Genomic DNA, 55,419 nt, shown 5'->3' on the forward strand with positions numbered 1-55,419 from the left:
GCCGCAGCCCGCGCGGGCGACGCTTGGCTGCTCCCGTGCCTCACGGCCACTGGAAGACTTCGACCCTCGTCGCGGCGTTGCGGCACGACGGCATCGTCGCGCCGCTGGTCATCGACCATCCGATGAACGGCGTCACCTTCCGCGCCTATATCGAGCAGTATCTCGCCCCGACGCTCTCGCCCGGTGACATCGTCGTCGCAGACAACCTGCGGTGCCACAAGTCGCCCGGTGTCCGCGCCGCCATCGAGGCGCGCGGCGCCGAGTTGCGCTACCTGCCGCCCTACTCGCCCGATCTGAACCCTATCGAGCAGGTCTTCGCCAAACTCAAAGCCCTCGTCCGCGCCGAAGCGCCGCGCAACGTCGACGATCTCTGGACCACCATCGGCCAGTGCCTCGGCCGCTTCCCCGCAGCCGAGTGCGCCAACTACCTCGCCAACTCAGGATATCCACGCCTGATGTGAAAATGCTCTAGCTTCGCCGAACATGAACTTCGGGAATGGTTCCAGCGCGCGGTTCATGGAGATCTCGCTTGCCAACGTATCAGAGTTCCAGAGGCGGCTGAATGCCGAGCAGACGAAGAACCGGATGCGGGCACGCCTTAGTTCGGGACGCTGGGTGTTTCGGGCGCCGGAGGGCTACGAATACCAACGATCTCCAGGCGAGGGGAAAGTTCTGGTCCGTGCAGAGCCCGCCGCGTCTGCAATCCAGGAAGCGCTTGAAGGTTTCGCATCCGGGCGACTTGAGCGTCAGGCCGAAGTGGCGCGCTTCCTCGCAGGTCATCCCGGCTTCCGGTCCGGTAAGGTGACCGACGAGCGTGCCAACCAAATACTCACCAACGTTATCTATGCTGGTTACATCGAACACAAAGATTGGGGGATCTCGTTGCGTGAAGGACGCCATGGCGGCCTCATCAGCTTCACGGTGTTCAAAAAGATCCAGGAGCGGCTGAACGGCAACGGGAACACGCCGAAGAGGCCCAATCTGGCTGCAGACTTCCCCCTACGCGGCTACGTTGTCTGCGATGCCTGTGAGCGGCGGCTCACGGCTTACTGGGCAAAGGGTGCTAGCAGGCTGCACCCGTACTACCACTAATTCAATTCGGATTGCGCCGACTACGCGAAAGCTATCCGCCGGGCCGAGATCGAGGCAGGATTCGAGAAGTTGCTGAAGGCGCTCACGCCCTCTTGTCAGGTGTTGGAGCTTGCCACTGCAATGTTCAAGGACCTTTGGGAGAACCGCTCATCGCAGGCAAAGCTTCAAGCGAAGGGTCTGAGAGTGGAACTGGTGCGTCTTGAACGTGAGGTTGAGCAGTACCTGAACAATGTTGCTCAACCGACCAACGCGGCGATGATCAAGCGCATTGAGGAGCGAGTAGGGAGGTTGGAAGGTGAGAAGGCCGTGCTGGCGGAGCGCCTCGCCGCCGCAGGGCAACCGGGCAAAAACTTCGACTTGGCACTTAGAACGGCTCTGACTTTCCTAGCAAACCCTTATGATCTCTGGGCTTCTGGGGATCTTGATCGTCGCAAGATCACCCTCAAGCTGACCTTCCCCACCCCCCTTCGCTACAAGCGAAAAGAGGGGTTTAGAACGCCTCTTTTGTCCTTACCGTTCAAGGTGATAGCCGACCTTGAGCATCGTCAAGGTAAGATGGTGCCCAGGGGCGGAATCGAACCACCGACACTGCGATTTTCAGTCGCATGCTCTACCAACTGAGCTACCTGGGCCCAAGCGAAGGATCGTGAACCGCATCCCTCGGTAGAGGCGCGCGTGATAGCCGAAGGTCCGGGGGCTGTCCACCCATGCCTGGATCAGGAATCGTCGCCGGGCTCGTCTGTCTCCTGCACCGGGATGGCGTAGTCCCCGCGCAGCCAGCGGCCCAGGTCCACGTTGGCGCAGCGATCCGAGCAGAAGCGGGCGGGCCCCGGTTCCAGTGGCTTGCGGCAGATCGGGCAAAGGCGGGCGCGTGGTGCCCTGGAATCGGCCGGCTTCATCCGGGGATCTCCATGATGTCTTCCTGGCCGGGTCGAAGCCGGATGTCGGGCTGCAGTTGCAGAGGACGGCGGGCGGCCTCCTGATAGTCATGCAGGGCCTGCGGCAGGGACTCCAGCGCTTGGATGACCTCCGGCGCCGCACGAAGCGCGAAGCCTGAACCGGGCCTGGCCGAAACTTCCCGGAGCGCCTGTCGCAGGGCCGCCAGGCCGCGGGTCAGCGGGCTGGGCGGCAGCCCGAGGATCTCGTGCAGCGGGGGATGCACGCGCGGGCGGACGATTTCCATCAAGCCAAGCCGGGTCATCCCCAGCAGTCGCGGCGAAAGCGGATCGTCCGCCAGGGCCTCGGCCAGAGGTGCAACCAGCAGCTCGCGGCGCCGGACCGCGAGGCCCGCGAAATCGACCAGGATGGCGCCCGCCAGATTCCGCAAGCGGATTTCGCGCGCAATCACGGGGACGGCGACCGCATTCAGCCGTTCGTGTGCGATCGAGTCCCGCGACCCAGCGAGGCCACCCGAATCGACGTCGATCGCCGTCAGCGCCGGAGTGGGGTGGATGATCATGCTCGCACCGCCCTCCATCTCCACACGGGGTTCGGCCAGCTCCGCAAAACGGGCTTCCAACTCAGGCCCGAAGGTGGAGGACAGGGTGAGCGTCGTACGCGCAGGCTCGAAGGCGCTGCGCAGCAGGCCGGCCACGGCCGGTCCATCCGTTACGATCCGGGCTTCGGGCCAAATCCGGGCCAGACGAAGGGCCGCACCATCACCGCGCCGCAGCAGCGCCGGCGCGCCGCTGCCGGATTGCTCCACCAGGCGCTGCTCGGCCGTTGACAGTCGCGCGGAGAGCCTGGGGCCCTTGCCGCCCTGGGGCGCGCGCTGCACGCGCACGGCCAGTGACTGACCCTCCTGCAGCGCCTTTGAGATGGGGCGGCGCGGCGGGGGCAGCTCGCTTTCCGGCAGGAAGCCGGTGCTTCCATCGCCCAGCAGCAGGAAGGCGCCACTCATGGCAGGAAGGATCGCGGTCGCCCGCGCCCGGTGCAGGTCGCCGACCCCATCGGGGCGGCCCGGCCTTTCGACGGCGACGATCTCCAGGCGGCCATCCCGAAGACCGGCGACTCGAACCTCGCCCGGAGAGACGCTGACGCGGATTTCCGCGTCGCCGGTCATGGCCGCAGCCAGCCCGCTCCGCGCAGCAATTGCGCCGTCTCGAACAGTGGCAGGCCGACCACATTGGAATGGCTACCGGAGAGGAAGCGCACGTACATCTCCGCGCGCTTCTGGATCTGGTAGCCGCCCGCCACGCCGCGCCATTCCCCGGAGGCGATATGGTCCTCGATCTGCGCCTGGGTAAGCCGCTGGAAAGCGAGGATCGTGGTGACCAGCCGCACGGTCTGCCGGCCATCAGGCCAGATCAGGCAGACCCCCGTCAGCACGCGATGGCGCCGCCCGGACAGCAGGTTGAGGAAGCGCGCCGCCTCCTCCGCATCACCTGGCTTCCCGAGGATACGTCGGCCCACGCCGACCACCGTATCGGCGGCCAGAACCAGTGCGCCCGGCGCCAGCGCGGCGCCCGCCATGGCCTTGCCCGCCGCAAGACGTGCTGCGAGCAGGCGAGGGGCCTCGCCCTTGCGGGGGGTCTCGTCGATGTCAGCCGAAATCACCTGGTCCGGCACCACGCCGATCCTGGCCAGAAGTTCGAGCCGCCGTGGACTGCCGGAGGCCAGCACCAGATTTGGCCGCACCTGGGACATGCCGAGCGCTGCCGGCAAGGCGTCAGCTACTTGAAGCGGAAGGTGATGCGCCCTTTGGTCAGGTCGTAGGGCGTCATTTCCACGTTGACCCGGTCACCGGCCAGGACGCGGATGCGGTTCTTGCGCATCTTCCCGCTGGTATGGGCCAGTACCATGTGGTCGTTGTCGAGCTTGACGCGAAACATCGCGTTGGGCAGCAGCTCCACGACGGTGCCGCTGAACTCGATCATGTCCTCTTTCGACATGCAGATCCTTCATCGGAGTCATCAGGGCCGGCTCGGCCAGGGCCGGCTGAGCGCGACACGAGGGGTGTTCGCGCCAAAGCGCAAAGCGGCGCGGAACATGAGCGCCATGGCGCCCGCGGTCAAGGACGCTTGTCGATGGCGTCCATGCGCACCGCCACACTCATGGCATGGGCATCCAGCCCTTCGGCGCGCGCCAGGGTGACCGCAGCGCCGCCGATCGCCGAGAGCGCGCCGGCATCCACCTCGACCCAGGTCGTCCGCTTGAGGAAATCGAAGACCGAGAGGCCGGAGGCGAAGCGGGCGGTCCTTCCGGTGGGCAGGACATGGTTGGGCCCGGCCACATAGTCGCCCACCGCCTCCGGGCAGAAGCGGCCGAGGAAGGCGGCTCCGGCATGGCGGATGCGTGCCATCAGCTGGCGCGGCGCCTCCACCATGATCTGCAGGTGCTCCGGCGCCAGCCGGTTGGTCAGATCGACCGCCTCCGCCCAGTCCCGCACCACGATGATGGCCCCGTGCTGGTCCCAGGACTGCCGCGCGATGGACGCGCGCGGCAGCGTCCGCAGCTCCCGCTCCAGCGCCTCGGCGACCAGCTGGCCGAAGGGCGCGTCATCCGTGATGAGGATGGATTGTGCCGCCTCGTCGTGCTCGGCCTGCGCCAGCAGATCGAGGGCAACATGGCGTGGGTCGTTGGCGGCATCCGCCAGGACCACCACCTCCGAAGGCCCAGCGATACTGTCGATGCCGACCCGGCCGAAGACCTGGCGCTTGGCCTCCGCCACATAGGCATTCCCCGGACCGACGATCCGGTCCACCGGCGGCAGCATCGGGGTGCCCCAGGCCAATGCAGCGATCGCCTGGGCGCCACCCAGGCGCCACACCTCGCTGACCCCGGCCAGCCGCGCGGCGGCCAGCACCAGGGGATTCAGCACCCCATCCGGCGTGGGGACGCACATGGCGATCCGGGACACGCCAGCCACGCGGGCCGGCAGCGCATTCATCAGGACCGAGGAGGGATAGGCCGCCTTGCCGCCGGGAACGTAGAGGCCCACCGCGTCGATCGGCCCCCAGCGCAATCCCGTGGTCACACCCTCGGCATCGGTCAACTCGAGGTCGGACGGAAGCTGCGCCCGGTGGAAGGCCTCGATCCGCCGCGCGGCGATGTGGAGCGCTTCCAACTGGTCGGCCGGCACCTGGGCGCCGGCGGCCTCCATTTCCGCGGGCGAGACCCGCAATGCGCCGGCTTCAGTCGGGTTCCAACGATCAAACCGGCGTGTCAGCGCCAGAAGGGCCTCGTCACCCTTCTGTCGCACCTCCGCGATGATGGCGGAGACGGCGGCGTCCACGCGGGTGGTGGTTTCCCGGGCATCGTTCAACAGGGCCTGGAAGCCGGCTTCGAAGCCTGCCTCGCGTGTCTGAAGCCACTTCATCGGGAAGCTGCCTCCGCCATGGCGGCCCGGAAGCGTGCGATCCAGGCCCCGATCGCTTCGGGGCGGGTCTTCAGCGCGGTGCGATTGACGATGAGGCGCGAGGTGACATGAGCGATGACCTCGGTCTCCACCAAGCCATTGGCGCGGAGGGTCGACCCGGTCTGCACCAGGTCGACGATCAGCCGCGACAATCCGAGGGAGGGTGCCAGCTCCATCGCCCCGTTGAGATGGACGATCTCCGCCTGCACCCCGCGCGCCGCGAAATGGCGATGCGCGATCGTTGGGTATTTCGTGGCGACGGTGACCCGCGACCAGGCGCCGATATCCTCCCGCGCCGCCAGGGCCTCGGGTTCGGCCACGGAAACACGGCAGCGGCCGATCCCGAGATCGAGCGGCGCATAGATCTGGTCGTAGTCGAATTCCATCAGCACATCGGCGCCGCAGACCCCGATCTGGGCGGCGCCATGGGCGACGAAGGTCGCGACGTCGAAGGGCCGGACCCGGACCACATCGAGGTTGGGATGGTTCGTCTCGAAGCGCAGTCGCCGGCTGTCCTCATCCGCATAATCCGCGGCGGGCGCGATTCCGGCGCGGGCGAGCAGCGGCCCCAGCTCCGAGAGGATTCGCCCCTTTGGCAGGGCGAGCACCAGCGGTCCACCCGCTTCGGCCGGCGTGGAGGGGTCGGCGGGAAGGGAGACGCTCGTCAAGGTTTCCATGGTCCAGCCTGGCAGCGTGGCAGCGATTCGGCCACGATCTGGATGACGACCCGGCGATGGCCAGGGCCGCGACACGCCGCGCGGATCGCAGAAGCGGCGCCCGTCGTCAACCTGCCGGACGCGCCTGTCGCCACAGCCTACACCGTGAACTGTTCCGCGATGATCCGTTCCGACAGGCCGTGGTCGGGGTCGAACAGCATGGTCAGCGCCACACCGCGATCCTCCCGGACCTCGACCCGGCGAACATCCCGCACCTCGGTATAGTCGGCCACGGCGGCCACTGGGCGCTTCTCCGGCTCCAGAACCTCGAATACCACCTGCGCCTCGGCCGGCAGCAGGGCACCGCGCCAGCGCCGCGGGCGGAAGGCCGAGATGGGTGTCAGCGGCAGCAGGTTGGCGCCGAGCGGCACGATCGGCCCGTGCGCCGAGAGGTTATAGGCCGTGCTGCCGGCCGGCGTGGAGACCAGAACGCCGTCGCAGATCAGCTCCTCCAGCCTGCGCTTGCCGTCGATCAGGATGCGGATCTTGGCCGCCTGCCGCGTCTCACGCAGGAGCGAGACCTCGTTGATCGCCAGCGCCTCCACCGGCTCCCCCAGCCCCACGAAGGCCCGCATGCGCAGCGGGTGGAGGATGGCGGCCTGGGCCAGGGCGAGCCGGTCCGGCAGGCCATCCTCCCTGAAATCGTTCATGAGGAAGCCCACGCTACCGCAATTCATGCCGTAGACGGGCAGGTTGCGGCCGAGCAGGCGGTGCTGGGTTTCCAGCATTAGGCCATCGCCCCCCAGCGCGACCACCATCCGCGCCTCGTCCAGCGTGGCATTGCCATAGGCCGACACCAGCCGCGCCATGGCCTCCGTCGCCTGCTCGGTCGGTGCCGCCACGATGGCGATCCGGCCAGCCAGGGACCTGCCGTCAGGCGGCGGAAGGGGCGCGCTCATAGGCGCTCGCCGGGCCCGTGCGGCATGGCGGGGCGCGCCGCCAAGCCCTGCGAAGGCGGCATCATGCCGATAGTCCTCGCCCGACTCCGCGCATCGCGGCGCATCCGCACTCTTGAACCGTCAGCCATGCGCATGCGCGGAATTCCTGGGCAGCTTCTGGCCATCAAGCCCCCTGTCGTGCGGCGGGGCAAGGGGCAGGGGAATGCTGGTCCTCAGCGCGGCTGGCGCGGCCAGTCCAGGCGCGGCTCGGACCGTCCCGCGGCGCGCTCAGGCCAGGCGGCAGGCGGCGGGACCGGGGCGCGAGGACGGGGGGGCGGCGGCTCGACCGGCTGGCGCGCCAGCGGGGGAGGCTCCGCCCAGTCATCCTCGATCGGCGCGCGGCGGGCGCCCGCATCAGGCAAGCGCAGGGACAGGGTGCGAAGCTCCGCCTGCAGCTCGTCCAGCTGCGCCTCGATGGCGTCCAGCCTGCCCTTCAAGCCGAAGACGCTGAAGGGCATGAGCAGATAGGCCAGCCCGACGAGGCTCAGCAGGACCAGCACCACCAGTCCGGACCAGTCGGGAAGGCCGGGGATGGTGAGCGCGGCAGCGATCTCCTGGAGCATCAGCCGCCCGTCACGCTCATATGCCTGGCCACGGCCGGCTTGCTGCGGGTGCGATCGATCACGAAGTCATGGCCCTTCGGTTTACGTGAAATGGCTTCCAGGATCGCCTGCTGCAGGCCCTCGGCATCCAGCGACGGGTCGCGCAGCGGGCGGCGGAGATCCGCCGCATCATCCTGTCCGAGGCACATGAACAGGGTGCCCGTGCAGGTCAAACGCACACGATTGCAGGATTCGCAGAAGTTGTGCGTGAGTGGCGTGATGAACCCGATGCGCCGGCCGGTCTCGCGTACCGTGTAATAGCGTGCCGGCCCGCCTGTCGTATAGTCCGTCTCATCCAGCGTCCAGTTCTGCCGCAACTGGGCACGGACGGTGGACAGAGGCAGGTACTGGTCGTTACGGTCGCCCGAGATCTCCCCCAGGGGCATGGTCTCGATCAGGCAGAGGTCGAAGCCATGCTCGCCGCACCAGGCGATCATCCGGTCGAACTCTCCCTCGTTCACACCCTTCATCGCCACGGCATTGATCTTCACGGCAAGGCCGGCCGCCTTGGCGGCGAAGATGCCGTCCAGCGTCGGCTCCAGCCGCCCCCATCGGGTCACCGCCGCGAAGGTCGCCGGGTCCAGCGTGTCCATGCTGACATTGATGCGGCGCACGCCGGCCGCGTACAGGTCGGAGGCCAGCCGCACCAGCTGGGTGCCATTGGTGGTGGTCGTCAGCTCCCGCAACCCGCCCTCGCCCAGCCGCGATCCCAGGCTGCGGAACAGGCTGATGACGTTCTTCCGGACCAGCGGCTCTCCCCCGGTCAGCCGGATCCGGTCCACCCCCAGCTCGATGAATGCCCCGCAGAGCCGATCCAGTTCCTCGAGCGAGAGGACCTCGGCCTTCGGCAGGAAGGTCATGTCCTCGGCCATGCAATAGACACAGCGCAGGTCACACCGGTCGGTCACCGAGACGCGGAGGTAGCTCACCCTTCTGCCGAACGGGTCGATCATCGCGGGATGTCCCCAGAGGAAAAGGCTCCGTCGCAACGGGGCCGCAGGCCTTCAGTCATGCTGCATTTGGTCCGCCCCCCCCACGAGGCGCAACCCCCGGCGAGGCCCGGGACCTCATACCAGCAGGGCGATGACGCCCGTGGAGACGAGGAAAACCAGGGCCGCACGCTTGTACCAGCGTTCCGGCAGCACATGGAACAACCTGGCGCCCAGCGGGACGCAGAGCATCAGCACCGGCAGCAGCAGCAGCATCTTCGCCAGGACCGCCCAGCCCATCAGTCCGCCCAGCGCCGGCGGGATGACCGAGATGACGGCAATCGTTCCGAAGAACAGGATCAGGTTCGCCCGGTGTTGCCTGGCCGCTTCCGGCCCGGCGAGAAGGTAGAGGATGACCGGCGGCCCGCTCATCCCCGTCGCGCCCTTCAGCAGGCCGGCCAGGGTGCCCACGGCGATGTTGAGCGGCAGTGGGCGCGACCCATGGTAGCGCCAGCCTGACATCAGCAGCAGGCCGAAGACCAGCACGAAGCCACCGATGAAGCGGCGCAGCACATCCTGGTCCGCGGTGATGAGGATGAAGGCGCCCAGGGGGGTCGCCAGGGCGGCCGCGCCGCCGATCGGCAGGATGACCCTGCGATTGGCCTCGCCGAAGGCCTTCGGGACCAGCTGCAGCGAAACCACCAGTTCCATCAGCAGCATGACGGGAACGCCGATTCGCGGTCCCCAGAGCACCGAATAGGCCGGAGCCAGGAGAACGGCCGTTCCGAATCCAGAATAACCGCGCATCAGCCCTGCCAGGGCGGTCACGGCAATGGCGACGTAGATCTGCCAGCCCTGAAGCAAAGCCAGCATTTCCAGGGGGATATTACTCAAGGGGCATCCGGTTCAACGGGGATGAGGGCGATCACGTCGACCCGGATCATGACCTTGCCCTTGTTCTCGAAATTGACGGTCACGCGATCCCCGACGACGGACTGCACCTGCCCTATACCCCAGTCCGGGCAGTGGGGATGGCGCACGCGCATCCCAGGGGAGAGTTCTGACCACACGGGGGCAGCCTACCAAGGCGCCAGCCACCTCGGCTAGCCCGTCCCGCAACCGCAACATTGAATGCCACTTGCCCTTGGTGTTCTGGCAATCTGCGCTGGGTATTTCGAAACCCTGGTCCCCTGGGCCGGCCGTCGTGGCTGGCTGCTGCGCTGCGGAGGAATGAATGCTGCCTGACAAGATCGCGTTGGCCCAGGCCGTCTGCACGCGACTGTGCCACGACCTCGGAGGACCCGCCGGCGCATTGGCCGGTGCGCTGGACCTCCTGGACGGTCCTGGCGACGATGCCATGGATGTCGCGCGCGACGCGGCCCGCATCATGGACCGCCGGATCCGCTTCTACCGCGCCGCCGTCGGCGCCGGCTGCGGCGATTGCAGGGTCGAGGAGATCGCCCAGATGGCCGAGGGCCTGACGCTCGGCCGGAAGGCGGTGATCGATCTGGCGGATCTGGAGCCCAACGCCGTCTTCCCGGCGCATCTCACCCAGGCGATGCTGCTGGCATCCTGGACGGCGGTCGATGCCCTACCGCGGGGCGGCGTGGTGCGGCTGGGCGGGGACGTGGAGGGCGGCCTGTCGATCTGGCCGGATGGTCCCGGTGCCGCCTGGCCCGCAGGCCTGGCTGCGGGCCTGGCCGGCGATGCCGTGGCGCTGAATGCGCGCAGCGTGTCTGTGCCCCTTCTGCTCGGCGTTGCCGCCTCGGCGGGCATTCACCTGGAGCTGATGATGGGCGGCGGCAATGCCGCGTCGCCCCTGCTGCTGACATTGGAAACGCGCAACTGAATCGGGAAGGCGCGCCGGAAAGCCGGCGCGTTTACCGAATATTCGGCCTGTTCGGGCAGATTCCGGAAAAGACCAGGCGCCGGAGCCCCGAATGGACGACTTGCTCGCCGACTTCCTGACCGAGACCCACGAGGGACTGGTCGCACTCGATGTCGCGCTGCTGCGGCTGGAAAAATCGCCGGACGACAAGCCGACCTTGTCGGAGATCTTCCGGCTTGTGCACACCATCAAGGGCACCTGCGGCTTCCTGGGGCTCTCGCGCCTCGAGCGCGTGGCGCATGCCGCGGAGAATATTCTCGGCCTCTATCGTGACGGCGTCCTGACCGTCACGCCGGCGGGCGTGAGCCTGGTGCTGCGCGCGCTGGACCGGATCAAGGAGATCGTCGGCAAGCTTGAGCAGGGCGGCAGCGAACCGGCCGGCGACGACGCGCAGCTGATCGGAGAACTCGACGCGGCAGCAGGCGGCGATGGCATCTCCACCCTTGCGGAAACCGAGGCTGCCTTCAACAACGCGCCCGCACCCGTCGCTACGGAAGAGCCGGCAACGGCCGAGGTCGCGGAAGCGCCGGCGCCGGCACCGGTTGCCAAGCCCAGCGCCCCCCAGCGCCGTGCGGCACCGCCCCCGACCGATGCACCGCCTGCGGAAGAGGCGGCGAGCTCCGGCCGCGCCCCGCCGCAGAGCATCCGCGTCTCCGTGGACGTGCTCGAGGACCTCATGATGCTGGTCAGCGAGCTGGTGCTGACGCGCAACCAGCTCATGCAGGTGTCCCGCGCCCGCAGCGATGGCGCCTATAGCGTGCCCCTGCAGCGGCTCTCGCACATCACCTCCGACCTGCAGGACGGGGTGATGAAGACGCGCATGCAGCCGATCGGCAATGCCTGGGCCAAGATGCCGCGCCTGGTGCGCGACCTTTCGATCGAACTCGGCAAGAAGATCGACCTCGAGATGCGGGGCGCCGATACCGAGCTCGACCGCCAGGTGCTGGAGCTCATCAAGGATCCTCTGACGCACATGGTCCGCAACAGCGGCGACCATGGGCTGGAAGGGCCGGAGGATCGGCGCCGCGCCGGCAAGTCCGAGACCGGCCGGATCATGCTGAACGCCTTCCACGAAGGCGGTCACATCCTGATCGAGATCTCCGATGACGGCCGTGGACTCAGCCTCGATCGCATTCGCCAGAAGGCGCTGACGCAGGGCCTGGCGAGCGAGTCCGAGATCGCCGGCATGAGCGACGCCGAGATCCACCGCTTCATCTTCCGCGCCGGCTTCTCCACCGCCGCCGCCGTCACCGCCGTCTCCGGCCGCGGCGTCGGCATGGACGTGGTGAAGACCAATGTCGAGCGCATCGGCGGCACCATCGACGTCACCTCCGTCGAGGGGCGTGGAACCGCCTTCACCATCAAGATCCCGCTGACGCTGGCCATCGTCTCCGCCCTCATCGTCGAGGTGGCGGGCGAGCGCTTCGCCATCCCGCAGATCGGCGTGCTGGAACTGGTTCGCGTCGGCGGCGGCTCCGGCTCCCGCGTCGAGCGCATCAAGGATGCGCCGGTGCTGCGCCTGCGCGACCGGCTGCTGCCGCTGGTCTCGCTCGGCCGCGTCCTCGGCCTGGAGGAAGGCCCTGCACAGCCGCTGGGCGAGGGTGGCGATACCGGCTTCGTCGTGGTCACCCAGGTCGGCGCCAATGTTTTCGGCATCATCGTGGACCGCCTGTTCGACACGGAGGAAATCGTCGTCAAGCCGGTGGCGCCGATCCTGCGCCACATCGGCATGTTCTCCGGCAATACGATCCTGGGTGACGGCAGCGTCATCATGATCCTGGATCCCAATGGCATCGCACGGGTCACCGGCGTGGTCGCCGATGGCGCCGGCGTCAGGTCGGCGGACAACAAGGTGGCCAGCGCCGTGCGATCCAACGAGAAGACGTCGCTGCTGCTGTTCCGGGCCGGCGACGAAACTCCGAAGGCCGTGCCGCTCGGGCTCATCGCGCGCCTCGACGACATCCCGGTCGAGCAGATCGAGAATTCCGGCGGCACGCCCGTGGTGCAGTATCGCGGCCAGCTGATGCCGCTGCTGTCGATGTCGGGCGGCTTCGCGCCGGCCGAGGAGGGCCGGACGCGGCAGACGGTGCTGGTGTTCAGCGAAGGCGAGCGCAGCCTCGGCATCATGGTCGATGCCATCCTCGACGTGGTCGACGAGGCGCTGAGCGTACAGGCCGGCCAGGGTCGCCCGGGCTTCCTCGGTTCCGCCGTCGTCGCCGGCAAGGTGACCGACGTGATCGATACCGCCTGGTGGCTCGGCCAGGCCGGCGGCGACTGGTTCCGCCCCGCAACCTCCACGCCCCTTAGCCGCCGCCTGCTGGTGGTCGAGGATAGCGCCTTCTTCCGCGAGCTCGTGGTCCCGGCGCTGGCCGCCGATGGCTACGAGGTGGTCGCGGTGGAGGGTCCGGCACAGGCGCTTCGGCTGCGTGAGCGCGGCGACATGTTCGACGCGATCGTGTCCGACATCGAGATGCCGGAGATGGATGGCTACGAATTCGCCCGCGACGTCCGCAGTGGCGGCCCCTGGCAGGACCTGCCGATGGTCGCGCTGACCGGCCGCGTCGAACCCGCAGCCGTGGCGCGCGGCCGGGCCGCGGGGTTCACCGACTATGTCGGCAAATATGACCGTGAAGCACTGCTGGCGAGCCTCAGTGAGTGTCTCGCCGTGCCTGTCGCGGCCTGAAGCGGAGGATCTGGTCTTGCGTACGCAAACGACACAGTCGGCGGTCACCGATGCCGATCTCTACCTCACCTTGACGGTGGCCGGCCAATCCTGCGGCGTTCCCGTCCTTGTGGTCCGTGACGTGCTCGGACCGCAGGTCATCACCCGGATCCCCCTGGCGCCGCCGGAGGTGGCGGGCAGCCTGAACCTGCGCGGACGGATTGTCACGGCGGTCGATCTCCGGCGGCGCCTTGGCCTGCCGCCCCGCGCCGCCGACGCGCAGCCCATGAGCATCGTGGTCGAGATGGCCGGCGAGCTCTACAGCATGCTGGCGGATGCGGTGGGCGAGGTGGTGCCGCTGCGCCAGGATGACTCGGCGGCCAATCCGCCGACGCTGGATGCGGTCTGGAGAGAGGTCTCGAAGGGCGTCCACCGACGCGACGGGCAATTGCTCATCGTCCTCGATGTCGAGCGGGTGCTCGCGATCGGCGGTGGCCGATGAGCGCGACCGAGGGCGTGGTCCGCCAATGCCTTGTGGTCGATGACAGCCGCGTGGTCCGCAAGGCGGCCAGGCGCTTCATGGAAGGCTTCGGCTTCACGGTGCGCGAGGCGGGGGACGGCAGCGAGGCGCTGACCGCCTGCCGCGAGCTGCTGCCGGAACTGGTGCTGCTCGACTGGAACATGCCGGTGATGGACGGCGTGACCTTCCTCCGCGCCGCGCGCGCCGAGTTCGGTCCCGACAAGCCCGTGATCATCCTTTGCACCACCGAAATCGCCTTCGAGAAGATCATGGAGGCGCTGGAGGCGGGCGCGCAGGAATATGTCATGAAGCCCTTCGACGCCGAGATCCTGGGCAGCAAGCTGGAGCAGATCGGCTTGCTGCAGGCTGCCGCGGCGTGATCGCCCCTGGGCCGGTCCGGGTCCTGCTGTGCGACGACAGTGCGGCCGCACGCGCGGTCATGTCACGCATGCTGGCGACCGATCCGGGCATCAAGGTCGTCGCCAAGGCGACCGATGGCGGTGATGCTCTCGCGCAGCTGACAGCGATGCCGGTTGCCGAGCGGCCGCAGGTGGTGCTGCTGGATCTCGAAATGCCTCGGATGGACGGCATGACCGCCCTTCCGCTGCTGCTCAAGGCCGCGCCTGAGACGGCCATCATCGTCGCCAGCGCCCTGAGCCAGCGGGGCGCTGCCGCCACCATGGCCGCGCTGCGGGCTGGCGCGGTCGACTATGTGCCGAAGCCATCGGCCGCCGCGGGCGGGATGAGCGGCGGCCAGTTCCAGGCCGAGCTGGTGGCGAAGGTCAAGGGCTGGGCGCGGATGCGCCGACCGGCGGTCCCGGTGGCCGCCAGGCCCATGCCGGCGCCGATGGCGCAGACCAGGCCGATGATGGCGGAGCGGTCGCTTGGTCCCGCGGCACGCCCGCGGGCGATCGCGATAGGCTCCTCGACCGGCGGCCCGCAGGCGCTTGCCGCGCTGGTCGCACGGCTGGACCGACCCTTGGCCGCGCCCGTCATCGTGGTGCAGCACATGCCGGCAGGCTTCACGACCCTGCTGGCAGATCACCTGAACCGCATCGGGACGCTTCCCTGCAGCGAGGCGAAGGAGGGCGACAAGCTGCTGCCTGGCCGCCTGTACCTGGCGCCCGGCGACAAGCACCTGCTGGTGAAGGATGTGGCGGGGGGGCTGGTCGCCCAGCTCGGCGACGGACCGCCCGAGAATTTCTGTCGCCCGGCGGTCGACCCGATGCTGCGCAGCCTGGTTGCAGCCTGCCAGGGCCGCCTTCTGGTGGCCATCCTGACGGGCATGGGCAGCGACGGCCTGGCCGGCTGCCGCGCCGTGGCCGGAGCGGGAGGTTCGGTGCTGGCACAGGATGAAGCGAGTTCGGTCGTCTGGGGAATGCCCGGAGCGGTCGCGAAGGCCGGAATTGCGACGGCCATTCTCAGTGTCGAGGACATCGCAGGCCGCATCCTTGTGGCTGGTGCAGACGGAAAGCGGACATGACGAACGAAGAATTCGCTGAAATCGCCGGAGTTGTCCGGCGCCGCTCCGGCATTGTGCTGACCGCGGACAAGGCCTATCTGCTCGAAACGCGCCTGGGGCCCATCCTGACCCGCTTCGGCCTGGCTTCGCTGTCCGCGCTGGGACAGAAGCTGCGCCAGCGGCCGGATGAGGCGCTTGAGCGCGCCGTGGTTGAGTCGCTGACGACGCACGAATCGTCCTTCTTCCGCGACGGCAAGCCCTTCGAGCATCTGGCGAAGATCCTGCCCCGCCTGATCGCGGGCCGTGCGCCGGGCGCGCCGCTGCGGATCTGGTCGGCTGCCTGCTCCACGGGCCAGGAGCCATTCTCGATCGCGATGCTGATCGCGGATGCCTTGGCCGGGCGGAATGACTGCAAGGTCGAGATCCTGGCGACGGATATCTCCGCCGAGATCCTGCAGCGCGCCAAGCAGGGTGTCTTCACGCAGTTCGAGGTTCAGCGGGGTCTGCCGATCCGGTCGCTGGTCAAGCACTTCAAGCAGGATGGCGCCAAATGGCGGATCTCGCAGGAACTGCTGTCCATGGTGCGGTTCGAGGAACGCAATCTGCTGAACGACCTTTCGACGCTCGGCCGCTTCGACGCGATCTTCTGCCGGAACGTGCTGATCTACTTCGACGCGCCGACAAAGACCCGGGTGCTGGAGGCGCTCGCCCGGCGGCTGTCGCCGGATGGAGTGCTCTATCTGGGGGGCGCGGAAACGGTGCTCGGCCTGACGGACCGCCTTGTCCCGGTGCCCGGCGAGCGGGGGGCCTACGGGGCCTCCTCGCAGAAGGCGGCAGCCTAGATAGGCCTCACCTTAAGCTGCAGGTGCCAATCGACGGCAGGCCTGCCGGCTGGCCAGATAGGTCGCCGAGCCTGCCTCCGCCCTCTTGAAGGCCGGCGTTACCTTCTGCGATCAGGCCGCGGCGGTTGCTGGTCCGCCGCGGCCGTCGCTGCCCGATGGCAGGCGGATGGCGCCATTCGGCTCACGCAGGACATAGCCACGGCCCCAGACGGTGCCGATCAGCTCGGCGGCCCCGGCATTGGCGAGCTTCTTGCGCAGCTTGCAGATGAAGACGTCGATGATCTTGACCTCGGGCTCGTCCATGCCGCCGTAGAGGTGGTTCAGGAAGGCCTCCTTGGTCAGCACGATGCCCTTGCGCAGCGTGAGCAGCTCCAGGACGGCATATTCCTTGCCGGTCAGATGCACCGCCCGCCCGTCCACCAGCACTTCCCGCGAGCCCAGGTTCAGCGTCAGCGGCCCAACGGAGAGCGTCGGCTGGCTGAAGCCCTTGGCACGCCGGACGATCGCCTGGATCCGGGCGACCAGTTCCTGCTGGTCGAAGGGCTTCGTGATGTAGTCGTCGGCCCCCATGCCGAAGCCGCGCACCTTGGCCTGCGGCCGGGTCAGGCCGGAGAGGATGAGGACGGGCGTCTCCAGCCGCGCGGCCCGGAGCCGTCGAACCACCTCATAGCCCTCCATGTCCGGAAGCATGAGGTCGAGCACCACGATGTCGTAATCGTAGAGCCGCGCCAGTTCGAGCGCCTCCTCGCCCGTGTCGGCGGTGTCGACGATCATTGTCGCCGCCTTCAGCGCAAGGGTCACGCCGCGCGCCACAATTGTATCATCCTCAACCAAAAGCACACGCATGGGCGGCCTCCACACAGCTTGTGCGTGTATGAATACCACCTTTGCGCGCTATGTGAAGAGCTTATTCACCGAAAAAATGCATCATCGGCAAGACGTAAACCATAAAATAGCAAATCATAGGTTTTTGAGACGATTCATGAAAATGAACCACTGGCTGGCGGCGGCGAAGGCCATTGCGTCGCTGCCGCCCCTCCTGCGGCGCGGGAGCGTTCATGGCGCCAACCTCATGACGGTCAATGTGGTCGGATTGAGGCCCCCGCCCGCCATGGGGGATCGCCTTCGCCTCGGTCCCGATGCCGCGCCGACCATCGCCGAGGTGGTCAGTGTCGGACAGGCCTTGGCCAGCTGCGTCATCTTCGGCGACACGGCGCGCATCTCGGCGGGCGAGCCAGTCGAGGTCCAGCCCGCTGCCGGCCTCAGGGTGGGAGAGGATTGGCGCGGCCGTGTGCTGGATCCCTTGGGGCGGCCGATGGACGGAGCCGGTCCGCTGCGCGGCGGACAGGTGGAGCGCATGACGCGGGCCCTGGCTCCATCGGCCGCCACGCGGCAGCGGCTCGGGCCCCCGATCGGTGTCGGTGTCCGGGCTGTCGATGCCTTCTGCACGATGCGCGAGGGGCAGCGACTGGGCCTCTTCGCGGCCTCCGGCATCGGCAAGTCGACGCTGCTGTCCACCATGGCGCGCGCAGCGGCCTTCGACACGGTCGTGCTCGGCCTGATCGGGGAGCGTGGCCGCGAGCTGCGTGAATTCATCGAGGATGACCTGGGCGCGGAGGGGCTGGCGCGCAGCGTGGTCATCTGCGCCACATCCGATGCTCCGGCGGCGCTCCGCCGTGAAGCCGCCTTTGCAAGCCTGGCGGTCGCCGAGCACTTCCGCGACGCGGGGCAGCGCGTCCTGCTGCTGCTCGATTCGGTCACCCGTTTCGCGCTGGCCTGCCGCGAGATCGGCCTGGCTGCCGGCGAGCCGCCCGCGACGCGCGGCTATCCGCCCAGCGTCTTCCGCGAATTGCCGGCACTGCTGGAGCGGGCGGGGCCGGGCGCCCCGGGCACCGGCAGCATCACCGCCCTGATCACCGTGCTGGTCGAGGGCGACGACCATGACGAGCCGATCGCCGATGCGGTGCGCGGCATCCTGGATGGGCATGTGGTGCTGGACCGGCGCATCGCCGAAGGCGGGCGCTATCCGGCCATCGATATCCTGCGCAGCCTGTCCCGCTCCGTGCCCGGCTGCCTGAACGCGGAACAGGCCCAGCTCGCGCGGCGCGCGCGCAAGATCCTGGCGCTGCGGGACGAGGTGGCGGACCTGGTCCGCCTTGGCGCCTACCGGCCCGGGACGGATGCGGAGATCGATGCGGCCCTCCGCGTGGCGCCCGGCATCGAGCAAATGCTGCACCAGGCGCGGGGAGAGGTCTCCACACTGGAGGAGGCCTTCAGTCGGCTCGCACAGGCGCTGGCCGATGCCGCGCCCTGACCCCCTGCGCGCCCTTCGCCTGCTGCGGCGAATCGAGCTGGAGGCCGCCCGCCGCAGCCTGGGCGACGCCCTGGCTGCGGAAGCGAGGGCGGCCGAAGCCTGCCGCCAGGTGGCGCAGGCGCGGGCAACCGAAGCTGGCAGCGCGCGTGCGGCCGATTATGCCGCCTGGCTGCCGGCTGCCCAGGCCGCGGCCGCGCAGACTGCGGCGCTGCATGAGGTGACGCGCGCGGCGATCGAACCGCGCCGCGATGCCGTTGCCGAGGCATCGCGGGCCGAGCAGGTCGTGGCGGAGGAGATCGCGTCCCGTCAGCGCCGTCTGCGCCAGGCGCGGCTGGCGCGGAGCCAGGCGCTGCTCGAGGACCTGTCCCGGCCGCTCAGGCCGCCGTCGGCTTGAGCACACCGCGGCGAATCTGGTCCAGCTCGATGCTCTCGAACAGCGCGCGAAAATTGCCCTCGCCGAAACCCTGGTCGCCCTGGCGCTGGATCAGCTCGAAGAAGATCGGGCCGATGACATTGCCGGTGAAGATCTGCAGAAGGCGTCCACCCTCCGGCGTCGGCGCGCCGTCCATCAGGATGCGGTTGCGCCGCAGACGGTCCAGGCCTTCCTCGCTGCCCGGCAGGCGGTCCGGCAGCAGCTCGTAATAGGTGTCGGGCGTATCCAGGAAAGCCACGCCGGCGGCGCGCATGCCCTCCACGCTCGCATGGATGTCGCCGGTGCCGAGCGCCACATGCTGGATTCCTTCGCCGTGATAGGCGCGCAGGAATTCCTCGATCTGGCTGCGGTCATCCGAGCTCTCATTGATCGGGATGCGGATCTGGCCGCAGGGCGAGGTCAGCGCGCGGGACTTCAGACCGGTCAGCTTGCCTTCGATATCGAAGTAGCGGATTTCCTTGAAGTTGAAGAGCTTGGCGTAGAACTGCCACCAGACATCCATGCGCCCGCGATGCACATTGTGGGTCAGGTGATCGATCACCGTCAGGCCATTGCCTTTGGGCTGCGGGTCGCGGTCCCCGATCCATCGGAAGTCGATGTCGTAGATATTGCCGCGCGGGCCGTAGCGGTCGACGAAATAGAGCAGCGAACCGCCGATGCCCTCGATCGCCGGGATGTTCAGCTCCATGGGGCCGACCTTGCCGGCCACCGGCTTGGCGCCCAGGGCGATGGCGCGCTTGTAGGCCTCGGCGGCATCGGCCACCCGGAAGGCCATGGCGCAGGCGGAAGGCCCGTGCACGCGGGCGAAGGCCTGGGCAAAGCTTTCCGGCTCGGCATTGATGAGGAAATTGATGTCGCCCTGGCGCCACAGCGTCACGGCCTTGGAGCGATGGCGGGCCACCGCGGAGAAGCCGAGCCGCCCGAACAGCTCCTCAAGATAGGGGATATCCGGCCCCGTGAACTCGACGAATTCGAAGCCGTCCGTGCCCATGGGATTGGCTTCGGAGATGCGTCCGGCATAGGCGCTGCGATCTGGTGGGACGTCCATGGTCTTCTCCTGGCGCTTCGTCTGGGCGGGGGCGTCAAGGAATAGAGCATGGGCATGGGCGGTTTCCGCTGAATCTGCGTGCTGATCTGGGGCATGCTGCGTATCTTCACCTCGCGGAGCGGTACTCTTGGCGAAATCCACCATTGCGCTGGATGATCTCGATCGGCGGATCCTGCGGGCGCTGCAGCAGGATGGCCGCATCGCCATCACCCAGCTGGCGGAGCAGGTCGGGCTTTCCGCCACGCCCTGCCTGCGGCGCATCCGGCGCATGGAGGAGGCCGGGGTGATTGCGCGCTACACCGCTGTTCTGGACCCGGCGCGGGTCGGCCTGCCGATCCAGGCCTTCGTCCAGGTTGCACTCTCCTCACATGCCGAGGAGGTGGCCACCGCCTTCCACAAGGCGCTGGCTTCCCGTGGCGAGGTGATCGCGGCCTATGCCATGAGCGGTGGCATGGACTACATGCTGCATGTGGTCGCGGCCGACTTCGAGGCCTATGCCGACTTCGCCCTGAAGGCGCTGCTGCGGATGCCGGGGGTGAAGGAGACGCGAAGCTCCTTCGTCCTCATGGAACTGAAGCCCCCCGGCGCCATTCCGCTATGAACGGCCCGCCTGCTCCGCCAACCAGGCGAGCACGCCGCGCGCGGCGGCGACGCCGGTGCTGAAGCAGCCCTGCAGCAGATAGCCGCCGGTAGGCGCCTCCCAGTCCAGCATCTCACCGCAGGCGAAGACGCCGGGGCGCGCAATAAGCATCAGGCGATCATCCACCTCCGACCAGTCCAGGCCGCCGGCGGAGGAGATCGCCCGCTCGATCCCGGCGGTCCCGCTCAACTGCAGCGGCATGGCCTTCACCAGCCGGGCAGGCGGGACCCCGGCCGCGCCGGATCGCAGCGCCTCTTGCACGAGGCCGATCGCCACGGGCGACAGAGCGAGCGCCTTGCGCAGCCCATTCGCCAGGGACTCCGCGCGCGGGCGGGAGGCCAGCCGTTCCGCCACGACCGCCTCGCTCAGATCCGGGCGCAGGTCGAGCTGGAGGGTGGCCGAGCCCTGTGCCGCGATCGCCTCCCGCAGCGGGGCCGAAAGGGCATAGAGCGCACCGCCTTCAAGGCCGGCGCGCGTCACCATCGCCTCCCCACGCAGCGTGATCTCGCCGAAGCGCAGGCCGATCCGCTTCAGCGGCGTGCCCTGGTGGCGGTCCCTGAAGTGGTCGGACCAGGCGACATCGAACCCCATATTCGCCGGCGCCCAGGGCACAGTGCGGATCCCGGGCAGCAGCGCCGGCCAGTGGCCATCCGATCCCAGCCGAGGCCAGGAGGCGCCGCCGAGCGCCAGCACCGTGGCGGCCGGCACCCCAGCCTCGGGCGTGCCCTCGAAGACCGGCTCGCCGGAGGGGCCCCAGCCGGTCCAGCGGCTCCGGCTGTGCAGCACCACGCCGAGGCTGGCCAGCCGTTGCAGCCAGGCCCGCAGCAGCGGGGAGGATTTCAGGCTCTTCGGAAAGATGCGCGCACTGCTGCCCGCGAAGGTCGGCACGCCCAGCCCCTCGCACCAGGCGATCAGGGCGGCGGGTGGAAAGCTGCGCACCGACTCGATCAGCGGCGCCGCCGCGGGCCGATAGCGCGTCAGCAGCCGGTCAAGCGGCTCGGCATGCGTCAGGTTCAGACCACCGCGCCCGGCCATCAGGAATTTCCGGCCGACCGAGGGCATCTGGTCGTGCACCGTCACCGCGAGGCCCGCCGTGGCCAGCACCTCCGCCGCCATAAGCCCGGCGGGGCCGGCACCGATCACGGTGACCGGGTGGCGGGGCGGCTTCGGGGTGTCCAGCACTTCGTTCATGCCGGCTTTCTGCGGCCGGTGGCTCGGGATATCCAGGGGTCCGGTCCCATTTCGGGCCGGTCGCTGCAAGGGAGTTGCCCATGACCGCCGTCCTCGTCACCGGAGGGGCCGGGTTCGTCGGTCTCAACCTCGTCGAGGCCCTGCTCGGCCGGGGCGAGCATGTGGTCGTCTTCGGCCAGGAAGCGGCGCTGCCGGAGCCGGCGGGTGAGATTTTTGGCCGCTTGCCGGGCCGGTTGGAGGTGGTCACGGGCGATATCCGCGACCCCGAGGCCCTGGCGCGGCTGTTCCGGGAACGCCGCATCGACCGCGTCTTTCCCTTCGCCGCGGTCACCGCTGGGCCAGCGCGGGAGGCGGCCTCGCCGGGGCTGGTGCTGGACGTCAATCTCCACGGCGTCATCGCCACCCTTGCCGCGGCGCGGGATGCCGGCACGGTGCGCCGCGTCGTGCTGCCCGCCTCCTCCGCCGTCTATGGCGAATCGGCCTATGACCATGCCTGGCTGGATGAGGTGACCACGCCCTGCATGCCGATCAGCCTCTATGGCGTGACGAAATATGCGGTGGAGCGTGCCGGCCTGCGCCTGGCCGGGCTCTGGGGGCTCGATGCGGTGGCGGCCCGGATCGGCGCCACCTATGGGCCCTGGGAGCGGGACACCGGCCTTCGCGATACGCTGAGCCCGCATCTGGCCATCGCCCAGGCAGCCCTGCGGGGAGACGCGGCGGTGCTGCCGCCAGCTCCGCTACCGAGCTACGACTGGGTCTATGTGCGCGACCTGGCCGCGGGCCTGATCGCGCTGCTGGACTGCCCGACGCCGCCTGGGCGCGTCTTCAACCTGGCCTCGGGGACGGACTGGTCGCCGCATGCTGCCGCCTGCTGCGACACGCTGGTCCGTGAGATGCCGGGATTCCGGTGGCGGCATGCGGCCCCGGGTGAGGCCGCCAATATCCCGTTCAACGAGACGCGCCCGCGCGGTCTCATGGCCATCCAGCGGGCGGCCGCACTGGGCTGGGCGCCGGCCTTCACGCTGGAAGCTGCCTATGCCGATTATGCGGCCTGGCTGAAGCGGACGCAGCGCGGCGTCCTCGCCGGCGCCGGCAAGGCGTAGCCTTGATGGCGGCCCAGGCGCCGTCCCCTTCCTTCTCTCCCGCTGAAGCTGACGTGAGGACCTGATGCCCGATACCCATCTGCTGGACGCGACGCGCCTGAAGTTCGGAATTGGCCAGCCTGTGCCACGGGCGGAGGATCCGATCCTGCTGACCGGCCAGGGGCGATACACGGATGACATCGCCCTGCCGGGCCAGGTCTGGTGCGTCATGGTGCGCAGCCCCTATGCGCATGGCGTCATCAACCGCATCGGGACGGAGGGCGCGCGTGCCATGCCGGGCGTTCTGGGCGTCTGGACCGGTGCAGACCTGCTCGCCGCCGGCTATGGTCCGATGACCTGCGGCATGCCGCTGAAGAACCGTGACGGCACGCCGCTGCGGACCACGCAGCGCCCGCCGCTGGCAACCGACAAGGTCCGCTTCGTGGGCGATCCGCTGGCCTTCGTGGTGGCCGAGACCCGCGCCGCGGCGAAGGACGCCGCGGAGGCGGTGGAACTCGACATCGACATGCTGCCCGCGGTCACCCAGGCCTCGGCCGCCGCCGAGCCCGGCGCGCCGCAGCTCTACGACGAGATCCCGGGCAACCTGGTGCTGGACTTCCAGCAGGGCGACGGCGCCAAGGTCGCCGCGGCCTTCGAGGCGGCGGCGCATGTCACGCGCCTGTCCATCCGCAACAACCGCATCGTGGTCTGCGCCATGGAGCCGCGCAGTGCGATCGGCTCCTTCGAGGAGGGGCGCTACGTGCTGCGGGTGGGCTGCCAGGGCGTCTTCGGGCTGCGCGCGCAGATGGCCCAGGATGTGCTGAAGGTGCCGGTGGAGCAGGTCCGCATCCTCACCGGCAATGTCGGCGGCAGCTTCGGCATGAAGGCGAATGCCTATCCCGAATACGCCTGCCTGCTGCATGCCGCGAAGCAGCTGGGCCGCCCGGTGAAATGGACCGATGAGCGCACCGGCAGCTTCCTCTCGGACCAGCATGGCCGGGACCATGAGGTGGATGCGGAACTGGCGCTGGATGCGGAGGGCCGCTTCCTCGCGGTGCGGCTGACCTCCTTCGCCAATATGGGCGCCTATCTCTCCACCGTCGCGCCGCTGATGGGCACGGCGAATTTCTGGAAGAACGTGCAGTCCAACTACCGCACGCCGCTGATCGAGGTGGTCACGCGCAGCTACCTCACCAATACCACCCCCGTCTCGGCCTATCGCGGGGCCGGCCGCCCCGAGGGCAATTATTTCATGGAGCGCCTGATCGAGGTCGCGGCGCAGGAGATGGGCCTGGACGCCGTCGAGCTTCGTCGCCGCAACCATATCCGCACGAGCGAGATGCCCTATGCCGCCGCATCCGGCAGCGCCTATGACGGGGGCGACTTCACCGCGCTGATGGAGCGGGCGCTGAAGGCGGCGGATGTCGGCGGCTTCGCCGCGCGGAAGGCGGAAAGCGCCGCGCGCGGATTGCTGCGCGGCCTCGGTATCGGCAACTTCCTCGAATGCACCGCACCGCCGACCCGGGAGCAGGGCGGCATCCGCTTCGAGGCGGATGGCAGCGTCACCATCATCACCGGCACGCTGGACTACGGCCAGGGGCACTGGAGCGCCTTCGCCCAGGTGCTGCACCAGTCGCTCGGCATTCCCTTCCGGCAGATCCGCCTGCTGCAGGGCGATTCCGACGAACTGGTGGCCGGCGGCGGCACCGGCGGCTCGAAATCGCTGATGGCCTCGGGGGCTGCGATCGTCGGGGCGTCCGAGCTGGTGATCGAGAAGGGGCGGGCTGCGGCGGCCTGGGTGCTGGAGGCGGCGGTCGCGGATATCGAGTTCGAGGCGCATCCGGAAGGCGGGCAGGGGCGTTTCCAGATCGCAGGCACCGATCGAGGCATCGGCATCATGGAGCTGGCGCAGCGGCTGCGCCAGGCGCCGGCCCTGCCGGATGGGGTTCCGGCGACGCTCGACGTCACCCATGTCTTCGACCAGGCGCCGCAGGCCTATCCGAATGGCTGCCATGTCGCCGAGGTCGAGGTGGACCCGGAGACCGGGATCGTGCGCATCGACCGCTACATGTCGGTGAACGATTTCGGCGTCATCGTGAATCCGATGCTCGTCGCGGGCCAGGCGCATGGCGGGATCGCCCAGGGAATCGGCCAGGCCCTGCTGGAAAGCGTCGCCTTCGGCGAGGACGGGCAGCTGCAGACCGGCAGCTACCTCGACTACGCGCTGCCGCGCGCCGAGGACATGCCCTTCATCGGCTTCGTCAGCCATCCGGTTCCGGCCACGACCAATCCGCTGGGGGCGAAGGGCTGCGGCGAGGCCGGTTGCGCCGGGTCCCTGCCGGCGGTGATGAACGCCGTGGTGGATGCGCTCTCCCTCTACGGTGTCCGCCACATCGACATGCCGGCGACGCCGCAGCGGGTCTGGCAGGCGATTCGCGCGGCGCGCGCCGGCGCCTGAAGGGCGTCAGTCGGTCCTGGCCGCCGGCGGTGTGGCGCTGGCAGCCTGCCAGCGGGCTTCCTCGGCATATTGGCGGGCGAACAGGCCGCCCTTGCGCTGGATCAGCTGGTCGAAGCTGCCGCTTTCGACGATGCGGCCGCCGTCGAGGACGATGATCCGGTCCGCGTTGCGGATGGTGGACAGGCGATGCGCGATGACGATGCGCGTCGCCGGCATGGTGCGGATCGCCCGCATGGTGGCGCGCTGGGTCACATTGTCCAGCGCGCTGGTGGCCTCATCCAGGATCAGGACGGCGGGCTTCTGCAGCAGGGCGCGGGCGAGCAGCAGGCGTTGGACCTGGCCGCCCGAGAGCACCCGGCTGGCATCGGTCAGCATCGTCTCCAGCCCCATGGGCATGGCGCGGATATCCGCGGCGAGGGCCGCCTGGTCCAGCGCCTTCCAGATCTCCGCCTCGCTCGCCTGGGCGAGCCCGCGCACCGCATCGCGCAGGCTTCCCGGCGGCACGCGACCGGATTGCAGGACGGTGGCCACCTGCTGGCGCAGCACGGCGAGGTCCAGGCCGCGGATGTCGTGGCCATCCATGTAGATGGCGCCGTTGCTCGGCTCCTCGAGCCCGAGCAGCAGCCGGACGAGGGTGGACTTGCCGGCGCCGGAGCGTCCGACGATCGCCACATATTCCCCGGCCTCGATGCGCAGCGACAGGCCGGCGAAGACCCAGGCCTCGCTGGGGCCATAGCGAAAGGCAAGATTGGACAGCTCGATCGCGCCGCTCAGCCGGCCCGGATCGACCTTGCCCGTATCGGGCTCCGGCAGCGCATCCAGCAGGGGCTGCGCGAACTTGCGGGTGGGCATCAGGAACCACAGGGCGAATACGGTCTTCGCGAGCTGGGTGCCGGAGGCGACCATGAGCCCATAGGCCGCGATGAAGGTCATCACGGAGGAAAGGCTGGGTGGCGGCTCGCCGGCTTCGACGCGCTGCATCATGGCGATGATCAGGAAGGCCGCGGCGGTCGACAGCACGGTGAAGCCGGCGGCAAAGGCATCGTAGCCGTTGCTGATCTGCCGCGCCGCGGCCAGGCGTCGCCGCATCTCGGCAAAGCGCCCCGCCCAGACCGTCTGCGCCCGCGCCTCCGCCCCGGCGAGGCGCAGTTTCACCAGGCCGGAGACGATCTGGAACACCATGGCGTCGGCCAGGCCCGACAGCGCCTCGCCCGTCGCGAAGGCACGCGCCTGCAGCCAGCCCGCCAGATTGGCCGCAGCCAGCTGCAGCACCAGCATGCCTATCGCGACGGCGGCGGCCATCGGCTGCGCCAGCACCATCAGCACGCAGGAGGAGAGGATGGTCGCCACGGCACTGATGATGACGAAGCCGTAGGCACGCAGCTGCATGGCGAGCGAGATGGCGGAGATGGCACGACTGGATGTCTCGCCCACCGTCTGGCGATTGAGCGTCGCCATCGGCAGGCGCATCACCCGGTCCCAGATGGCGGCGTGCAGGGCGGGTCCCGCCTGCGCCTCGATCCTCTGCCGGGCAATCTCGCTGCCCAGCTTCACCATCCAGCCGACCGCCGCCACCAGGACCAGGGCCAGGCCCAGCTGCGCCAGCTCCCCCAGATGCCCGCCAGGGATGAGGAGGGAGAAGGCGACGCCTGTGGCCATCGGCACGGCCTGGCCCAGCGCGGCGCCGATCAGCATGGTGATGAAGATGGCGGAGACATCTGCGCCACTGCCCCGCATGCCACTGCCGATCAGGTCCATCAGGCCAAGCGGCTTGCGCGGCAGCGGGATCAGGGGGGCGAGCGCCTCGCGGCTGATCCGCTGCGCCAGGGCCTGGTCCACCCGGATGCCGGCCAGATTGGCGGCCGAGTGCAGCCGATACCCGCGGCGATGCGGCAGCAGGGCGACCGGACCCACCCCCTCCAGCTTGCTGAACAGCGGGCCGTGATCGTCGCCCCACCAGCCATCCGGCAGATGCGCCGGACGCAGGCGCAGGCCGGAGGCGCGGGCCAATTCCTCCAGCGTGGGCACCGCATCGATATCCGCCCGGCGCACCCGGATCGGCCGCTTGGCCCGGACGCCGAGATGGCTCGCCACGATGCGGAAGACCGGCATCAGCGGATCGCCATCCGCTGCCGCCTGCACTTCCGGCGCATTGCCCAGGATGGCCGCGAAGGCCGAGCGCTGCTCGGCGCCGGCCTCCTCGTCCCGCTCCCGCCGCAGGGCCAGCCGGTTGAGTTCATCCGCCGCATCAAGGGCGAGGGCGGAGGACAGTGCGGCCAGGCCCGCGGTGTTGAAGACGTCGAGCCCCGCCTGCCAGGCGGGGTCCGCCATGGCGGCGGTGGCGGGCACCGCTTCGATGGTGCCGCCGCTGCCGGTGAGCCAGGCCTCGGCCGGCAGTGGCACCAGGCCTGCCACGGCTTCCAGGCCGAGCAGCAGCCAGGACCCGGGGGGCAGGCGGACCCAGATCGGCGTGCCGCGGGCCGCGATCGTCACCCCCGGCGCCGTGGCCACCGTGCCGAGCGCCGCGGAGACGGCCACATCGGTGCGCGGGCGCGGAGCCATCGGCCGGGCCAGACCTTCGGCCAGGGCGCGGCACCAGGCGGTGGTCGCCGCAGCGAGGCGGCTCTCGCCGTCCGGCGCCTCGGTCAGGCTGGGCAGGTCGAGGGGGGCGATCTGGGTTTCGGCGGTCCCGATGGCGATCAGCGTGGCGCCGGCATCGTCGATACCCAGGCCGCAGAGCATGCCGCCCGCGGCAACCGTGCCGATGTAGCGGCGCGGACCCTCCGTGGCCGGCGCCCGTGGTGGGCGGGTGGCGAAGAGCGCGACGCTGCCTGCGGTGACCAGCCAGCGCTGGCCAGGATCATCCAGGCGGAGCGGCGCATGGGCTGGCAGGGCGATGCTTGGCGGCGGCTCGGCGCGAAGGGGCGCCTGGCTGTGGTCGGCGGGCAGGTTGTCGGACATGGTCAACCGCTGGCGAGCATCGTGCGGAAGGGCCCGTCCATCCGCGCCAGGTCATCCGGATGGCCGCGCTGCACGATCTGGCTGCGTTGCATCACCACCACCTCGTCGCAATCGCGCACCAGGGCCAGGCGATGGGCGATCACGATCATCGTGCAGCCCCGCCGCCGCAGGTTCCGCATCAGCACCGCCTCGGACCGGTTGTCGAGCGAGGCGGTGGCCTCGTCCAGCACCAGGATGGCGGGATCCGTCACGATCGCCCGTGCCAGTTCCAGCCGCGCACGCTGCCCGCCGGACCAGTTCCGGCCTTCCTCGGCCACCACGCCGGCATAGCCGCCGCGGCGGGCGAGGATCTCATCGTGAATGGCGGCATCCTGGGCGCATTCCACGAGACGCTCATCGGCCAGGGTCGGGTCCCACATGGCGATATTGTCGCGGATCGTGCCGTCGAACAGGTAGCCCTGCTGGTCGACCACCGCGACCTCCCGCCGCAACTCCTCGCGCGGGATCGAATCGAGCGGGCGGCCGTCGATCAGCACCTCGCCGGACCAGGGCCGGTAGAGGCCGGCGATCAGCAGGGCGAGCGTCGACTTGCCGGAGCCGGAGCCGCCCACGATGCCGAGCCGCCGGCCCGGCTCGATGGTGAGCGAAATGCCGTCCAGCAGCGGCGCCTCCAGCCGGCTATGCCCGAAGACCACATTGCGCAACTCGATATGGCCGGCGAAGCGGGCCGAGGCCGCCCGCGCCGGCGCTTGGGCGAATTCCGGGGCCAGCGGATGATGCAGGGTGTCCTCGAGCAGGGTCAGATTGGCCTTGGCGTCCTGCATCTGCGTCGCGACGCCCAGCAGCTGCGCCACCGGCCCCATGAAGCCCATGGTGAGCGCCTGGAAGGCGACCAGCTGCCCGACGGTCATCTCGCCGGCCATGATGCGCGCGCCGCCCAGCACCAGCACGGCGGCGGCCGCCGCCACGGCCACGAAGGCCGGCAGCCCCTCCAGCATGCCGCGGCGCAGGGCCAGGCGCTGGGTGATATTGGCGACGCCGGCGCGGGTCCCGGCCAGCTGGGCCAGCAGCAGGCTCTCGCTGCCGGCGGCGCGATAGGTCTCGATCATCTGCAGGCCCTGCTTGCCCAGCCCATCGGAGCGGAGGGTGCGCGACAGCAGGCGCTGGTTGTCGTCGCTGAGGGAGCGGCTGAGCCAGGCCAGGGCCAGCAGGTTGACGATGGCCGCCAGCACCACGACCGCCGTCAGCAGCAGGTCATACAGCGCCATGGCGGCGGCATAGACGAAGGCGGTGACCAGCCCCAGCAGGCCGCGCCCGACATCGCCGGAGACCAGCCTGGCGATCCGGTCGTTCAGCACGACGCGGCCGGTGACATCGCCGGGATGGCGCTGGGCGAAGAAGGAGACCGGCAGCCGGGTCAGCCGTTCGAGGAAATTCGCGGATCCGGCGACCGAAAGCCGTGTCTCCAGCCGCAGCAGCAGGTTCAGCTGCATCCAGGTGATCACAGCCATCGCCGCGGCCGTGCCGGCCATGCCCCAGAGGAGGGGTTCCAGCCAGGAGTCGAAGCGCCCGACCAAAACGTCGTCCACGAAGACCTGGGAGAAGGCCGGCACGAGCAAGGCGGGGATCATCAACAGCAGGCTGATGCCGAACAGGAAGCCGAAGCTTGCCTCATTGCCGCGCAGGCGGCGGAGGATGCCGCCGAGTGCGCGTGGCGGATTGCCGCCCTTGCGGAAATCCGGTCCGGGCTCGAGCACCAGGGCCACGCCGGTGAAGTTGCGGTCCAGCTCCTCGATCGTGATGCGGCGCGGACCGCTGGCCGGGTCATTGATCTGGGCGTGGCCGCGCCCGATCCCCTCGATGACGACAAAGTGGTTCATGCCCCAATGCGCGATCAGGGGCATCTTCATGCTGGCGAGGTGGCTCGGCTCCATGCGGAAGGCCTGCACCACCATGCCGTATTGGCGTGCCGCCGCGGCCACATGGCTGGCGCGGCTGCCGTCGCGGGAAACGCCACAGGCCACGCGCAGTTCCTCCAGCGGCAGCCACCGGCCGTAATGGGCCAGGACGATGCCGAGCGCCGCGGCGCCGCATTCCACCGCCTCCATCTGCAGGACCGTGGGGGTGCGCACCCGGGCACCGGGCCGGCCTTGCCGCGGCGTCGCGGTGTCGGCGTTCATGGCGTGGCCGCGTCGGCGGTCCGGGTCAGCCAGCCGCGCAGGGCCGGAAAGGCGAGACCGATCAGGCGCACGGAGCGGACCGTGAACTCAGCCTCCGCCAGCGTGCCGGATTCCACTGCGAAGTCGGGCCCGCCGCCGGTCGACCAGCGCAGGCCGCTGCGGGTCGCAGGGTCACGCTCCAGCGCCACCTCCACCTCGAAGGGCGTGCCGAGCCCTGTGGTGAAGCTGCGCACCAGCTGGTCGTTCTGCAGGGTGCGCAGAAGGCCGGCGGAAGAGGCGGGCACATGGGCCACGCGGAGGACCCGCCCATAGACGAAGCCATGCTCCTCCCGCCGGGTCGAGGAGGGTGAGACTTCGACGCGCAGCCCCTCGGCCAGCCGCTTGCCATCCTGGGCGGTGACATAGACGACGGCCATGGTCCCGCCATGGCCATCGCTCGGATCGCGCTCGATCGTCAGCAGCGCCGTGCCGCGCTGGACCACCTGGCCCTCATTCACCTTGGCCTCGACCACGGTGCCGGAATAGGGGGCCAGCACGGCGCCGAGCCGGAGCAGGCGATCCCGCAAGGCCTGCGCCTGGCGCTCCGTCTCATCCGCCCGCCGCTCGGCCTCCATGGTCTCGCGCTCGCGCTGCGTGCGCTTGAGGGCCTGGTCCAGCACGAGCTGCTCGCGCTCGTTGCGGGCGGCCGCGATCTGCTCCCGGACCTGGAAGACCTCGACGCGGGCAAACAGGGCCCGGTCGCGATTCACCAGGTTCTGCTGCGAAAGTCCGCGGAGGACATCCTCCCGCTGGATCATCATGCCGAGCCGTTCTTCCAGCAGCCGCAGGTTCTGCGTCAGCGCGGCGTCGCGCGCGATGCGGAAGGCATCGGCCGCCGCTTCCTCGCGGCGATGGAACTCCATGAGCTCGCGGCGATGCCGCGCGGCATCGGCCGCCTGGCCTTCGGCGAGGGACAGCTGCAGCCGGACCTCGGATTGGTCGACCTGCGCCACCGGCCGCCCCGCCTCCACGCGGTCGCCCGGCCGCACCAGCAGGGATTCGATCCGGCCGTCGGTATCCGCGACAATGTCCACTACGCCACCTGGCGGCAGCAGGATGCCGCGCCCGGCCACCTTGACCGGGACGTCGATCAGCGCTGCCCAGACCAGCCCGATGACCGCCATGGCCAGCAGGGCGCCGCCGACGGCCCAGGTCCAGGGCCGCATGACCCGAAGCGCCTCATCATAGCGATCAGGCGCCGCAGCCTCGCTGACGGCCTGCGGGCGAAAAAGGGGTGGTGACGACATGAGCGCGGCGGTGTTCCCAGGCTGCGTCTCAAGCCCTGCGCAGCTGGCTTGAGTTTGCCGCAAGTTCCCCAGCTTGCAAACGGGCAAAGAAGTTGAGATTCAACCATGCCCAGGCGGCATCATTGCTGGTGCGGCTGGGTCTCGGACTGATGAATGTTATTGAGATGGCTGAGAGGGCCGGCTTGTCGAGGTCAGCCGGCAAGGCGGAGGGTCGTGCGCCAGATGCGAAGGAAATTGCCCGACCACAGCAGGGCGAGCTCCCGCGCCCCATATCCGCGTCGCAGCAACTCGGCGCTCAGAAGCCCGGTGGTCGAGGCATCCTGCCACCCCTGCACACCGCCGCCGCCATCAAAATCGGAAGAAAGTCCGACATGGTCGATGCCGATGCGGCGCACCGCGTAGTCGACGTGATCGGCCATGTCCGCGACGCTGGCTCGGGCGGTGCCATCCGCGTCCGGATTGACGAGGAAGCTCGGCATCGCCGTGATCTGGATCAGCCCACCCACATCGCGCAGGGCATCGAGCTGGACATCGTCCAGGTTGCGCGGATGGTCCCGCAGCGCCCGGCAGCAGGCATGCGTCGCCACGACCGGCGTGCGCGAAAGCTCCGCCGCCTGCAGCATGCCGCTGCGGGCCACGTGGGAGACATCGACGATCAGGCCGACCCGGTTCATCTCCCGGATCGCATCCCGGCCCAGCGCCGAAAGGCCGCCATGCCGCGTGGGCGCATCGCCCAGGTCGGCCCGGGGGCGCGCGGCATCGGACAGCGCATTGTGCCCGTCATGGGTGACGGTCACATAGATGGCGCCGAGGCTTCGCCACAGGGCGAGCCGGGAGAGATCGGTTCCCATGGCATAGCCATTCTCGACCCCGAGCAGGATGGCCAGCGTGCCCTCGGCCGCACAGGCTTCCAGCGCATCGGGCGTGGTGCAGAGCCGGCGTCGCATCGGGGTCTCGCCCGCCGTGGCGGCGATGGCCCGCAGCATGGCCTCCGCCCGGGCACCGGCGGCGTCATGCGCCTCCGGCGTCAGCGGCCCCTGCGGGACATAGGCGATGAAGACGACGCCCTTCAGCCCACCGGCCAGCATCTTCGGATAGTCCACCCGCCGCGCGGTCTGCGTGGCCGGATCGGGCGTGGCCGGCCAGGGAATGTCGACATGGGTGTCGAGCGTCAGGGTGCTGGCGTGGATCGCCTGGTAGGAGGCCAGGGTATCCGGGTCGATCACCGGGAGCGATGGGGCATGGGTCATGCGAGGGACGCTGGCGGGGCGCGCGGCGGGCGTCAACCGTCCCGCGGGCGCGCCTGATCGGCCCCCAGCCGACGCTCCAGCCAGCGCGTGCCGGCCGAGATCAGCAGGATGAGCACCAGGTATTCCAGGATCAGGATGGTGTAGATCTCGAGTGGCCGAAACACGGAGACCACCAGCTCATTCGCCCGCCGCGTCAGGTCCTGGTAGCCGATCACGCTGGCCAGGCTGCTCATCTTCACGACATAGACGAACTGGTTGGCAATGGGCGGCAGGATGCGGCGCACCGCCTGGGGCAGGATGACCAGCCGCATGGTCTGCCAGCGTGAGAGGCCGAGTGCCGCGGCGCCTTCGCGCTGCCCCTGCTCGACGCTCTGGATGCCGGCGCGCAGGATCTCGGCTTCAAAGGCCGAATCGCAGATGGCGATGGCAAGCCAGGCCGCGGTGAAGACATCGAGCCGGATGCCGATCACGACCGGCAGCCCGTAGAAGACCCATAGGATCAGGACCAGGATCGGCACGGCGCGAAACAGCTCGACCCACAGCCGATTGGCCAGCCGCAGCGCCCGGTAGCGGGAGAAGCCGAGCAGCGCGACGCCGGTGCCGAGCAGGACCGAGAGGAGAATGGCGGCCAGCGAGAGCGAGACCGTCGCCCAAAGCCCTTCGATCATGAAGCCCAGATTGGCGCGGCCGCGGGGATCGGAGGGGTTCACCACATGCCAGCCCCAATTGCCACCGCAGCCGCCCAGCAGGACCGGAAGCAGCAGGATCCAGGGCAGGGGCAGGTGGCGAAGCGCTCGTGGTGGCATGGCGCCTGTCTCCCACGCTTTCCCCGGGCGGGCGAGAGGCACCGTTGCGGTTGATTTCCGGTCCGGACGTTGCGCATCTGCCGGCGCAACCAACCTCCGCTGCCGAAACAGGAGCCACCCGATGCAACGTCGCCATATCCCGGCCGCCGCCGCGGCCGCCGCCCTTCTGGTGCCCGCCCAGGTCTCGGCGCAGCCCGCGACGGGGGCAGGGCGCCTTCAGGCGATCCAGTCGGCCGGCCGCCTGCGCATCGGCACGACCGGCGATTTCAACCCGATGAGCTTCCGCGACCCCGCCACCCGCAGCTATCGCGGCCACCAGATCGAGGCGGCGGAGCAGCTGGCCCGCGACATGGGGGTGAGGGCGGAGTTCGTGGCGACGGACTGGCGCACCCTGATCAGCGGTCTGCAGGCCGACCAGTATGATGTGGTTTTCACCGGAACCTCGATGTCGGTCGCGCGGGCCCTCTCGGCCAGCTTCACCATCCCCTGGGGGCGCACCGGCTTCATCCCGCTGACGACTAGGCGCAACGCGGCGCGCTTCGCCAATTGGGAGGCCCTGAACCAGCGGGGCGTGACGCTGGGGACCAACCTCGGCACGACGATGGAGCAGTTCGTGCAGCAGGCGCTGCCGGCCGCCACCCTGCGCCGCGTCGAAAGCCCCGCGCGGGACTGGCAGGAACTGCTGGGCGGGCGGGTGGACGCCACCATGTCCACGGTGATCGAGGCGGCCTTCCTGACCCGCGAATACCCGGACCTGGTCGCGCTCTTCACCGACCAGCCACGCAATCCGATCCCGATGGCCTTCATGGCGCCGCTGCAGGATCCGGTCTTCCTGAACTTCCTCAACGCCTGGGTGACCATCCGCCTGGCCAGCGGCTTTTTCGCCGAACTCGGCCAGAAGTGGGGCGTGAGCGCCTGACGGCTCAGGCCAGGAACTGCAACAGAAGCATGCCGCAGCCGACGAGCGCCGTCGGCGACGCCACGGCCAGAAGGGCGATGAGCGGGACAGGATGATCCGGCAGGCCCTGTTGCGGGCGCGGCCGGATCCCTATGGCGGCGGGATAGGTCAGGACCCCACGCAGGCGCGCGCGCGGCGGGGGCAGGCGGATCACCTTGGCGCCGCGGCCCGCCGCCTCCTCCGGTCCACTTTCGCCATCAAGGCGCAGCGACCAGAGCGGGATGGTTTGCCTTGCTGTCCTTGATGGCGCCATGACGGTCTCGCATCCTGCAATGCGGGCCCCTGGCCGCGACCGGTGGGAACCCCAGTTCCTTCCCGACGCAATCACCATGCCATGCAAATTGCAGGCCCTGCCTCAATCCCGGCCGGCGCGGGCCGCGTCGATCAGGTCGCGCATGCGACGCACGGCGCTGGGCAGGCCCTCGAAGATGCTCTGGCCGATCAGGAAATGGCCGATCGACACCTCGGACACCTCGGGCAGTGCCGCAATGCCGCCGATGCAGTCGAAGTCGAGCCCGTGCCCGGCGTGGCAGAGCAAGCCTGCCTCGGCGACCCGACGCGCGCCCTCCGCCAGTCGGGCCAGGTGCGGCGGTCGGGCGGCTGGTTCCGCATCGGCATAGGTCCCGGTGTGCAGTTCCACGCAGTTTGCGCCAATGCGGGCTGCGGCCTCGATCTGCCGTGCATCGGCTTCGATGAAGATCGAGGTCCGGATGCCCGCGCCGGTGAGGCGCTTGACCATCTCGGCGAAGGCGGGACCGGCGCGGAGAATGTCGAGCCCGCCCTCCGTGGTCAGTTCCTGGCGCTTTTCCGGCACCAGGCAGACCGCTTCCGGCAGGAGCGCAGTGGCGATGCCCACCATCTCCTCGGTCGCCGCCATCTCCAGGTTCAGCTTGGCCGGCACCTCGGCCTTCATGCGCTCCACATCCCTGTCCCGGATGTGCCGACGGTCCTCGCGCAGATGCACCGTGATGCCCTCGGCGCCCGCGGCCAGGCAGAGATGGGCCGCGGCGACGGGGTCTGGGAAGCGGCCGCCCCGTGCGTTGCGGAGGGTGGCGACGTGGTCGACGTTGATCGACAGCAGCAAAGGATTCATGGCGTGCTCCCCCTCGAACGGCTCTCGGCGATCTCTGCGGCCAGACGCAGGGCGGCGATCAGGCTGCCGGCCTCCGCCTGGCCGGTGCCGGCAATGTCCAGCGCGGTGCCGTGGTCGGGGCTGGTGCGCACGATGCGCAGTCCCAGCGTCACGTTCACCCCGCCATCCATGTCCAGTGTCTTCACCGGGATCAGCGCCTGGTCGTGATACATGCACAGCGCGCAGTCGTAGGTGGTCCGGGCGCGCGGCGTGAACAGCGTATCCGCCGGAAGCGGCCCGCGGGCATCGATACCCTCGCTGCGCAGGGCGGCGACGGCGGGCGCGACCACCTCGATATCCTCCCGGCCCATGGTGCCGGCCTCGCCGGCGTGCGGGTTCAGCCCGGCAAGGACGATCCGGGGGCGCGCGATGCCGAAATCCTGGCGCAGGGCCGCGGCGACGATGCGACCCTGATCCAGGATCATCGCGGTGGTCAGGCTGCGCGCGGCGGCGGCCAGCGCCATATGGACGGTGACCGGCACCACGCGCAGCCCCGGGCAGGCCAGGAGCATCACCGGCGGGTGGCCCGTGCCGGCCAATTCGCCGAGGAACTCAGTATGGCCCGGATGCCGGAACCCCGCCGCGGTCAGCACGGATTTCTGGATCGGGTTGGTCACCACCCCGGCGGCACGTCCCTCCAGGCAGTGCCGGACCGCCGCGCGGATCGAGCCGATGACGGCGCTGGCATTGGCCGGGTCCGGATGGCCCAGGCGCGGGGTCCTGGGCAGGCGCTGGGTCAGGACAGGGAGCGCCTGTGCGAAGACTCCCGCCGCCTCATCCGGGGCCGCGATCGGGCGCGTCGGGATCCCCTGCAGCGCGTCCGGATCGCCCAGGAAGAAGAAGGCGGGACCAGAGGTCCGCAGCGCCTGCCAGGCCTTGCCCGTGATCTCGGCGCCGACTCCGGCCGGCTCGCCCATGGTCAGGGCCAGAGGAAGTGCTGTCATGGCTGCGGCGTAGTCCCTCCAATGCTGCGCGCCTAGACCCGCTTCAGGCGGGCCAGCAGCGCGTCCACCTCCTCTGTCGTCTGGTAGATGCCGAAGCCGAAGCGCAGCCGGCGGCCGCGGCGGTCGGTAACAATGCCGGCCTGGTGAAGGCGCTGCTGCCAGGCCTCCGCCTCATCGAGGTCGAAGGTGAGGAAATTGCCGCGCCGCCGCTCCTCCAGCGGCACCACCAGGCGGTCCGCGGACAGGCCGCTGCCGTCCAGCCCGGCGACGAAGCGGGCCTGCAGCGCATGCGCATGGGCCTGGATGGCGGCGGTGGTGAGACCGACCTGGTCCACCCAGCGCAGCGCTGCATCCAGCCGGTGAAGGCCGGAGGGATCGAAGGTGGCACCCATGAAGCGCCACCCATCGGCGGCATAGCCGGTGCCGCCGCCCGGCTGCTCCAGCGCACCGAAGGCGGCGTACCAGCCCGTGGCCCGGGGCCTCGGCAGCCAGCCGGCCGGGCAATGCAGGAAGCAGGCGCCTTCGCCCGCCATGGCGTATTTGTAACCGCCCGCCGTGTAGAAGGCGCGTTCCGCGAGGCGGCCGAGCTGCACAGGCCGCGCCATGAAGGCGTGGTAGCCGTCGATCACCAGCACGGCCTCCCGCGCGGCCTCGGCCAGGGCCTCCAGACCCTCCAGCGCGAAGCCGGAGGCGAAGAAGACCTCGCTGACCCAGATCAGGTCGAAGCCCGCCGCAGCCGCTTCGACCAGGCGCGGAAGGCACTCGGCGCCCGGCTCGCTGGCAATGCGCGTGACGGCGACGAGCCCCTCTTCCTCGAGCCGTGCCAGCTGCCGCGCCAGGCTGTGAAACTCCCCATCCGTCGTCAGGATCCGTGGGGGGCGATGGCTCGGCAGCGCGGAGAGGATGCGCAGGATGAAGTCGTGCGTGTTGGGCGCGAAGACGAGCGTTGCCGGATCCGGCAGGCCGAGCTGGGCCGCGACCTGCCCCTGGCAGCGCGTGAGAAGCGGGCCCAGCACCTCCTCCCACTTGCCGTCCTGCAGCCGCGCGGCGCTATCCCAGGCCGCCAGATGGGCCTCGCGCGTGACATCCGGCCAGGGATGGTGGCTATGGGCCGCGAAATGCAGCCGGTCCGGCTCCGCGCTCAGGAAGCAGGTGAAGTGGGATCGCAGGTCGAGCATGAGGCTTCCATGTGGCATTGCCGGGCCGGCCGTCTAGATTGCCCGGATCCTGCGATGGAGATGGACGAATGGTCGAGGGCGCGGAGACGGATTTCAGTCGCCGGATGAGCTATGGGGATTATCTGGGGCTGGACCAGCTCCTCGCGGCGCAGAATCCCCGCAGCGGCCAGCATGACGAGATGCTGTTCATCGTTATCCACCAGGTCCAGGAGCTTTGGCTCAAGCTGATGGGGCATGAGCTGGACCTGGCCATGGACCGGATCCGCGCGGATGATCTGGCGCCGGCCTTCAAGGCCATGGCGCGCATCAGCCGCATCCAGCGCCAGCTGGTGGAGGCCTGGGACGTGCTCACCACCCTGACGCCGCACGACTACCTGGCCTTTCGCGAAAGCCTCGGGGCCTCCTCCGGCTTCCAGTCCTGGCAGTACCGCCTGATCGAATATCGCCTGGGCAGCCGTGAGGCCTTCATGATGCGGCCGCATGCCCATGTTCCGGAGGTGCATGGCAAGCTGCGCGCCGCCTTCGAGGCGCCCAGCCTCTATGACGAGGCGCTGCGACTGCTGCAGCGGCGTGGGCTGCCGGTGCCGGGCGAGGTGGTGGCGCGTGACGTGCGTCAGGCGCATGAGCCGCATCCTGGTGTGGAAGCGGTCTGGGCCACCGTCTATCGCGACGCTTCCGCCCATTTCGACCTCTATGAGCTGGCCGAGGAGCTGGTGGATCTGGAGGATGCCTTCCAGACTTGGCGCTTCCGCCACATGAAGACGGTGGAGCGGATCATCGGCCACCGGCAGGGCACGGGGGGAAGCGCGGGCGTATCCTATCTTCGCACCGTGCTCGATCGGCGCTTCTTCCCGGAGCTGTGGTCGGTCCGGACCAGCCTCTGACATTCGGCTTGGGGGATTGACCTGCCGCAAGGATCAGGACCGACGGGCCAGCTAGCGTGCCGCATGCTCGCGAACTGTCTGCATGATCTTACGGCGCTTGGCTCGGGCGCCATGGCCTCGCTTGCCGTGGCCATGTTGCTGGCCGGGCTGGCGGGTGGCGTGACCCATTGTGCCGGCATGTGTGCGCCCTTCGTCCTCGCCCAGGCGGGGGCCGCGGCGGGGCGTGGGGGGGGCGGGTTCCTGGCCCGGCTTAGCGGTGCGGCGCTGGTGCCCTACCATGCGGGGCGGATGGTCGGGTATTCCACCCTTGGCGCCCTGGCGGGCGCCAGCGCCGGCGCCGTCAGCCAGGTGACCGGCATGCGCCAGGTCCTGGCCGGCCTCCTGCTTCTCGCCGCCATGCTGATGATCCGGCAGGCGCTGGGCCGGCTGCCACTTGCATGGCGTCGGCGGTTGCTGCCACGCGGCATCCCTTTCTCTGGTGCTACGGGAAGCTATCCCGACCTGCTGCTGCGCCCGATCGGCCGATTGATGGCCGCGCCGGGGGGCTGGAACGGCTTCGGCCTCGGGCTGCTGCTCTCGGGCCTGCCCTGCGGCCTGCTCTATGCCGCGCTCGCGGCTTCCGCCGCCGCGGGCAGCGCGCTGGCGGGCGCGCTTGCCATGTTCGCCTTCACGCTCGGAACGATTCCCGCGCTGCTGGGGGTGGGGATGCTCGGGCGCCTGTTTCTCCGTCGCTCCGGCCCGATGACCCAGATGGTGGGTGGCGCGTTGTTCCTGGTGAATGCGGCCCTGCTGGCCATGATGGCGGTCCAGCTCTTCGCCTGACCGGGGCTGAATGAAGGGGCGTTGACGGCATCTCAACCATGCCGGCCGCTTTCTGCACGGGTACCAGGATGGGCCCCAGCATGAGCGCGTCGTTCGTCGGGACGATACCCGACACGATCTACGAGAATGCCCAGCGCGGCGACTGGGTCGCCTATCTGACCTTCTCCTCGGACGTTCTTTCGGTCGCGCTCATCGGGCGCGACGCCGGGCTGTTCACTGCGACCTTCAATTCTCGTCGGATTATGACCATCACCCCGCTGCAGGCCTTCGATGCCGAGGCCTGGGCGGTCTTGCCCGAGTTTCAGTTGAGCCTTTCCGTGAGAACCGCGGCCGGGCGGACGGCACTTCCGGATGTCTTCAGGATAAGGCTGGTTAATGTCGATGACACGCCGCCACAGGATCTGCGCTTCAGCTCCGGCGGGGTGGTGCTGGCCAATGATGTCGGCGCACCCATCGGGAATCTGGTCGCCACTGATCCGGACAGCGCCGGACCGCTGGAGTACCGCGTAGCCTGGCCCGATTCAGCCTGGTTCGAGATGGTGGGCACCGAGCTGCGACTGCGGCCGGGGGTCGACCTCACTGGGCTTGGCGGCACCCAGCGGGAGGTGCTGATCGAGGTCTCGGACGGGCGCAACCTGGCGAGCTACGGCGTGACCATCACCATCCTGGCGCCGGGCCCGGCCTCGCCTTTCCAGGTGCTCGATGGAACGCTGGGTGCGGACACACTGGTCGGGACCGCAGCCGCCGATGCGCTGCTGGGTCATGACGGCAACGATCTTCTGGCGGGTGCGGCAGGCGCTGACAGCCTGCTGGGCGGAGCCGGGGCCGATACCGTCGGCGGCGGCGATGGCGCCGACACGCTGCGTGGCCAGGATGGCAATGATCTTCTGGAAGGTGCCGCCGGCGCCGACAGCCTGTTTGGCGATGCCGGGGACGATTGGCTCGTGGGCGGCGTCGGGATCGACCGCTTGGTCGGGGGGGATGGCGCCGATACGCTGGATGGCGGCGGGGAGGGCGATCGCCTGATCGGTGGGGCGGGGGACGACGTCTATCTTTTGCGGAGCCAGAGCGACAGCTGGTTGGAAGTTGCGGGCGGCGGCATCGACGAACTGGTCGTCGGCTGGTCCAAGTCCATGCCCGTCGAGATCGAAAGGCTTCGCCTTCGCTCCGGTGCGGGCGACATCTCGGCCTTCGGCGGTAGCGGCAACGACTCGCTCTATGGCAATGAGGGCCGCAATACCCTGGTCGGCGCGCTGGGCAACGACCTGCTGGATGGAGGAGCAGGGGCCGACTCGCTGGTGGCGGGCGATGGTGCCGACTCGCTGCTCGGGGGCGCGGGGGACGACCGGCTCTTCGGCGAGGCCGGCAACGATACGATGAGCGCCGGGGACGGTGCGGACGAGGCCCAGGGTGGCGTGGGGGCGGACCGGCTGGACGGTGGGGCGGGCGATGACCGGCTTACCGGCGGGGACGACAACGACCAGCTATTGGGCGCGGCTGGCGATGACCTGCTGGCCGGAGGGGCCGGTGCCGACACGCTGGAGGGCGGCGCCGGGCGCGACCGGCTGCTTGGAGACGACGGCAACGACCTGCTGCTCGGCGGTGATGATGCCGACCTGCTGGATGGAGGCGCTGGCGCCGATACCCTCGATGGCGGCGCCGGCGCAGACCAGTTGCAGGGTGGCAGCGGGGATGACCTGCTGCGCGCCGGAGTGGGCGCCGGTGACCTGCTTCGCGGCGGAGCGGGGGCCGATACGCTGGACGGGACGGCCGGTGACCGGCTCGCCGGACGCTTCTTCGGCGGGATCGGCGATGACCTCTATATCATCGATAACCGGGGCGACCTGGTGTTCGAGGAAGCATCGGGCGGGCTCGACACAGTCTGGGCGCAACTGCCGGGCGGCGGCTATGTCCTGCCGGCCAATGTGGAGCGCCTGGTTCTCCTCGGGGCGGCCCTGTCCGGCTTCGGCAACGGCCTGAACAATCTGATCATCGGCAACTCGTTGCCCAACCTGCTGCTGGGCGGTGGCGGGGCGGATACGCTTCGGGGCGGATTGGGCGACGATACGCTTGGAGGAAGCATCGGCGCCGACCGCTATCAGGTCGACCTGAATGCCGGCCTGGACACGGTGCTTGACTTCACCCCTGGGCAGGATCGGTTGCTGGTGCCCTCAGCCAGCTACGCAAGCCCGGCCGCCGCCCTGGCCGCGGTCCAGAACATCTCCACCGGCACCTTCCTGCCGCTCGGGTCCGGCAGCGTCATCCTGGCCGGGCTGGCGCCTTGGCAGCTCAGCGCGAGCGATTTCGAGCTGTTCTGATCAGCGCACCAGGTCGCGATAGGCGTGCCAGGTGGCGTGGCCGACCAGCGGAAGGACGAGCGCCAGGCCAAGGAAGAAGGGCACGAGCGCCATCGCCGTGAAGACCACGATGAGCCCTGCCCAGAAGGCCATGGCCTGCCAGTTCTGCGTGGTGACCCGGATGGAGACGAGGATCGCCTCGATCACCGAGATGTCGCGATCGATCATCATGGGGATGGAGACGGCGGAAATGGCGAAGGCGACGGCCGCAAGGATGAAGCCGAGGCCGGTGCCGACCACCAGGAAGGGCAGCAGCATGCCGGACCTGAGCATGGCCATCGGCAGCATCTCGATGGCAGGGGAAAAGCCGATGCCGAAGAAGATGGCGAAGAGCAGGCCTGCCGCGCGGATCCAGAACAGGTGCAGCAGCAGCAGCACCACCCCCATCAGGGCGAGTTGCGGCGCATTGCGGCGGAAGCCCTGGAGGCAGAGCGCAAGGCTGACCGCCTCCCCCCGCTCTCGCCTGCGGCTGGCCTCGTAGAGTCCGGCGCCGATCAGGGGGGCGACCAGAAAGAAGCCGGCGGTGGCCGGCAGCACGGCCCAGGTGATCCCCGCATTGAGCAGGACCGCGCTGAGCAGCCAGCCTGCGGCGACGACTCCTCCGCCATAGACGAAGCCGATATGCGGCATGGCCATCAAGTCCTGCCAGCCCGCGGCCAACCACAGCCAGGGCCGGTCCGGGGGGACCTGCTGGGCGGTGCGCGATCGCGGCTGGGCCATCGGTGCGGCAGCATCTTCCATGGCTTTGACCTGCTTTCCTGGATCTCATCCCGGAAGCCACCCTAACCGGCCCCGCCGCACCGTTCCATTGATCCGCATCAAGGACAGAGGCGCCGCAAGGCGGTCATCTGCGCCGACCACACCGCCCAATTCGCGACCACGGTGTGCGGAGGGGAGAGTTTTGCCATGGCTGCAGCAGGCTACGCCGCCAATCCAGCCCACCCGGCTGCGGTTTCGCGGTCCGAGCCCTATGTGGAGGCGCCGATCAGGGCCTTTGCGATCGCAACCGTCTTCTGGGGTGTGGTCGGCTTCCTGGTGGGAGTCGTCATCGCCTCGCAGCTGGCCTGGCCGCTGCTCAACCTCGACCTCGAATGGACGACCTTCGGCCGGCTGCGGCCCGTGCATACCTCCGCCGTGATCTTTGCCTTCGGCGGCAATGCCCTTCTCTGCACCAGCCTCTATGTCGTGCAGCGGACCTGCCGGGCGCGGCTGTTCGGCGGCGAATCGATGGGGTGGTTCCTGTTCTGGGGCTACCAGTTCTTCATCGTCGCGGCGGCCGTCGGCTACGTCTTCGGCGTCACCCAGGGCAAGGAATATGCCGAGCCCGAGTGGTTCGTGGACCTGTGGCTGACGGTGGTGTGGGTGCACTACCTGATCGCCTTCGGCGGCACGATCCTGCGGCGCGAGGAGCCCCACATCTACGTGGCGAACTGGTTCTACCTCGCCTTCATCGTGACCGTCGCGATGCTGCATATCGTCAATAACCTGGCGCTGCCGATCACGCTCGGGCACGGCAAGAGCTACGGCCTCGCGGCCGGCGTTCAGGATGCGATGATCCAGTGGTGGTACGGCCATAATGCGGTGGGCTTCTTCCTGACCGCGGGCTTCCTCGGGATGATGTACTACTTCATTCCGAAGCAGGCCGACCGACCGGTCTATTCCTATCGCCTGTCGATCGTGCACTTCTGGTCGCTGATCTTCCTCTATATCTGGGCCGGTCCGCACCACCTTCACTACACGGCGCTGCCCGACTGGGCGCAGACGCTGGGCATGGTGTTTTCCGTCATGCTCTGGATGCCGTCCTGGGGCGGCATGATCAACGGCCTGATGACGCTCTCGGGCGCCTGGGACAAGCTGCGCACCGATCCGGGCCTGCGCTTCTCCGTCACCGCCGTCGGCTTCTACGGCATGTCGACCTTCGAAGGTCCGGTGATGTCGATCAAGGCGGTCAATGCCCTGTCGCACTACACCGACTGGACCATCGGCCATGTCCACTCCGGCGCCATGGGCTGGGTCGGCTTCATCACCTTCGGCGCCCTGTACTGGCTGTATCCGAAGCTCTGGGGAAAGAAGGCGCTCTACAGCCAGAAGCTCGTCTCCTGGCACTTCTGGATCGCGACCTTGGGCATCGTGCTCTACATCACCGCCATGTGGGTCTCGGGCATCCTGCAGGGCCTCATGTGGCGCGCCTATGACGAGCTGGGCTTCCTGCAATACGCCTTCATCGAGAGCGTGGCCGCGATGCATCCCTACTACGTCATCCGCATGATGGGCGGCGTGCTCTACCTCAGCGGCGCACTGATCATGGTCTTCAACCTCTGGAAGACGGTGACAAGCGACGAACTGGCCGATGAGATCCCGGCCACCGCGCCGGCCGGCATCGCCGCTCCCGTTCCTGCTCCTGCCGAATAAGGACGCCTGTCATGCGCTGGTTCAATCACGGCATCATCGAGAAGAACCTGATCCTGATGGGCGTGCTCACGCTCATCACCGTGTCGATCGGTGGGCTCGCCCAGATCGTGCCGCTGTTCACGGTGGAGAGCACCATCGAGCGGGTCGAGGGCGTGCGCCCCTACACGCCGCTCGAACTCGCCGGGCGCAACATCTATGTGCGGGAGGGGTGCTACCTCTGCCACAGCCAGATGGTGCGGCCCTTCCGCGACGAGCTGGAGCGCTACGGCGCCTATTCGCTGGCGGCTGAGAGCATCTACGACCATCCGTTCCAGTGGGGCTCCAAGCGCACGGGTCCGGATCTGGCGCGGGTCGGTGGCCGCTATTCCGACGACTGGCACGCCGCGCATCTGCGCAGCCCTCGGGCCGTGGTGCCGGAGAGCGTGATGCCGCCCTATGCCTTCCTGGATCGCCCGCTCAATGCCACTGACATCGCCTCCCACCTGCGGGCGCAGGTGGCGGTTGGCGTGCCCTATACGCCGGAGATGATCGCCAATGCGCGGGCGGACCTCGAGGCGCAGGCGCGGCCCGAAGCGGATGGCGCGGCATTCGCGGCCCGCTACCCGCGCGCGCGCCAGGGCGCCTTCGACGGCAATCCTGCCGTGGTGACGGAGATGGATGCGCTGGTGGCCTATCTGCAGATGCTCGGCACGCTCGTCCGCTTCAGCGATGTCACGCCCGACCAGGTGCGGCAGCAGTAGAGGGAGCACAGCCATGGATCTCGTCGCACTGCAGCCCTTGTTCTCCACCCTCTGGGTGGTCTGGTTCTTCGTCCTCTTCATCGGAATCCTGCTTCGGGTCCTCGCCCCCGCGCGCAAGCGCGAACTCGAGCAGGCCGGGGGCATCCCCTTCCGTGAAGACGTTTCCGACCGCCGGCGTTGAGGAGTCCCGAAGCATGCCTACCAAGATCGAGAAGGACAGCCTTACCGGCACGGACACCACCGGCCATGAATGGGACGGGCTGCGCGAACTGAACACGCCGCTGCCCAAGTGGTGGCTCTATACCTTCTACGCCTGCGTCGCCTTCGCCGCCGCCTATGTCGTCGTCTATCCGGCCTTCCCGTTCCAGGGCGCGACCGGCATGACCGGCTGGATCGCACGCGAGGCGGTGGTGGATGATGTCCGCAGCGCCCAGGCCCGGATGGCGCCGATGATGGCGCGAATCCGCGAAGCGACGCCGCAGCAGATCGCTGAAAATGCCGAGCTGCGCAGCTTCGCCATCGCCGGCGGGCGCATCGCCTTCGCCAACAACTGCGCCGGCTGCCATGGCGCGGGCGGGCAGGGTGCGCCGGGCGGCTTTCCATCGCTGGCCGACGACGACTGGATCTGGGGTGGCCAGCATGACGCGATCCGCGCCACCATCACGCATGGCATCCGCGCAGGCGAGAGCGACGAGGAGCGGACCAGCATGATGCCGCGCTTCCTGGCGGATGGCGTGCTGACGCTGCCGCAGGTGAACGACACGGCGGAGTATGTCCTCTCGCTCAGCGAGCGCTCTACCGATGCCGCCGCGGCGGCGCGCGGCGCTGGCCTTTTCGCCGAGAATTGCGTGGCCTGTCACGGCGAGCGTGGCGAGGGGAACCGCGACGTGGGCGCACCGCGCCTCTCCGACCGCATCTGGCTGTATGGCGGCGACAAGGCCTCTATCGTCCGCAGCATCAGCTACAGCCGCTCGGGCGTGATGCCGGCCTGGGGCCGGCGACTGGACCCTGCCGTGATCAACATGCTGACGGTCTATGTGCATGCGCTCGGCGGCGGCGAGAACTGAACGGCGAGGTCTGAAGTCAGGATCATGAGCACCATCCAGCGCAAGGACCAGCTGCGTCCCCCGGTGGCCACGCCGCCCGCGGCGCAGTCGCTCTACGCCGACCGCCAGAAGGTCTATCCGAAGGCGGTCAGCGGGACGGTCCGTCGCGCGAAATGGGTGGTGCTGGCGCTGTGCCTCGCCGCCTACTACCTGGTGCCCTGGCTCCGCTGGGACCGTGGGCCGGGCAATGCGGACCAGGCCGTTCTGGTCGATATCGCCAACGGCCGCCTGTACTTCTTCTTCATCGAGATCTGGCCGCAGGAGGTCTATTTCCTCACGGGCCTGCTGGTGCTGGGGGCCATCGGGCTGTTCGTTGCCACAAGCCTGTTCGGTCGCGTCTGGTGTGGATTTACCTGCCCGCAGACCGTCTGGACGGACCTCTTCATGTGGGTCGAGCGGCAGATCCAGGGCGACCGCAACGAGCGGATGCGGCTGGACAAGGCGCCCTGGTCCGTTGCCAAGTTCCGCAAGAAGGCGCTGACGCACCTCGCCTGGCTGCTGATCGCGGCAGCGACGGGTGGCGCCTGGATCATGTACTTCAATGATGCCCCGACCGTGACGCGGGAGTTGCTGACGGGTCACGCCTCGCTGGAGGTCTACTTCTTCTTCGCCCTCTTCTCCGGCACCACCTATCTGCTGGCCGGCTGGGCCCGGGAACAGGTCTGCACCTACATGTGCCCCTGGCCGCGCTTCCAGGCGGCGATGCTGGACGAGAATTCGCTGGTCGTGACCTATCGCGACTGGCGGGGCGAGCCCAGGGGCAAGGCCAAGCAGGAGGGCGTCGGCGACTGCGTCGATTGCCGCGCCTGTGTGAATGTCTGCCCCACCGGCATCGACATCCGCGATGGGCAGCAGCTTGAGTGCATCGGCTGTGGCCTCTGCATCGATGCCTGCGATGACATCATGGGCCGGCTGGAGCGTCCCAAGGGCCTGATCGCCTTCGAGACACTGGCGAATCTGGCCGCCTCTACGGCGGCCGTGCAGACCGTTCCGCCCGGCCCTGCGCGGCAGCCGCTTGGCATGGCGGCGCGTCGCGTGCCGCGCTTCATCAGGCCACGCACGCTCCTCTATGCCGCGATGCTCGGCGCCGTGGCCGCCGCCATGCTGGGCGCGCTCGTTTTGCGGGAGACGGTGACCCTTTCGGTTCTGCGGGACCGGGCACCCCTCTTCGTCACCCTGTCGGACGGGTCCGTGCGCAACGCCTATACCTTGAAGATCGCGGACAAGGGTCGTGTCAGCACGACGCTGCTGCTGGAGATCAGCGCGCCCCACGCGCTCCACATGCAGGTCCAGGAGGGTGCCGTGATGGGCGAGAATCGTTTCGGCGTCACGACCCGGCCCGATGGAATCACCCAGTGGCGGGTCCTCGTCACGCAGGCGGCCGGGCAGCCCGGCCGTGAATCGACCGACGTCACCTTCCGGTTGCGCGACGCGCAGGGCCGGGTCGTCGCTTCGGCACACAGTGTCTTTCTGGGACCAAGGCCATGAACGAGATCGCGATGACGGTCGACCCGCGCCGCAGCCGCTGGATTCCCTGGGTCTTTGTCGGCGGCATGCTGCTGGTCGTCGTGGTGAATGGGGGGCTGATCTGGGCCGCGCTTTCGACCTTCACCGGCGTGACGGTCGGCAAGTCCTATGATCGCGGCCGCGCCTACAATCATGTCCTGCAGACGGCGGCGCGGCAGGAGGCGCTGGGCTGGCAGGCGCAGGTGACGCTGCGTGGGGAAACGCTGGCCGTCTCGGTCACGGATCGGCAGGGCCTGCCCGTACAGGGCCTGCTGGAGGGACTCCTGCAGCGGCCACTGGAAGCCGTGCAGCAGCCGCTCGCCTTTCGCGAGACGCGGGCTGGCCACTTCGAATCCAGCACCGGCGCGCTGCGCCCGGGTCAGTGGGAGGCGCGGCTTCTGCTGCATGGGCCCGGCGGCGAGACCTTCGATATTCGTCGGCGGGTGATCGCGCCGTGACCAGCGAAGCCGCCAGTCGGGACCGCTTCCAGCCGGGCCAGATCGGCGTGTCCCGCGCCCATTGCGCCCATTGCGGTACGGCTCTGCTTCCCGGGCAAGGGGCCTTTTGCTGCGCCGGCTGCAGCGGCGCCCATGCGCTGGTTCGCGGCCTGGGGCTGGATGCCTTCTACCGGCGGCAGGAGACGGCGGCCGGCAGCCTGCGGCCGCCCGAGGTGCCGCCAGCCTTCGATGCGACCTCCCTCGCTTCCGCGGGTCCGAACGGCACCCAGCGGCTGGAGTTGATGGTCAGCGGCCTGACCTGCGGGGCCTGTGTCTGGCTGGTCGAGCAGGCCCTGGCCGCCGAGCCGGATGTGCTGCGCGCGCGGGCCAGCCTCTCGGCCCGCCGACTGACCATCGTCTGGCGCGGACCGGCGGAGCGCGCGCGGGACCTTGCGGCGCTGGTGACCAAGCTCGGCTTCCGCGTGGCGCCCTGGTCGCCGGCCTGCCTGCGCGCGACGGAGGATGCGGAAGGTCAGGCGCTGCTGCGTGCGCTGGGGATCGCCGCCTTCGGCTCGATGAACGTCATGCTGGTCTCGGTCGCCGTCTGGGTCGGCGGCGACATGGGGGAACAGACGCGGGCGTTGATGCATTGGCTGGCGGCGCTGATCGGTCTGCCGACGGTGCTGGTGGCCGGCATGCCCTTCTACCGCCCCGCCTGGCAGGCGGTCCGGGCAGGCCGCGCCAATATGGATCTGGCTGTCTCCCTCGGCGTGATTGCCACCACGGCGATGAGCCTCAGCGAGGCCATCCGGAACGGCCCCTATACTTGGTTCGATGGTGCCACCGCGCTGCTGGCCCTGCTTCTCGCGGGTCGCGTACTGGATCGCGGCATGCGCCGCCGCGCCCGGCAGGCCGTGGCGGAACTCCTGGCGCTGCAGGATGGCACGGTCGAGCTTATCTGCGCCGATGGCACGACGCGCGGCGTTCCGGCCGAGAGCGTTCGGGCCGGCGATCTTGTGCTGGTGGCCTCGGGGGATCGGCTGCGGCTGGACGGCACGGCGCCGGCGGATGTGATCCTCGACCTCGGCGCCACGACGGGTGAATCCGTGCCGCGCCAAATGGCGGCCGGCGAGATGCTCCCGGCCGGCTCGGTGAACATGGGTGCGCCGTTCCGGATGCGGGTCGCCGCGGCGGTGCGTGACGGCTCGCTGGCGGCGCTGGGCCGCTTGCTGGAGCGGGCGGAGCAGGGGCGCGGTCGCTTCGTCTCGATCGCCGATCGCGCCGCACGCCTCTATGTGCCGGTCGTGCATGTGGTGGCGGCGGCGACCTTCCTGGGCTGGTGGCTCGGGGCGGGTGTCACTTGGCAGGAAGCCCTTGTGCCGGCCGTGGCCTCCCTCATCGTGACCTGCCCCTGCGGGCTCGCCATCGCGGTGCCGGCGGTGCAGGTGGCTGCGGTGGGCGCCCTGTTCCGGCGCGGCGTCCTGGTGGCCTCACCCACCGCGCTGGAACGGCTGGCGAGCGCCAACCACGCCGTGCTGGACAAGACGGGCACCCTGACCGAGGGCCATCCGGACCTTCTTGAGGATGCCTCGGTGCCGCCCGCGGCGCTGTGCCTTGCGGCCTCCCTGGCCCGCGCCAGTCGCCACCCCCTGTCGCAGGCCCTGGTCCGGGCCTGCCCCGAGGCGCCGGCACTTGCCGAGGTGGAGGAGGTGCCGGGCTGTGGACTGCGCCATGGCGAGATCCGGCTGGGCAGCGCGGCCTTCTGCGGCGTGGAGGAAACACCGGATTCGGGCATGAGCCTGTATCTGCGGCAGCCGGGCCAGGACCTGGTCGTCTTCCGTTTCCGCGATCGCCTCCGCGATGATGCGGGCCGCGTCGTCGGCGCGCTGCAGTCTCTCGGCCTGGAGACGGAGCTTCTCTCCGGCGACGCCATCTCGGCGGTGGAGGCGGCGGCGACGGCCACCGGCATTGGCCCTTGGCAGGCCCGGGCGACGCCGAGCGACAAGGCGGCGCGGATCGAGGCCTTGCGCGCCGCGGGTGCCAGGCCGCTGATGATCGGAGACGGCATCAACGATGCGGCGGCGCTGGCCATGGCCCATGTCTCGGCCAGCCCGGCCAATGGCACCGACATCGCCCAGGCGGCGTCGGATATCGTGCTGCGGGGCGATGGCCTGGCCGCCTTGCCCTATGCCATCCGGGTGGCCCGCCGCGCCCAGGCGTTGGCGCAGCAGAACATCGGCTTCAGCCTGCTCTACAATGTGGTCGCGGTTCCGGCCGCCGTCTTCGGCTTCGTGACGCCACTCATCGCGGCGGTGGTGATGGCGAGCAGTTCCATGATCGTCATCCTCAACGCCCTGCGTGCCGGGAAGGAGGAGGCCTGATGAATGCCCTGATCCTGCTGGTGCCACTTGCCCTGCTGCTTGGCCTGCTCGGGCTGGCGCTGTTTCTATGGACTCTTCGCGCGCGCCAGTACGAGGACCTCGACGGCGCTGCCTCCCGTATCCTGTTTGACGACCTGCCTAGGAAGGACCTGCCGCAATGATCTACTTCATCGCCCTCTCGGCCATCATCTCCCTGATCGGACTCGCCGCGGCGGCCGCCGCGCAGGAGACCAGCCTGGCCGTCTTCGGCCTGGCGCTGTTCGGCTTCGGCGTCCTGTTCGGCTTGCTTCAGGTCAAGCATCATTTCGATGCGAAGGATGCCGCCCGCCACTGAACGAGCGCTCAGCCTGGAACGGGTGACATTTCCTGTTTCAGGCAGCGCAGCGCGAAGCTGCTGCGTGTGTGACGGATGCCGGGCAGCCGGTAGAGGCGATCACGCAGCAGGCGCTCGTAGCCCAGCGTTCCGCCAACCGCCGCCTTGATCATGAAGTCGTATTCGCCGGTCACCAGGTGGCATTCCAGGACCTCCGGGATCGCCTGCACCGCTTCCTCGAAGCGCCGCAGGCTGTCCTCGTCGTGCCGTTCCATCATCACCTCGATGAAGACCGTGTCCGGCAGGCCCAGCGCGCCCTGGTCGAGGATGGCGGCGTAGCCCTTGATGACGCCCGCCTGCTCCAGCCGCCGGACCCGCGTCCAGCAGGGTGAGGCTGAAAGCCCGACCTCCTCGGCCAGCTCGGCATTGGTCAGTCGACCCTTGCGGGCCAGGGCCCGGAGGATCCGTTTGTCGATCGCGTCCATGCCGGAAGTTTCTGCCGTTTCTTCGGCGCTGCACAACAGAATTCGGAAAAGCTCCCTTGTGCAACGGGGCCATCCTTTCCAAGGTCTGGAACCTGCAGCGGGAGAGTGCGCATGGGCAGCCTGCAACGCCCTGAAGCCAGCCTCGAGGATCGGTGGAACCTGGCTGGGGAGCCGGTGGTCCTCACCGGCATCCAGGCCCTGGTGCGCCTGCCGCTGCTGCGTAGGCAACTCGACCAGGCCCTGGGGTGGAACACCGCCGGCTATATCAGCGGCTACCGGGGCTCCCCGCTGGGGGGATATGACCTTGAGCTCGGGCGTCAGGCGCAGCGGCTGAAGGCGGCGGATGTCGTCTTCCAGCCGGGGCTGAATGAGGATCTGGCCGCCACGGCCGTCTGGGGCACGCAGCAGGTCGGCCTCTCGGCCGGTGCGCGGCATGACGGGGTCTTCGGCATCTGGTACGGCAAGGGGCCGGGGCTGGACCGCAGTGGCGATGTCCTGCGCCATGCCAATTCCGCTGGCACGGCCCCGCGCGGCGGCGTGCTGGCCCTGTCGGGCGATGATCCCTCCGCCAAATCCTCCACCGTCACCTCCGGCTGCGAATTCAGCTTCCAGGACCTGGAGATCCCCCTGCTCGATCCGGGCGAGGTGGCGGAGGTGCTGGAATTCGGCCTCAAGGGCATCGCCCTGTCCCGCTTCGCCGGAACCTGGGCCGGGCTGAAATGCGTGGCGGAGACGATGGATGCCAGCCAGACGCTGCGCATCGACATGGCCCGATACGCGACCCAGATGCCCGATGGCGTGGTGATTCCGCCGGATGGCCTCGGCATCCGCCTGCCCGATGCCGCCCTGGCGCAGGAGCGGCGGCTGCGGCAGTACAAGCTGCCGGCCGCCATCGCCTTCGCCCGCGCCAATGGCTTCGACCGCACCGTGATGGACAGTCCGCAGGCACGGCTCGGCATCGCCGTGCGCGGAAGGGCCTTCGCCGCGCTCCGCCAGGTGCTGGCGGAATGCGGGATCGACCCGGAGATGGCGCGACGGCACGGCCTGCGGGTCTGGAAGGTCGGCCTGGCCTGGCCGCTGGATGCCGAGGGCGCCCGCGGCTTCGCCCAGGGGCTGGAGCAGATCCTGGTGATCGAGGATCGGCGGGCCTTCCTGGAGACCCAGCTGCGCGATGTGCTCTATGGCACCCCCAATCCGCCCCGCATCCTGGGCAAGCGGGATGCGGCAGGGGCGCCCCTGCTGTCCGATCTGGCCGAGCTGGACGGTGGCCAGATCCTGCGGGCCCTGGCCAGCCTGCTGCCCGAGGCATTGCGGACCGAGGCGATGGCCGCCCGGCTGCGGGAATTGCAGCAGCTCGAAGGCCTGGCCGCGGAGCCGCTTTCCGTTCGCGACCCCTTCTTCTGCCCGGGCTGCCCGCATAACACCTCGACCCGCGTGCCGGAGGGTTCGCAGGCGCTGGCCGGCATCGGCTGCCACTGGCTCGTCACCAAGATGCCCGAGCGCGAGAGCCTGCCCTTCACCCAGATGGGCGGGGAGGGCGTTCCCTGGCTGGGCCAGATGGCCTTCACGGATACGCCCCATATCTTCGCCAATATCGGCGATGGCACCTGGGCCCATTCCGGCAGCCTGGCCCTGCGCGCCGCGGTCGCGGCCAAGGCCAATATCACCTTCAAGGTGCTGGTGAACTCGGCCGTTGCCATGACCGGCGGCCAGCATGTGGAGGGGGAGTTCACCGTCCCCCGCATCGCGGCCCAGCTGCGCGCGGAGGGTGTGGAGCGGATCGAGATCGTGGCGGATGATCCGGACCGGCATCGCGGCGACCCGCTGCTGCCGGCTGGCATCGGCTTCCACCATCGCAGCGAGCTGGACGCGGTGCAGCGCAGCCTGCGCGAACACCCTGGCGTCACGGCGCTGATCTACGACCAGGAATGTGCGACGGAGCGCCGCCGCAAGCGCAAGCGCGGCACGGCCGCGAAGGCCGAGCGGCGCGCGATGATCAATCCGCGCGTCTGCGAGGATTGCGGCGAATGCTCGCGCGTCTCCAACTGCATTGCGGTGGAGCCGATCGCCACGCCCTGGGGCCGCAAGCGGCGCATCGACCAATCCGCCTGCAACCAGGATCTCTCCTGCGTCGAGGCTTTCTGTCCGTCCTTCGTCACGCTGCTAGGTGCGGAGCCGGCGCGGCCGAAGCCGTTGGAAGCCAAGGACATCACGCTGTCGGACCCGACGCTGCCGGAACTGCGGGATGGGGTCGCCTGGAACGTGCTGGTGGCGGGGGTCGGCGGGCAGGGCGTCACGGCGCTCGGCGCCATCCTGGCCATGGCTGCGCATCTGGACGGCCGGCCCTCCCGCTCCGTCGACACGCTCGGCTTTGCCCAGAAGGGCGGCGGCGTCTTCGTGCAGCTGCGCATCGGCCAGGTCGGTGCGACGGAGGACAGCATTCCGGCGCCGCGCATCGGGGCAGGGCAGGCGGATCTGCTGCTGGCCTCGGACATGGTTGTGGCGCATGGACGCAACGCCCGACCCATGCTGGGCCCGGGCCGGACCGCCGCCGTGGTGAATGCGGAGCTCTCGCCCACGGCGCAGTTCGTGCGCGACACCGCCACGCGCTACGCGCCGGAGGCCATGCTGGGAAATCTCGCCGAGGTCTGCCGCGACCTGACGGCGGTGGATGCGGTTTCCGAGGTCGTGGCGGAACTCGGCGATGCGATCTTCCTGAACATCTGGCTGATGGGCCTGGCCTTCCAGCGTGGCCTGCTGCCGATCAGCGCCGAGGCTCTGCGGCAGGCCATCACGCTCAATGGCGCCCAGGTGGAGCGGAACCTGGCCGCCTTCGCGCTTGGCCGCCAGGCCGCCGCGGAGGGGCGCCAGGCCGCGCCACGCCAGGTGGAAGGGCTGGAGGCCCTGGTGGCGCGCTGCGCGGCGGATCTCACCGCCTACCAGAATGCGGCCTATGCCGAGCGTTACCGGGATTTCGTCGCGAAGGTCCGGGCGGCCGAGCAGGCGGCAGCGCCCGGCTCCCAGCGCCTTGGCCGGGCCGTCGCCACGCAGCTGTATCGCCTGATGGCCTTCAAGGACGAATACGAGGTGGCGCGCCTGCACAGCCTGCCCGAATGGCGTGAGAGCCTGTCCGCCAGCTTCGCGGGCCAGCCGCGGGTCGAGATGAACCTCGCGCCGCCGCTGCTTTCGGCAAACGATCCGAATACCGGCCTGCCGCGCAAGCGCCGGTTCGGGCCCTGGATGCTGCGCGCCATGGGCCTGCTGCGCCACGGCAAGGTGCTGCGCTACACCCCCTTCGATCCCTTCGGCCGGACCGAGGAGCGGCGCATGGAGCGCAGCCTGATCGAGGACTACCGCGGCGCAATTGAAGGCTTCCTGCCGCGGCTTGCGGCGGAAAACCACGAGAACATCTGCGTCTGGGCGGAAGCGGCCGCCGGCATCAAGGGCTTCGGCCCGATCAAGGCCCGGAACCTGGCGGCTGTCCGGCAGCGCTGGCAGGAGATCGCGGCGCGCCTATAGTCGCCGCGGGAGGACGTCAGATGCCCGAGGATCCGGCAGGCTTCGAGTTGCCCGAAGCGACGCTTGCGCTGCGCGAGACGGCCTTGGCCTTCGCGCGGGAACGTCTGGCGCCCAATGCGCGGGACTGGGATGAGCGCCGACATTTTCCGGTCGATGTGCTGCGCGAGGCCGCTGGCCTCGGCATGGCCGCGCTCTATGTGCGGGAGGAGAGCGGTGGCGCGGGGCTGACGCGCCTCGACGCGGCCGTGGTCTTCGAGGCGCTGGCAACCGGGTGCCCGACGATCTCCGCCTTCCTGTCGATCCACAACATGGTCGCCTGGATGGTGGACCGCTACGGCACGCCGAAGCAACGGAGCCAATGGCTGCCACGGCTCATCCCGATGGAGGCCATCGCCAGCTACTGCCTGACGGAGCCTGCGGCCGGCAGCGATGCCGCGGCGCTGGCCACGCGCGCGACGCGGGACAATGCGGGCTATGTGCTGGACGGCACCAAGCAGTTCATCAGCGGGGCAGGTGTCTCCGACCTCTACCTCACCATGGTGCGCACCGGTGGCCCGGGCGCGGGCGGCGTTTCCGCCATGCTGGTGC

53 protein-coding genes and 1 tRNA gene (1 of these 54 only partly in view) are annotated in these 55,419 nt (G+C 69.2%); 28 read left to right on the top strand and 26 right to left on the bottom strand.

The features are described 5' to 3' along the window. Together ACTIF1_RS08130 and ACTIF1_RS08135 are read left to right on the top strand one after the other, a co-directional pair. The coding region (locus ACTIF1_RS08130) for an IS630 family transposase (protein ID WP_439595895.1) at window positions 1–461 on the top strand (461 nt) is incomplete at its 5' end. 22 nt (window positions 462–483) lie between these two features. Next, window positions 484–1,092, top strand: a complete 609-nt coding sequence (locus ACTIF1_RS08135) for a hypothetical protein (protein ID WP_439595896.1) — start codon at window positions 484–486, stop codon at window positions 1,090–1,092. Window positions 1,093–1,648: 556 nt separating this feature from the next. On the opposite strand, the gene ACTIF1_RS08140 is transcribed toward ACTIF1_RS08135, so the two are convergent. The 12 genes from ACTIF1_RS08140 to ACTIF1_RS08195 all read right to left on the bottom strand — a co-directional run bounded on the left by ACTIF1_RS08140 (window position 1,649) and on the right by ACTIF1_RS08195 (window position 9,680). Beyond that, window positions 1,649–1,724 (bottom strand) — tRNA-Phe (locus ACTIF1_RS08140). Between the two features lie 84 nt (window positions 1,725–1,808). Beyond that, window positions 1,809–1,991 (bottom strand): DNA gyrase inhibitor YacG, encoded by a 183-nt coding sequence (locus ACTIF1_RS08145; RefSeq protein ID WP_439595897.1) that lies wholly within the window; start codon window positions 1,989–1,991, stop codon window positions 1,809–1,811. Continuing rightward, window positions 1,988–3,154: a ribonuclease E/G gene (locus tag ACTIF1_RS08150; protein ID WP_439595898.1), complete on the bottom strand. Its 1,167-nt coding sequence runs from the start codon at window positions 3,152–3,154 to the stop codon at window positions 1,988–1,990. Before ACTIF1_RS08150 ends, ACTIF1_RS08145 begins: the two co-directional genes overlap by 4 nt. Beyond that, complete coding sequence (locus tag ACTIF1_RS08155; protein ID WP_439595899.1) at window positions 3,151–3,738, bottom strand: Maf family protein; 588 nt, start codon at window positions 3,736–3,738, stop codon at window positions 3,151–3,153. The genes ACTIF1_RS08150 and ACTIF1_RS08155 overlap by 4 nt, the downstream gene beginning before the upstream one ends. Window positions 3,739–3,764: 26 nt before the next feature. Beyond that, window positions 3,765–3,983, bottom strand: coding sequence for a translation initiation factor IF-1 (gene infA, locus ACTIF1_RS08160; protein WP_092956859.1), 219 nt, complete (start codon window positions 3,981–3,983; stop codon window positions 3,765–3,767). A 119-nt stretch (window positions 3,984–4,102) separates the two neighbouring features. After that, on the bottom strand, window positions 4,103–5,410 hold the full coding sequence (gene hisD, locus ACTIF1_RS08165; protein ID WP_439595900.1) for a histidinol dehydrogenase: 1,308 nt from the start codon (window positions 5,408–5,410) through the stop codon (window positions 4,103–4,105). Next, a complete protein-coding gene (gene hisG / locus ACTIF1_RS08170) occupies window positions 5,407–6,126 on the bottom strand; it encodes an ATP phosphoribosyltransferase (protein ID WP_439595901.1) in 720 nt (239 codons plus the stop codon). The genes hisD and hisG overlap by 4 nt, the downstream gene beginning before the upstream one ends. Window positions 6,127–6,263: 137 nt before the next feature. Next, a complete protein-coding gene (locus tag ACTIF1_RS08175; RefSeq protein WP_439595902.1) occupies window positions 6,264–7,064 on the bottom strand; it encodes an NAD kinase in 801 nt (266 codons plus the stop codon). A 212-nt stretch (window positions 7,065–7,276) separates the two neighbouring features. Beyond that, window positions 7,277–7,666, bottom strand: coding sequence for a hypothetical protein (locus ACTIF1_RS08180; RefSeq protein ID WP_439595903.1), 390 nt, complete (start codon window positions 7,664–7,666; stop codon window positions 7,277–7,279). Next, complete coding sequence (gene moaA, locus ACTIF1_RS08185) at window positions 7,666–8,658, bottom strand: GTP 3',8-cyclase MoaA (protein ID WP_439595904.1); 993 nt, start codon at window positions 8,656–8,658, stop codon at window positions 7,666–7,668. Before moaA ends, ACTIF1_RS08180 begins: the two co-directional genes overlap by 1 nt. Before the next feature lie 114 nt (window positions 8,659–8,772). Continuing rightward, a complete protein-coding gene (locus ACTIF1_RS08190) occupies window positions 8,773–9,507 on the bottom strand; it encodes a sulfite exporter TauE/SafE family protein (protein WP_439595905.1) in 735 nt (244 codons plus the stop codon). A gap of 17 nt (window positions 9,508–9,524) precedes the next feature. Next, window positions 9,525–9,680 (bottom strand): DUF3553 domain-containing protein, encoded by a 156-nt coding sequence (locus ACTIF1_RS08195; RefSeq protein ID WP_439595906.1) that lies wholly within the window; start codon window positions 9,678–9,680, stop codon window positions 9,525–9,527. A gap of 188 nt (window positions 9,681–9,868) precedes the next feature. Here ACTIF1_RS08195 and ACTIF1_RS08200 point away from each other — a divergent pair, with 188 nt between their 5' ends. The 6 genes from ACTIF1_RS08200 (at window position 9,869) to ACTIF1_RS08225 (ending at window position 16,008) form a co-directional block, all read left to right on the top strand. Next, on the top strand, window positions 9,869–10,483 hold the full coding sequence (locus ACTIF1_RS08200; RefSeq protein WP_439595907.1) for a histidine phosphotransferase family protein: 615 nt from the start codon (window positions 9,869–9,871) through the stop codon (window positions 10,481–10,483). Window positions 10,484–10,574: 91 nt separating this feature from the next. Then, window positions 10,575–13,205: a hybrid sensor histidine kinase/response regulator gene (locus ACTIF1_RS08205; RefSeq protein ID WP_439595908.1), complete on the top strand. Its 2,631-nt coding sequence runs from the start codon at window positions 10,575–10,577 to the stop codon at window positions 13,203–13,205. A 16-nt stretch (window positions 13,206–13,221) separates the two neighbouring features. Then, window positions 13,222–13,686 (top strand): chemotaxis protein CheW, encoded by a 465-nt coding sequence (locus ACTIF1_RS08210; protein ID WP_439595909.1) that lies wholly within the window; start codon window positions 13,222–13,224, stop codon window positions 13,684–13,686. Next, a complete protein-coding gene (locus tag ACTIF1_RS08215) occupies window positions 13,683–14,084 on the top strand; it encodes a response regulator (protein ID WP_439595910.1) in 402 nt (133 codons plus the stop codon). The genes ACTIF1_RS08210 and ACTIF1_RS08215 overlap by 4 nt, the downstream gene beginning before the upstream one ends. Continuing rightward, on the top strand, window positions 14,081–15,187 hold the full coding sequence (cheB, locus tag ACTIF1_RS08220) for a chemotaxis-specific protein-glutamate methyltransferase CheB (protein ID WP_439595911.1): 1,107 nt from the start codon (window positions 14,081–14,083) through the stop codon (window positions 15,185–15,187). Before ACTIF1_RS08215 ends, cheB begins: the two co-directional genes overlap by 4 nt. Beyond that, a complete protein-coding gene (locus ACTIF1_RS08225) occupies window positions 15,184–16,008 on the top strand; it encodes a CheR family methyltransferase (RefSeq protein ID WP_439595912.1) in 825 nt (274 codons plus the stop codon). Before cheB ends, ACTIF1_RS08225 begins: the two co-directional genes overlap by 4 nt. A gap of 111 nt (window positions 16,009–16,119) precedes the next feature. Here the strand turns inward: ACTIF1_RS08225 and ctrA are convergent, their stop codons facing one another. Continuing rightward, window positions 16,120–16,854, bottom strand: a complete 735-nt coding sequence (gene ctrA / locus ACTIF1_RS08230; protein WP_439595913.1) for a response regulator transcription factor CtrA — start codon at window positions 16,852–16,854, stop codon at window positions 16,120–16,122. 142 nt (window positions 16,855–16,996) lie between these two features. Between ctrA and ACTIF1_RS08235 the strand changes: the two genes are divergently transcribed. Continuing rightward, a complete protein-coding gene (locus ACTIF1_RS08235; RefSeq protein ID WP_439596134.1) occupies window positions 16,997–18,322 on the top strand; it encodes a FliI/YscN family ATPase in 1,326 nt (441 codons plus the stop codon). Then, on the top strand, window positions 18,309–18,716 hold the full coding sequence (locus ACTIF1_RS08240; protein ID WP_439595914.1) for a hypothetical protein: 408 nt from the start codon (window positions 18,309–18,311) through the stop codon (window positions 18,714–18,716). The genes ACTIF1_RS08235 and ACTIF1_RS08240 overlap by 14 nt, the downstream gene beginning before the upstream one ends. On the opposite strand, the gene hppD is transcribed toward ACTIF1_RS08240, so the two are convergent. Next, a complete protein-coding gene (gene hppD, locus ACTIF1_RS08245; protein WP_439595915.1) occupies window positions 18,697–19,803 on the bottom strand; it encodes a 4-hydroxyphenylpyruvate dioxygenase in 1,107 nt (368 codons plus the stop codon). The two genes, ACTIF1_RS08240 and hppD, sit on opposite strands and share 20 nt — an antisense overlap. A gap of 127 nt (window positions 19,804–19,930) precedes the next feature. Between hppD and ACTIF1_RS08250 the strand changes: the two genes are divergently transcribed. Further along, window positions 19,931–20,404, top strand: coding sequence for an Lrp/AsnC family transcriptional regulator (locus ACTIF1_RS08250; protein ID WP_439595916.1), 474 nt, complete (start codon window positions 19,931–19,933; stop codon window positions 20,402–20,404). On the opposite strand, the gene ACTIF1_RS08255 is transcribed toward ACTIF1_RS08250, so the two are convergent. After that, window positions 20,399–21,634, bottom strand: a complete 1,236-nt coding sequence (locus ACTIF1_RS08255; RefSeq protein WP_439595917.1) for a TIGR03862 family flavoprotein — start codon at window positions 21,632–21,634, stop codon at window positions 20,399–20,401. The genes ACTIF1_RS08250 and ACTIF1_RS08255 overlap by 6 nt on opposite strands. A gap of 80 nt (window positions 21,635–21,714) precedes the next feature. Between ACTIF1_RS08255 and ACTIF1_RS08260 the strand changes: the two genes are divergently transcribed. Together ACTIF1_RS08260 and ACTIF1_RS08265 are read left to right on the top strand one after the other, a co-directional pair. Continuing rightward, a complete protein-coding gene (locus tag ACTIF1_RS08260; RefSeq protein WP_439595918.1) occupies window positions 21,715–22,737 on the top strand; it encodes an NAD-dependent epimerase/dehydratase family protein in 1,023 nt (340 codons plus the stop codon). Window positions 22,738–22,801: 64 nt separating this feature from the next. Next, the gene (locus ACTIF1_RS08265) at window positions 22,802–25,174 is read left to right on the top strand and encodes a xanthine dehydrogenase family protein molybdopterin-binding subunit (protein WP_439595919.1); all 2,373 of its coding nucleotides are present in this window, start codon (window positions 22,802–22,804) and stop codon (window positions 25,172–25,174) included. A gap of 6 nt (window positions 25,175–25,180) precedes the next feature. On the opposite strand, the gene ACTIF1_RS08270 is transcribed toward ACTIF1_RS08265, so the two are convergent. The 5 genes from ACTIF1_RS08270 to ACTIF1_RS08290 all read right to left on the bottom strand — a co-directional run bounded on the left by ACTIF1_RS08270 (window position 25,181) and on the right by ACTIF1_RS08290 (window position 33,657). After that, a complete protein-coding gene (locus tag ACTIF1_RS08270) occupies window positions 25,181–28,135 on the bottom strand; it encodes an ATP-binding cassette domain-containing protein (RefSeq protein ID WP_439595920.1) in 2,955 nt (984 codons plus the stop codon). Window positions 28,136–28,137: 2 nt separating this feature from the next. Further along, window positions 28,138–30,315: an NHLP family bacteriocin export ABC transporter peptidase/permease/ATPase subunit gene (locus ACTIF1_RS08275; protein WP_439595921.1), complete on the bottom strand. Its 2,178-nt coding sequence runs from the start codon at window positions 30,313–30,315 to the stop codon at window positions 28,138–28,140. Continuing rightward, a complete protein-coding gene (locus ACTIF1_RS08280; RefSeq protein ID WP_439595922.1) occupies window positions 30,312–31,601 on the bottom strand; it encodes an NHLP bacteriocin system secretion protein in 1,290 nt (429 codons plus the stop codon). Before ACTIF1_RS08280 ends, ACTIF1_RS08275 begins: the two co-directional genes overlap by 4 nt. Before the next feature lie 191 nt (window positions 31,602–31,792). Next, entirely contained in the window at window positions 31,793–32,851 is a 1,059-nt protein-coding gene (locus ACTIF1_RS08285; protein ID WP_439595923.1) for a dipeptidase, read from the bottom strand. Between the two features lie 32 nt (window positions 32,852–32,883). Beyond that, entirely contained in the window at window positions 32,884–33,657 is a 774-nt protein-coding gene (locus ACTIF1_RS08290; RefSeq protein WP_439595924.1) for an amino acid ABC transporter permease, read from the bottom strand. Between the two features lie 121 nt (window positions 33,658–33,778). Between ACTIF1_RS08290 and ACTIF1_RS08295 the strand changes: the two genes are divergently transcribed. Beyond that, complete coding sequence (locus ACTIF1_RS08295; protein WP_439595925.1) at window positions 33,779–34,576, top strand: transporter substrate-binding domain-containing protein; 798 nt, start codon at window positions 33,779–33,781, stop codon at window positions 34,574–34,576. A gap of 4 nt (window positions 34,577–34,580) precedes the next feature. Here the strand turns inward: ACTIF1_RS08295 and ACTIF1_RS08300 are convergent, their stop codons facing one another. The 4 genes from ACTIF1_RS08300 to ACTIF1_RS08315 all read right to left on the bottom strand — a co-directional run bounded on the left by ACTIF1_RS08300 (window position 34,581) and on the right by ACTIF1_RS08315 (window position 37,869). After that, window positions 34,581–34,868, bottom strand: coding sequence for a hypothetical protein (locus ACTIF1_RS08300; protein WP_439595926.1), 288 nt, complete (start codon window positions 34,866–34,868; stop codon window positions 34,581–34,583). A 102-nt stretch (window positions 34,869–34,970) separates the two neighbouring features. After that, window positions 34,971–35,708: a pyridoxine 5'-phosphate synthase gene (locus tag ACTIF1_RS08305; RefSeq protein WP_439595927.1), complete on the bottom strand. Its 738-nt coding sequence runs from the start codon at window positions 35,706–35,708 to the stop codon at window positions 34,971–34,973. Beyond that, window positions 35,705–36,691: a 4-hydroxythreonine-4-phosphate dehydrogenase PdxA gene (pdxA, locus tag ACTIF1_RS08310; RefSeq protein WP_439595928.1), complete on the bottom strand. Its 987-nt coding sequence runs from the start codon at window positions 36,689–36,691 to the stop codon at window positions 35,705–35,707. The genes ACTIF1_RS08305 and pdxA overlap by 4 nt, the downstream gene beginning before the upstream one ends. A gap of 32 nt (window positions 36,692–36,723) precedes the next feature. Further along, entirely contained in the window at window positions 36,724–37,869 is a 1,146-nt protein-coding gene (locus ACTIF1_RS08315) for an aminotransferase class V-fold PLP-dependent enzyme (protein ID WP_439595929.1), read from the bottom strand. A gap of 68 nt (window positions 37,870–37,937) precedes the next feature. Between ACTIF1_RS08315 and kynA the strand changes: the two genes are divergently transcribed. From kynA to ACTIF1_RS08330, 3 genes are all read left to right on the top strand, one after another. Further along, a complete protein-coding gene (gene kynA, locus ACTIF1_RS08320; RefSeq protein ID WP_439595930.1) occupies window positions 37,938–38,753 on the top strand; it encodes a tryptophan 2,3-dioxygenase in 816 nt (271 codons plus the stop codon). A 63-nt stretch (window positions 38,754–38,816) separates the two neighbouring features. Next, window positions 38,817–39,575 (top strand): urease accessory protein UreH domain-containing protein, encoded by a 759-nt coding sequence (locus ACTIF1_RS08325; protein ID WP_439595931.1) that lies wholly within the window; start codon window positions 38,817–38,819, stop codon window positions 39,573–39,575. 80 nt (window positions 39,576–39,655) lie between these two features. Continuing rightward, the gene (locus ACTIF1_RS08330; protein ID WP_439595932.1) at window positions 39,656–41,893 is read left to right on the top strand and encodes a calcium-binding protein; all 2,238 of its coding nucleotides are present in this window, start codon (window positions 39,656–39,658) and stop codon (window positions 41,891–41,893) included. Here ACTIF1_RS08330 and ACTIF1_RS08335 read toward each other — a convergent pair whose 3' ends face one another. Beyond that, a complete protein-coding gene (locus tag ACTIF1_RS08335) occupies window positions 41,894–42,562 on the bottom strand; it encodes a DUF2189 domain-containing protein (RefSeq protein ID WP_439595933.1) in 669 nt (222 codons plus the stop codon). Window positions 42,563–42,838: 276 nt separating this feature from the next. On the opposite strand from ACTIF1_RS08335, the gene ccoN reads away from it, so the two are divergent. From ccoN to ACTIF1_RS08380, 9 genes are read left to right on the top strand one after another with little or no spacing between them, the layout of a single operon-like run. Further along, window positions 42,839–44,344, top strand: a complete 1,506-nt coding sequence (gene ccoN / locus ACTIF1_RS08340; RefSeq protein ID WP_439595934.1) for a cytochrome-c oxidase, cbb3-type subunit I — start codon at window positions 42,839–42,841, stop codon at window positions 44,342–44,344. 11 nt (window positions 44,345–44,355) lie between these two features. Beyond that, window positions 44,356–45,084, top strand: a complete 729-nt coding sequence (gene ccoO / locus ACTIF1_RS08345) for a cytochrome-c oxidase, cbb3-type subunit II (protein ID WP_439595935.1) — start codon at window positions 44,356–44,358, stop codon at window positions 45,082–45,084. 13 nt (window positions 45,085–45,097) lie between these two features. Beyond that, entirely contained in the window at window positions 45,098–45,265 is a 168-nt protein-coding gene (locus ACTIF1_RS08350; RefSeq protein WP_439595936.1) for a cbb3-type cytochrome oxidase subunit 3, read from the top strand. A gap of 13 nt (window positions 45,266–45,278) precedes the next feature. Beyond that, window positions 45,279–46,151 carry a cytochrome-c oxidase, cbb3-type subunit III gene (ccoP, locus tag ACTIF1_RS08355; RefSeq protein WP_439595937.1) on the top strand — a complete coding sequence of 291 codons (873 nt, stop codon included), beginning with the start codon at window positions 45,279–45,281 and terminating at the stop codon, window positions 46,149–46,151. Window positions 46,152–46,175: 24 nt separating this feature from the next. After that, window positions 46,176–47,678, top strand: a complete 1,503-nt coding sequence (gene ccoG / locus ACTIF1_RS08360) for a cytochrome c oxidase accessory protein CcoG (protein ID WP_439595938.1) — start codon at window positions 46,176–46,178, stop codon at window positions 47,676–47,678. After that, window positions 47,675–48,154: a FixH family protein gene (locus ACTIF1_RS08365; protein WP_439595939.1), complete on the top strand. Its 480-nt coding sequence runs from the start codon at window positions 47,675–47,677 to the stop codon at window positions 48,152–48,154. Before ccoG ends, ACTIF1_RS08365 begins: the two co-directional genes overlap by 4 nt. Continuing rightward, window positions 48,151–50,514, top strand: a complete 2,364-nt coding sequence (locus ACTIF1_RS08370) for a heavy metal translocating P-type ATPase (protein ID WP_439595940.1) — start codon at window positions 48,151–48,153, stop codon at window positions 50,512–50,514. Before ACTIF1_RS08365 ends, ACTIF1_RS08370 begins: the two co-directional genes overlap by 4 nt. Further along, window positions 50,514–50,675 (top strand): cbb3-type cytochrome oxidase assembly protein CcoS, encoded by a 162-nt coding sequence (gene ccoS / locus ACTIF1_RS08375; RefSeq protein WP_439595941.1) that lies wholly within the window; start codon window positions 50,514–50,516, stop codon window positions 50,673–50,675. The genes ACTIF1_RS08370 and ccoS overlap by 1 nt, the downstream gene beginning before the upstream one ends. Next, window positions 50,672–50,848: a hypothetical protein gene (locus ACTIF1_RS08380; protein WP_439595942.1), complete on the top strand. Its 177-nt coding sequence runs from the start codon at window positions 50,672–50,674 to the stop codon at window positions 50,846–50,848. Before ccoS ends, ACTIF1_RS08380 begins: the two co-directional genes overlap by 4 nt. Window positions 50,849–50,856: 8 nt before the next feature. Here the strand turns inward: ACTIF1_RS08380 and ACTIF1_RS08385 are convergent, their stop codons facing one another. Further along, window positions 50,857–51,312, bottom strand: coding sequence for an Lrp/AsnC family transcriptional regulator (locus tag ACTIF1_RS08385; RefSeq protein WP_439595943.1), 456 nt, complete (start codon window positions 51,310–51,312; stop codon window positions 50,857–50,859). A gap of 111 nt (window positions 51,313–51,423) precedes the next feature. On the opposite strand from ACTIF1_RS08385, the gene ACTIF1_RS08390 reads away from it, so the two are divergent. Both ACTIF1_RS08390 and ACTIF1_RS08395 read left to right on the top strand, forming a co-directional pair. Continuing rightward, complete coding sequence (locus ACTIF1_RS08390; protein WP_439595944.1) at window positions 51,424–54,831, top strand: indolepyruvate ferredoxin oxidoreductase family protein; 3,408 nt, start codon at window positions 51,424–51,426, stop codon at window positions 54,829–54,831. A gap of 20 nt (window positions 54,832–54,851) precedes the next feature. Further along, window positions 54,852–55,419: the start of an acyl-CoA dehydrogenase family protein gene (locus tag ACTIF1_RS08395; protein ID WP_439595945.1), read on the top strand. 587 nt of this gene lie beyond the right edge of the window; 568 of the gene's 1,155 nt are visible here — the first part of the coding sequence; it begins with the start codon at window positions 54,852–54,854; its stop codon lies off the right edge, out of view.

The sequence above is a fragment of the Falsiroseomonas sp. genome, from assembly GCF_051860665.1.
In the GTDB taxonomy this organism is placed as follows: domain Bacteria; phylum Pseudomonadota; class Alphaproteobacteria; order Acetobacterales; family Acetobacteraceae; genus Falsiroseomonas.

Bases quoted from the DNA above. Each gene is read 5' to 3' on its own strand.
- ACTIF1_RS08135 (WP_439595896.1), top strand. From the start codon at position 484: ATGAACTTCGGGAATGGTTCCAGCGCGCGGTTCATGGAGATCTCGCTT.
- ACTIF1_RS08145 (WP_439595897.1), bottom strand. From the start codon at position 1,991: ATGAAGCCGGCCGATTCCAGGGCACCACGCGCCCGCCTTTGCCCGATC.
- ACTIF1_RS08150 (WP_439595898.1), bottom strand. From the start codon at position 3,154: ATGACCGGCGACGCGGAAATCCGCGTCAGCGTCTCTCCGGGCGAGGTT.
- ACTIF1_RS08155 (WP_439595899.1), bottom strand. From the start codon at position 3,738: ATGTCCCAGGTGCGGCCAAATCTGGTGCTGGCCTCCGGCAGTCCACGG.
- infA (WP_092956859.1), bottom strand. From the start codon at position 3,983: ATGTCGAAAGAGGACATGATCGAGTTCAGCGGCACCGTCGTGGAGCTG.
- hisD (WP_439595900.1), bottom strand. From the start codon at position 5,410: ATGAAGTGGCTTCAGACACGCGAGGCAGGCTTCGAAGCCGGCTTCCAG.
- hisG (WP_439595901.1), bottom strand. From the start codon at position 6,126: ATGGAAACCTTGACGAGCGTCTCCCTTCCCGCCGACCCCTCCACGCCG.
- ACTIF1_RS08175 (WP_439595902.1), bottom strand. From the start codon at position 7,064: ATGAGCGCGCCCCTTCCGCCGCCTGACGGCAGGTCCCTGGCTGGCCGG.
- ACTIF1_RS08180 (WP_439595903.1), bottom strand. From the start codon at position 7,666: ATGCTCCAGGAGATCGCTGCCGCGCTCACCATCCCCGGCCTTCCCGAC.
- moaA (WP_439595904.1), bottom strand. From the start codon at position 8,658: ATGATCGACCCGTTCGGCAGAAGGGTGAGCTACCTCCGCGTCTCGGTG.
- ACTIF1_RS08190 (WP_439595905.1), bottom strand. From the start codon at position 9,507: ATGCTGGCTTTGCTTCAGGGCTGGCAGATCTACGTCGCCATTGCCGTG.
- ACTIF1_RS08195 (WP_439595906.1), bottom strand. From the start codon at position 9,680: ATGCGCGTGCGCCATCCCCACTGCCCGGACTGGGGTATAGGGCAGGTG.
- ACTIF1_RS08200 (WP_439595907.1), top strand. From the start codon at position 9,869: ATGCTGCCTGACAAGATCGCGTTGGCCCAGGCCGTCTGCACGCGACTG.
- ACTIF1_RS08205 (WP_439595908.1), top strand. From the start codon at position 10,575: ATGGACGACTTGCTCGCCGACTTCCTGACCGAGACCCACGAGGGACTG.
- ACTIF1_RS08215 (WP_439595910.1), top strand. From the start codon at position 13,683: ATGAGCGCGACCGAGGGCGTGGTCCGCCAATGCCTTGTGGTCGATGAC.
- ACTIF1_RS08225 (WP_439595912.1), top strand. From the start codon at position 15,184: ATGACGAACGAAGAATTCGCTGAAATCGCCGGAGTTGTCCGGCGCCGC.
- ctrA (WP_439595913.1), bottom strand. From the start codon at position 16,854: ATGCGTGTGCTTTTGGTTGAGGATGATACAATTGTGGCGCGCGGCGTG.
- ACTIF1_RS08235 (WP_439596134.1), top strand. From the start codon at position 16,997: ATGAACCACTGGCTGGCGGCGGCGAAGGCCATTGCGTCGCTGCCGCCC.
- ACTIF1_RS08240 (WP_439595914.1), top strand. From the start codon at position 18,309: ATGCCGCGCCCTGACCCCCTGCGCGCCCTTCGCCTGCTGCGGCGAATC.
- hppD (WP_439595915.1), bottom strand. From the start codon at position 19,803: ATGGACGTCCCACCAGATCGCAGCGCCTATGCCGGACGCATCTCCGAA.
- ACTIF1_RS08255 (WP_439595917.1), bottom strand. From the start codon at position 21,634: ATGAACGAAGTGCTGGACACCCCGAAGCCGCCCCGCCACCCGGTCACC.
- ACTIF1_RS08260 (WP_439595918.1), top strand. From the start codon at position 21,715: ATGACCGCCGTCCTCGTCACCGGAGGGGCCGGGTTCGTCGGTCTCAAC.
- ACTIF1_RS08265 (WP_439595919.1), top strand. From the start codon at position 22,802: ATGCCCGATACCCATCTGCTGGACGCGACGCGCCTGAAGTTCGGAATT.
- ACTIF1_RS08270 (WP_439595920.1), bottom strand. From the start codon at position 28,135: ATGTCCGACAACCTGCCCGCCGACCACAGCCAGGCGCCCCTTCGCGCC.
- ACTIF1_RS08275 (WP_439595921.1), bottom strand. From the start codon at position 30,315: ATGAACGCCGACACCGCGACGCCGCGGCAAGGCCGGCCCGGTGCCCGG.
- ACTIF1_RS08280 (WP_439595922.1), bottom strand. From the start codon at position 31,601: ATGTCGTCACCACCCCTTTTTCGCCCGCAGGCCGTCAGCGAGGCTGCG.
- ACTIF1_RS08285 (WP_439595923.1), bottom strand. From the start codon at position 32,851: ATGACCCATGCCCCATCGCTCCCGGTGATCGACCCGGATACCCTGGCC.
- ACTIF1_RS08290 (WP_439595924.1), bottom strand. From the start codon at position 33,657: ATGCCACCACGAGCGCTTCGCCACCTGCCCCTGCCCTGGATCCTGCTG.
- ACTIF1_RS08295 (WP_439595925.1), top strand. From the start codon at position 33,779: ATGCAACGTCGCCATATCCCGGCCGCCGCCGCGGCCGCCGCCCTTCTG.
- ACTIF1_RS08300 (WP_439595926.1), bottom strand. From the start codon at position 34,868: ATGGCGCCATCAAGGACAGCAAGGCAAACCATCCCGCTCTGGTCGCTG.
- ACTIF1_RS08305 (WP_439595927.1), bottom strand. From the start codon at position 35,708: ATGAATCCTTTGCTGCTGTCGATCAACGTCGACCACGTCGCCACCCTC.
- pdxA (WP_439595928.1), bottom strand. From the start codon at position 36,691: ATGACAGCACTTCCTCTGGCCCTGACCATGGGCGAGCCGGCCGGAGTC.
- ACTIF1_RS08315 (WP_439595929.1), bottom strand. From the start codon at position 37,869: ATGCTCGACCTGCGATCCCACTTCACCTGCTTCCTGAGCGCGGAGCCG.
- kynA (WP_439595930.1), top strand. From the start codon at position 37,938: ATGGTCGAGGGCGCGGAGACGGATTTCAGTCGCCGGATGAGCTATGGG.
- ACTIF1_RS08325 (WP_439595931.1), top strand. From the start codon at position 38,817: ATGCTCGCGAACTGTCTGCATGATCTTACGGCGCTTGGCTCGGGCGCC.
- ACTIF1_RS08330 (WP_439595932.1), top strand. From the start codon at position 39,656: ATGAGCGCGTCGTTCGTCGGGACGATACCCGACACGATCTACGAGAAT.
- ACTIF1_RS08335 (WP_439595933.1), bottom strand. From the start codon at position 42,562: ATGCCGCATATCGGCTTCGTCTATGGCGGAGGAGTCGTCGCCGCAGGC.
- ccoN (WP_439595934.1), top strand. From the start codon at position 42,839: ATGGCTGCAGCAGGCTACGCCGCCAATCCAGCCCACCCGGCTGCGGTT.
- ccoO (WP_439595935.1), top strand. From the start codon at position 44,356: ATGCGCTGGTTCAATCACGGCATCATCGAGAAGAACCTGATCCTGATG.
- ACTIF1_RS08350 (WP_439595936.1), top strand. From the start codon at position 45,098: ATGGATCTCGTCGCACTGCAGCCCTTGTTCTCCACCCTCTGGGTGGTC.
- ccoP (WP_439595937.1), top strand. From the start codon at position 45,279: ATGCCTACCAAGATCGAGAAGGACAGCCTTACCGGCACGGACACCACC.
- ccoG (WP_439595938.1), top strand. From the start codon at position 46,176: ATGAGCACCATCCAGCGCAAGGACCAGCTGCGTCCCCCGGTGGCCACG.
- ACTIF1_RS08365 (WP_439595939.1), top strand. From the start codon at position 47,675: ATGAACGAGATCGCGATGACGGTCGACCCGCGCCGCAGCCGCTGGATT.
- ccoS (WP_439595941.1), top strand. From the start codon at position 50,514: ATGAATGCCCTGATCCTGCTGGTGCCACTTGCCCTGCTGCTTGGCCTG.
- ACTIF1_RS08380 (WP_439595942.1), top strand. From the start codon at position 50,672: ATGATCTACTTCATCGCCCTCTCGGCCATCATCTCCCTGATCGGACTC.
- ACTIF1_RS08385 (WP_439595943.1), bottom strand. From the start codon at position 51,312: ATGGACGCGATCGACAAACGGATCCTCCGGGCCCTGGCCCGCAAGGGT.
- ACTIF1_RS08390 (WP_439595944.1), top strand. From the start codon at position 51,424: ATGGGCAGCCTGCAACGCCCTGAAGCCAGCCTCGAGGATCGGTGGAAC.